Raw genomic sequence first — 57671 nt, 5'->3', positions numbered from 1 at the left:
GGGTCGAGCTGCACGGTCACCTCGACGCCGCCGCGCTCGTCGCGGTGCGCGACGGCGTGGCCCGTCCGTTCTTCGTCGCCGAGCCGGAGCGTCATGGGCGCGCCCTCGCCGAGGAAGTTGCGCCACCATTTCTTGCGGTCGGGCATCCCCACCGCGATCGTGACGGTGTCGCCGCTGCGCCGGTAGGCGACGACCAGGGAGATGGTGCGTCCGGTCTTGCGGCCGACGTAGGTGATCTGCGCGGCGAACCGCCGGGCGTACTCGCCGACCACGGGCGCGTTCATCGCCGCCATGACGACGGTGTTGAAGCCCTTCGCGCTCCGCAGGAACACGTCGTTCAGTGTCATCGGTTTCCTCCCTGTCGCCCGCGCTCTGTCGCCCCCGCCGGCGCGTCCCCGGAGCCGTTGTGGCGCCACGCGCCCCCGTCTATGGTGGAGCAACACGAGAAGGTTGTCCCGCCATCGGAAAAACTGCCGCTCTCGCCCCTCGCGCAACAGGGAGATCCGGGGCAGGTTCGGAGGTAGTCACTGTGTGCACAGCCGCCAACTACACCGCCGGCGACCACTATTTCGGCCGCAATCTCGATCTCGAAATCTCCTACCACGAAACGGTCGTCGTCACGCCGCGGAACTTCCGGTTCGCCTTCCGGCGGGTACCCGAACTCGTCACCCACCACGCCATGATCGGGATTGCGACGGTCTCCGACGGCTACCCCCTCTACTACGACGGCACCAACGACAGGGGCCTGAGCATGGCGGGGCTGAACTTCCCCGAGAACGCCGACTACAAGCCCGAGTCCCCGGACGCGACGAACATTGCGCCGTTCGAGTTCATCCCGTGGGTCCTGGGACAGTTCGAGACCGTGGCGGACGTGCGCGGCGCGTTGGCGGACGTGCGGCTGGTCGACATTCCGTTCAGTGCGCACTTCCCGCTCTCCCCGCTGCACTGGATCATCTCCGACCGGACCGAGTCGATTACCGTGGAGTCCGTCGCGGACGGCCTTCGCGTGTACGACAATCCGGTGCAGGTTCTCACCAACAACCCCACCTACGACATGCAGGTGTTCAATCTGAACAACTACATGAGCCTGTCGGTGGATCCGCCGGAGAACCATTTCTCCGAGCAGTTGAAGCTCGATACCTACAGCCGGGGGCTGGGTGCGTTCGGTCTGCCGGGCGACCTGTCGTCGGCGTCGCGGTTCGTGAAAGCGACTTTCACGCGCGTGCATTCGGTGTCGGGCAGCTCGGAATCCGAGGCGATCAGCCAGTTCTTCCACATTCTGGGTTCGGTGGAACAGCAGCGCGGTCTGGTGCGGCTGGGTGACAAGTACGAGATCACCATCTATTCGTCGTGCTGCAACACCGACAAGGGCATCTACTACTACCGGACCTACGAGAACAGCCAGATCACCGGCGTGGACATGCATCGGGAAGATCTGGACGGCAAAGAGCTGGCGGTGTATCCGCTGGTGACCGGCCAGCAGGTGTTGATGCAGAACTGACACGGTCACCGCTGCCTGCTCGGGACTGTCCGAGTGTGGTTGCGGTGCTGCAGTTCTGGGTTTCGTCTCGTCGGCGGTCCGGATTTCGTGCGGCGGTGTCGGCTTCGGCGCTGCGCGACTACGTTCCGATCACCGGCGGCGCCGCCAGCGGCAACCTGCCGACCAGCTCGCTGCCGTTGTCGACGTTCACCAGGTAGCCGGGCGTCTTGTGCTCGTTGTCGCCGTCTCCGCGCCCGCGGGCACCGGCGCCCGGCATCATGCCGGCGGCGCCGGGGGTGCTGCGGCCGGTGGTCGCCGCCGTCGCGGATCCCGCGGGGGCCCCGGCCGCGGTCGTCGCCGAGGTTCCGCTCGACGCACCACCGCCCGGGGTGCTGCCGTTGGCGCCCAGGCCGCCGCCGACGAAACCGCCGGGCGCGGAGCCGCCTGCGCCGGCAGCGCTTCCCGCGCCGCCCAGGCCCGCGCCACCGCCGACTCCGGCACCGCCCAGGTTGCCCGGGTTGCCCGGCGTGGCTCCGGCGGTGGCGCCGCTCCCGAGGCCGGACTGGCCGAGACGCGTGCCGTCCTCGGGGTTCACCGCAGCGGGTGCCGTCCACGCGTCGGCCGGTCCGGCTTGCGCGGCGGCGGTGTCGGGGGTGGTCGCGTACGGGTCGGTGCCGGCCGGGTCGGGGCCGGCGGGGTTGGGGCCGGCGTAGGCGCCGTCGTCGGCGAATGTCCCGGGACCCGGTGCGCCGCCGGTGGGGACGGGTGCGCCGGTGGTGCCTGTTCCCGGGGTGGTGAAGGGCGTGTACGACGTGGGCGATCCCGAGGACGGGGCGCCGAAGCCCTGGGGCGCGGACGGGCCCGGGCCGCCGGCGACCTGCGGCGGCGCGGGGAGTCTCGGCACCATGGTGTCGGCCTGCTGCATCACCGGGGTGTACACGGTCCGCATGATCTGAATGGCTTCCTGGTGGGCTTCATCCTGCTGGTGGAGGATGCTCTTCAGGACTCCCGCGGTGGGTGCGACGGCATCGAAGGCGCGTTCGAGGAGGGAGCGCTCGGTGACGGGCGGGACGGTGGCCTTGACCTGGTTGACGCCGGTGGCGGCTTCTTCGATCTTGCTGCCGACGAGTTTGCCGGCGTTCGCGAGTTGGGCGGAGTCGTCGGCGTATTTGGCGGTGGCCTGCTCGGCGCGGTCGGCGGCGACGCCTTCCCAGTTGCCGGCGATGGTGCCGGAGATGAAGTCGCGGAAGTCGTTGAGGGACTGCTCGATCGACTCCCCGATCTTCTTCCAGCCCTCGGCACTGGCGGTGAGGGTTTCGCCGTTCATGGCGTCGACGGCGGCCTTGATCTCCTCGTGGGACATCGCCTCGAACGCTTCGGGTGAGGTGAGGACGGGGTCGTCGAAGCCGGCAGCGGTGCCGTACAGGCCGGCTTGGCGGGCGTAGAGGTCGCTGCGGGCGGCGTTGCCGGCGGCTTGTTCGTCGCGGACGCGGGCCTCTTCGTCCCGGTCGAAGCCGGTGACCAGGTCGACCACCGCGTTCTGTGGATTCTTGGCGAAGTCGACCACTTCCTCGCGGATCCCGTCGACGAACTCTGTCAGGCTCGGCAGCCCCATCTCATCCCCCCTCATCTCGTCGCCCCGGTCGATCCCCCTCGCCGAGGCGATATCCGGGGCCGCGGTATCCCCTCAGTACCGCGACCCCGGAAGTCTCAATTGATCTGCGACTCTACTGCTGTCGCCGCGGTCGCATTGGCTTCTTCCGCTGCGGCGTAGCGGGATTCGATGGCCTCAAAGACGGTGCGCATCTGCTCGACAATTGCGATGTGGTCGGCGAGCGCACGATCGAGCGAGTAGTCGCCGCCAGTGGCTTTGCGCGCGAACTTCGACGCGAGCGCGACACCGGACGAAAGCCTGTCGCCTAAACCCTCGACTACTGCCAATTCCGCCGCTCGGTCCCTCAGTTCGCGGAGTTCGTCTAGGAACTGGTTGCAACCGGCAGCGCATCGCTGCGCGACACCGCGCTCGAGGTATAGCTCGCCCGTGTTTGCAGATGCTGCCAGCGACTCCCAGCCCGTCGACATCATTTCACCTACCCGGGGACGGCGGGGCTGAGGACTGCGGCAGTTTGCATCGCGAGCTCACACGGCTCGGGTCCCTGGTCGGGGTGATAGACGCTCACCCGGACGATGGAGGACGCACTGCCGGTGCTGACCGCCACATTGCATCGCTCCCGTCGGACATCGCTCGTATCCCGGTAGACCAGGGCAGGGCGGCCCTGAATTTGCTGATCTCGCTCTTCGACCGTCTTGTCACTCGTTCGGATGTCATCGAGCGGCAGAGTTGTCGCCAGCACAGAGACAGAGAAATCGCGACCTGGCCATCGGCACCGGTTCCAGCCCGGATAGTCAACGCCCCCGAAGTCCCGGTCGGGAGAATTCGGATCAACCTGCACTTGTCGCAACAAGTCACTCGGTATGTCATCACACGGACTGAAGACGGGCTCCCCGGCTGCCGTCCCTTCGGCATCCGCTTCCCCCGATACCGTTCCTGACCCGCACCCCGCCACCAGTAGGCCAGCAGCAATCAGTCCGATCACAGCACTTCCCCGCATCCGGACCTCCTCCCCTACATTCCAGACCGCTTCACCATAAACAGACGCAGGGCCGACCTCTTTGGTTCCCCTCGACGATCGAGATCGGAGCCTCCGGCGACTCCAGTTCCTTCCAAGTCCTCGTCGCACCGGCCGCAGCCCCGCGCCGGCGACGGCAGATCCGGGGCCGCGCCATCCCCTCAGTACCACGGCCCCGGAAGTCTCAGTTGATTTGCGATCCCGCCGCCGTGACTGCCGTCGTATTGGCCTCTTCTGCTGCGACGTAGCGGGACTCGATGGCTTCGAAAACGCTGCGCATCTGCTCGACAACCGCAATGTGATCGGCGAGCGCACGATCGAGCGAGTAGTCGCCACCGGTCGCTTTACGCTCGAACTTGGCCGCGAGTGCTACTCCAGACGGAAGTAGTCCGCCGAACCCGTCGACCGACTCGAGACTGCGAGCCTTGGACTGCACACCCTTCAGCTGTTCGATGAACGCCGAACACCGCTCGGCACAGTTGCGTGCCACTCCACGTTCCATGACTAGTTCGCCGGCCCCGACCGCGCCGCTCAGCGATTCCCAAACCATTCGGCGGTCCTTTCCACTAAGCAGGGATGTACTCGACAAACTGGCTCGCCGCGCGCTCCGCGATTACACAGGGGTCTTCGATCACACGATCAACTCCGAGATATGCCGCGGACAGCAGAACCGCACCCGTGCCCGACGACACGGCCACTTCGCACGCTCGGCCGTCACCTTCTGAGATTTTTCTGAAGGAGAGGCCGTGCCGTCCCCCAACCTCGATGTCACTGAATTCGGTGTAATTGTCGTTCGCGCGCACGTCGTCGAGGCTGTAGGTCGTCGAGAGCACCGACAAATACGGACCGGCACCATGCCACTCGCAGATCTTCCAGCCCGGTTGTTGCACCCCGTAAATGTCCCGTGACTCCGTAGCTGGATCCATCCCTAGAGTGCGCACGGCCTCGTCCGGTATGTCATCACACGGACTGAACACCGGCTCCCCTGCCGCAGTTCCCTCGGCGTCGGCGTTCCCCGACACGCTTGCCGATCCGCACCCCGCCAGCAGCAGACCGGCACCGATCAGTCCGACCACGACTTTGCCCCGCATCCGGACCTCCTCCCCTCGTTCCAGACCGCTTCACCATAAACAGACGCGAGTCCGGTCTGTTCGGTTCCCTTCGAGCGCGAGAATCGCGAACGGATCAAAGCGCCCGATCACACCAGTGCCGGCAACGGCCCCGCCGGCAGGTGGATCCACCCCTCGCGACCTGCGACATCCGCGTCGGCGGCATCCGGCAACCGCGTCTGCCCGACGGCCGCCGCCCGCGCGATCACCGCTGCCACCACCGCATCGAACGCGTCATCCGAGGACTCACACGCTTCGCGAAACCCGCCGAAATCCAGATACGGCGCCGCTTCCGCGAACTTCACGACCAACTGCGCGAGCTTCTCCCGATTGGTCGTCCCCTTGTAGCCACGGAAGGGCAGACCCCACTGCTGCAGTGCGGCCGCCGGATACGCCTCGACCACGGTCCCGTCGATGCGATCGGCGTCGATGCCCTCGACCGCGAGCCGCGCCAGCAGGCCCGCGCACCGCAGCGCCACGTGCGCGATCAGATCGGCCGACACGCTCAGCGGCACGATCCCGGTGGCCTCGTGCACCACCCGGTCCGTCCGCCGTCGCACCAACGGCAGCCGTCCGGCCCGGTTGCTCAGGGCGAGCTCCCGGCTCGGGCGCCGCTGGTGATGCGCCAGCACGAAGTCCACGAACGCGTCCGGCCACCCGAACGGGGCGTCGATGCCACAGCGATCGGCTCCGATGACGGCCCCGACCAGATCGGTGTCGGCCGCACCGAGCTGCAGCCCGACGACGCGGGCCGAGCGTTCACCCCAATCGACGGTAGCGACAGCTGTTTTCGCGGGTTCAGCAGCCAGGTCGATGCCGACGGTTCGCATGAGGCGGCGCTATCGAGCCCTCAGCGCATCACCGGCAGGACCGGTGCGGTCGTCCGGCCCGACGCCGCCTCGACGAACGCGCGCGGATCGGGCACCGCCGCGAGGACGTCCCGCGCCCGCTCGAGTGCCATCGTCTCCGGCTCGGGTCCCCCGACCGCGTCCACCACGTCCAGCCAGTGGATCGTCGCCTCCAGGATCGCCATGTCGAGGAAGGCACCGAGCGCGACCGACCCGAGAATCGGGTGCGGGATCGCGGTGGCGCGGGTGAGTCCGCTGAGCCGCTCGAACGCGTCGGGCAGTTCCGAGTCGAAGCGCTCCACGATGTCGTCGCGGCCGACGTCGGCAGCGGCCTGGCGGACCATTTCCGCGAGCTGCGCGTGCATCGGCTCCGTCGTGGCCGGGTCGGCGGCGTTGAAGACCCGGAGCATCTCGGCGGCGCTGGTGACCTCGGCGTCGCCGTCGGCGGCGGGCGCGGCGAGCATCGCGATCAGGACGTCCGGGGTCACGTGCACGTAGACGTCGCGCACGGTCCAGCCCGGCAGCCGCGTTTCGGTCGTCCACTGCGCGTCGGACAGCTCCGCCGCCCGCTTGGCCCACATTCGCCACAGTCGGATCAGCAGATCCCGGTCCTGCTCGAACTCCGCCACCACAACCCCCTCGTCGCCGTCCGGCCCTGCCGACGGTAGTGCCCGGTCGGTCCGTTCAGCCGCATTTCGGGCGCACGGGGGCATGATGGACGCATGACGACGGTGGACCCGGCGGTTCTCGATCAGCTCATCGGCGCGCTGCCCGACGGCGCGGTGCTCACCGACCCGGACTTGATCGTCGGTTACCGCCAGGACTGGGCCGCCGACCCGAACGCCGGCACACCGATCGCGGTGGTCCGCGCGACGTGCACCGAGGACGTGCAGGCAGCCTTGCGATGGGCGGCCGAGCATCGGATCGCGGTGGTGCCGCGCGGCGCCGGCTCCGGGCTGTCGGGCGGATCGAGTGCGGTGGACGGCGGCATCGTGCTGACCACCGAACGGATGCGGGAGATCACCGTCGACCCCGTCGCCCGCGTCGCCGTCACCCAGCCCGGACTGCTCAACGCCGAGGTGAAGAGGGCCGCCGCCGAGCACGGACTCTGGTATCCGCCGGATCCGTCGTCGTACGAGATCTGCTCGATCGGCGGTAACGCCGCCACCAACGCGGGCGGGCTGTGCTGCGTGAAGTACGGCGTGACCACCGACTACGTGCTCGGCATGCAGGTAGTCCTGGCCGATGGCACCGCCGTCCGACTCGGCGGTCCGCTACTCAAGGACGTCGCCGGCCTGTCGTTGACCAAACTGTTCGTCGGCAGCGAGGGCACCCTCGGCATCATCACCGAGCTGACCCTGCGGCTCATTCCGGCGCAGCCGCCGGCGTCCACGGTGGTCGCCTCGTTCCCGTCCGTCGAGTCGGCGGCCGACGCCGTCCTGGCGATCACCCGGGACATGCGCCCGGCCATGCTCGAGTTCATGGACCACGCGAGCATCAACGCGGTCGAGGATGCCGTCCGCATGGGCCTCGATCGCAACGCCCGCGCGTTGCTACTCGCCCAGTCCGACGCGCCCGGCGCCGCCGGGGCGCACGAGATCGAAACCATCGTCGCGGCATGCGAGAAGCACGGAGCGACGGAGGTGTTCGCCACCGATGACCCCGCCGAGGGCGACGCGTTCACCGCCGCCCGACGCTCCGTCTTCCCGGCGGTGCAGGCGATGGGCAGCCTGCTGCTCGAGGACGTCGGTGTGCCGATGCAGCAGCTACCCGCGCTCATCACCGGCGTCGAGGCCATCGCAGAGGACTGCGACGTCCTGATCTGCACGGTCGCCCACGCCGGCGACGGCAACACCCATCCCCTGATCGTCTTCGACCCCACCGACCCGGACATGACCGAACGCGCCCGCGTCGCGTTCAGCCGCGTCATGGATCTCGCAGTTGCCTTGGGCGGCACCATTTCCGGGGAACACGGCGTGGGGCGGCTCAAGCGGGACTGGCTGCCGGGTCAACTCGGCGAGGACGTCATGGAGCTGAACCGACGGGTCAAGAACGCGCTCGATCCGCTCGGGATCCTCAACCCCGGTGCCGTGCTGTCCTGATCGGACATCACCCGAAGTCGCGGGCCGCGAATCGCGCTCTTGCCGCATCGGTTCCGAGCTCGCGACGCAGCGTGGGATCGTCCGCGTAGAAGCTCACGAACTGCAGCAGGAGCAGGTCGTCCATCGCGAACCTGCGGCAGTCCAGCTCGATCATCGGCACCGGGGGCCGTTTGTCGATCCGCCAGATCGGGGTGGTGTAGCGGCGGGTCCAGTGCGCGTTCGCGAAGCCGATCAGCAGGATCATTCGGTGGTCGCTGTACGCGGCTTTCACCCCGGCCACCGATTCCCACGGCAGATAGGAGTGGAAGCTCCAGCCGCGATGATGGCCGTCGGGGGTCAGCATCACCGCGCCGGGTCGCACAAGCCGCGCCACCACCACGATGAGGAACGACCCGAACAGGATCCCGGAGACACCGAAGATCACCGTTGCGCCGGGAATCCCGGGCGTGGCTGCGTTGAGGTAGATCTCGAGGGCTGGGCCGACGGTGAGAAGCGCGCAACACACCGTCATCGCGACGAGCACTCCCCACAGGAGGCGGGACTGCCGGATCGCCGAGGCCGTCCCCGATTCGACATCCACGGTGCGCACCGAGCCACCGGCGCCCGTCCGCCTCGACAGCACCCCGAAAGCCGCGACGAGCACGACGAGGCACCCGTACGCCGAGCCGTACCGAAGCACCATCGGCCGCCCGTCGAGTCCGCCGACGACACCGATCGCCATTGCGGCGCAGCCGATTGCGGCCAGCAGCGTCAGCGCGGCCGTCTCCCGGATCGAGAACGACGCGCTGCGCCACTCCACGGGATGCTGCACTCGATCGAAAGACCCCATTGCATCCCCCTTCACCGACGACGAACGCCGTAAGGCTCGGGCCACTGTACGGCCGCCGCCGCACTCGCCGGGCGCCACCGGCCAGGGCGTCGCACGTCGTTCGGTACATTGACGACCGAGCCGGTGCGATCAGGGGAGGTCGCCGGGGTCGAGGGGGAATTGCATGAAGGTGGACTCTGCGCAGCTGCGCGCGTTCGCGTCGACCATGGACGGCGCGGGCGAGGCGGTCGACGCGCTCGACGTGATCGGTCCGGGCGTCCGGCTTCCGGGTTCCGCGGCAGCCGCGGCGTGTGATCAGGCCGCCGAGTTCGTCGAAGGCGCCTATCTACGAGTCGCGGACCGGCTGCGGCAGTTGGCAGAGATCGCGCGCGGGAACGCGGACGAGTACGACGTCACCGAATCCGACTTCACCGCCCAGCTGGGTGCGCTGGGCGGAGACGACTGATGCCGAGCCTGCCCGAGGTCCGATCCTGGAACACCGCTCTGCTGTCCGACGCCGCCGCCCGCACTGCCGCCGCCGACTCCCGCTTCCTCGACGAACTGGCTTCCACATCGCGGGGCATCGACGACCTTGGACACGACTGGTCCGGCATCGCCTACGACGCCGCCCGCGACCGCGTCGACGCCGAGCGCGCGGCAGGCCAGAGTCTCTCCAACGAGGTGCGCGACCTCGCCAAGATCCTCGACGACGGCGCGCAGCGGTTGTACTGGGCACGGGATGCGGCACTGTCGCGGGTTGAAGCTGCTCTCGCCGACGGGTGCACCGTGCTCGACGACTGGACCGTGGTCGGCGGCGCGGGCGCCTCCGCGGAACTGCTGGTCGCCCACCGCGACGCGGTCGTGGAGGCCGCCGCGGCGCTCGCACGGGAGGACACCGAGGTGGCGCGTCTAATCGAGGATGCGGCGCAACGCATCCGCGCGCGCGGTGACCGAATCGGATCCGGCGGTGACCCGTCCGACTCGATCGAGGACGGGGCCGGGCGGCTCGGGCGCGAGGACGGTGACGTGCTCGCGAGCGCCGCCGCCGCCGGCGACACCGCTGCCCTGGACCGCATCGCCGGCCAGCTGCCGGCGCAGGGGCTTACGGCCGCCGAACTCGACACGCTCGCTGCCGGTGGACAGGTCGGCACACTGCCGCAGTCGGTGCGCGACTACTACGCCGAGTTGTACCGCACGGCCGGCAAGGACGGGATCCTGGCGCTCGGCGATCATCTGCGGGCGCAGGAAGGCGGTGGTGATCCGAACGCCGGGCGTGCCCTCAACTCGTTGGCCAACGGGCTGATGGTGGTCTCGAACGAGAACATCGGCAGCGGCTACAACCCGGACGGGTCGCTGCGCTCCCCCGGTTCCTATGACCAGTTGCCGTCCGATCTTCGCGAGGTGATCTCCACCCGCACCCACGGCGCCGACGCCAACGCGATCCGCTTTCCCGGCGAGTCTGGGGCACTCGCCGACCAGTACCGCTTCCACGAGGACACCCGGCGTCTCGGGGAACTGTTGACGGAATCCGAGCCGGGCTACGCTCCGGGCACCGAGTTCGCGCGTGAACTGACCCGTCAGGCCGCGAATCTTGCTGAGGGAACGGCACTCTCCGGCGCCGACCCGCAGCTGGTGGAGCAGCCGATGCGGGACTATCTCGAGGTCTCCGGCCGCAACCACGAGGCGATCACCCAGCTGCTCACCGGCGAGGGCTCCGATCGCGTGCCTCTCGACAGCGGTTACCGTCCCGCGAACACCATGACGCCTCTCCTGCAGTTCGACTGGTCCGACGATCGCGGCGCGCCGAACCTGTTCGGCTGGATCGGCGAGAACGCGATCCCGGGGCCGGAGGTCAGTGTCGACCAGTCCACACAGGCGGGGAGAGCGGCGACCGGCCTGATCTCCCTGATCACCGACAGCTCATCCGGTCGATTCGAATCGATGATGAACCTGCCTGGCCATGACGGGCGCTCGCTCGGCGAGGTCAACCCGGCTCTGACGCAACAAATCGCGCAGGCCGTCACCCCCTACCTCGGGGACATCGCGGTCGCTCCCGAACTGCAGACCCACGGATTCGACCGCGAAGCCGCCCTCGGCGAGGTCGGGGATGTCCGGTCGATTCGGTTGGCGACGCTGATGAACACCGACCCGACGGCGTCCGCGCTCTTCAACGGCGCCATCATCGAACGCACCAACGACTATGCCGGGCGGTTCGGCGAGTTGCACGGCGAGTCCACCGTCATCCGGTACCAGCTCGGGGAGGCAAGTGGACGGCTCCTCGGCTACATGGATCAGGGTCTGCGCGCCGAAGCGTACGACCGTGGGCTGGACGACGCCGCCGCGGCGGAACAGACCGCCGGCAGAACAAGACTCGCGATCGACGTCGCCACCAAGACCGTGGTGGGCCTCGGCGGGCCGGCCGCCATCCCGCTCGACATTGCGTCGTCGGTTGTGCAGGCGGGGATCACACCGGAGAAGTCGGGTCTGCCCGCGGAATCGTTCGACGTAAGCGACAACCTACTTGCAGGTCAGCGGGCGTACCACGTCCTCGAGGCTGTCGCGGCGAAGGAGCCGAGCGTTCTCGACGAACTCCTGAGCGACGGGGATCCATTGATTCCGAGCGGCTGGGTAGACGATGGCAGGCTCCGCAGCTACAGCGAAATCGTGGCGACCGATGGTCGACTCACCACGGCCGTCGAACTGCGCACAATCGCGGAAGAAGCGCTGGATCGCGGTGGCCTGAGGCTGGAGCGGTTCAACGGGCCACTCGACGAGTGGCGGGGCAATCTGCAGGAGTACACATCCGATGCAGCCCACTACGAAAACAGGATCCTGGCTGACCCTCAGGTGCACCGATGAGAACCCCGCACAACCCCGCTGCAGCAATCGCACTCGCTCTCACACTGATGTGTGTCGGCTGTAGCTCGACAGCCGAAACACCTTCCGCCCCACCCAGATCGTGGTCGGTCGCGTTCCAGTGGAGCAACACAGAGAACCTCGATCTGGACTCGCCGCCGATCTCCGCCATCCGGGCGGCAGCAGAGAACAATCTGATCGCACTTGGCATCGGACGCCGCTACACGTACCCCGGATACCTCGAAGCCGCAGGCCCCAACGCGACTGCCATAGCGGTCAATGCACTCGACAACACGGTCGGGCCGATCGGAACTATGCGCCTGAATTTGCTGCTGGAGCAGGCCACCGAGCAAAGAGTCGACGCCATCGTGTGCACCGACGACACCGACGTCTCCCAACCCACCGACGGCCGCTTTCCCTTCGCGCGCAACTACGCCTCAGGCGCACTATGGGCCACCCGAGTCACCGTCGAGAAGCCCGATACACCCGCTCCTGGTTGGACCGACCGCATCGACGATGTCGACCTCGAAACCCCGTTGCTGCCCCCGATGACCGGACCCGAAGGTCGCGCACCCCGCCCCGCAGACAACGTCTTCGGCGACTGGCGCATCACCCACTACGAACTCGAGTACGCTCGCCCCAGCTATGACGCCTGCCTGCCCTGGGCCAAGCAACGCTGGGGTGGGCCGAACCCGCCGGCACCGAACCGCACCGAAGCTGACCCGCCTGTGATCGAGCCCTTCTACCCGGGTTGGTGAGCGTTCCTGATCCAGGACCCACCGCGGTGCGTGATCACACACGTATTACCGTGTGCCCGTGGCTTTGACAGACATCACACGCGCTTCGGTGCTGACGGCGATCGACGAGTACGACACACTCGGCCAGGAGTCGTTCCTGGAGAAATACGGCTTCAGTGTCGCTCGCATCTATCGCCTGTCACACGACGGCCGGTGGTACGACTCGAAAGCGATCGTCGGCGTGGCGCACGGCTTTGCGACGGGAACGTTCTGGACCGGACGCGACTTCAGCGGTGGTGTGCGCACCGTGGTTCGAACTCTGAGCAATCTCGGGTTCGTCGTCGACTCCGCGCAGGCCCGCGCGCGGTGACCGGTGAGGAGCTACTGGCATCTCTGCACCAGATAAAGGTTCAGATCTACAAGGGCCAGCCGGCGCCGTATCAGTACGTGGTCCTGTTGTGGGCGATCGACCGGGCGCACATCGGCAGGCCCCGGATGCCCAGGTTCGGAGAGGTGCAGGACGAACTGAGGCGAGCGCTCGCCCCGTTCACACTCGCCAAAACTCCACCGAATCCGGCCAATCCATGGGTGGCGCTCGGGCAGTCACCATGGTGGGAGCTCGAAGCCACGATCCCGTACAAGCTCGTCGCGAAGCACGATCTGGCCGCGGGTCTGAGCGTCGCCGCCTATGACCGCGTTCGCGACGACGCAGGGTTCGCCGGGCAGGCCGTCGAGAGCATCTCCCGGGTCATCGGCAATCATTCTGCGTATCCGGCTCTGTGGAAGTCGCTGTCGGTGTCAGACCTCGCGCCTTCCCCTTCGGTGGCGTCGCCGGACTGGCATTGACGAAGCTGTGCGTCGGCAGCAAAGTAGCACCCTCGGCATCATCACCGAACTGAGACTGCGCTCGATCCCTTTACGATACTGGGCTGATTATGCGTCCGCGGACGACATACCGAGACCGTCTGGACGTCTAGGAACGTGAGTACTACCGAGACCCGGGCCAGAATCAATCGAAACCGGTTTCAGCAGTAACCATTTGACGTCGATCACGCACCCTCCAACCGCCGTTGCTCCGCACGGACGAACTCCGCCTCGGTCGGTGCAGTCCCGCCGTCCCAACCGGACGCGACCGCCGCGGCGTCGGACTCCTTCACATGACTGCGTCGCGCGTACTCATCGAACAGATCCGATTTCCTTGCCAACACAGCACGCATCAACTCGTCGACGCTGTCCTTGGCGAGGAGTCGGTGCACCTGCACCGTGCGCACCTGTCCCATCCGGTGTGCCCGCGCAACGGCCTGCGCCTCGGTGCTCGGTTTCCATTGCGGCTCGGCGAGAATCACTACCGATGCGGCCTGAATGTTCAGGCCCACACCACCTGCCTCGATCTGCGCGAGCAATACAGCACTTCCCGAATGGTCGCTGAACTGGTCCACCATACGTTGCCGTTCGGTGGTGGCGGTGGCACCGGTGATCGGTCCGAACACAGTACCCGGCACGGCATCCCGGATGGAGTCGAGGACGCCCCGGAAGAACGAGAACACCAGCACCTTCGCATCGTTCTGCTCCGCTTCCTCCACGATCTCGACGAGTCGGTCCAGCTTCGCAGATCCAGATCGGGCACCGGGCGCGTACGCAGCCTGCCGCATCGCCATGAAGTTGCCGTCACGCACGGCGTCGCGGTACGCGGCACCGTCTTGACGTCCGAGCAGCACCCAGTCCTCTACCTCGATCAGGCCGGGTAGCTCGGTGAGCACATCGGCCTGGTTGCGGCGCAGGTATGCCGGAGCGACGGCCTTTCGGAAGCCGGTTGCGCCGGCCAACCCGTCGCGCACGTGAATACGGTGTGCCAGCGTGGGTTGAACGTAGCTCACCAAGTGCTTGAACTCCTCGACCCGGTTCTCCATCGGGGTGCCGCTGAGGAGCACCACGTACTCGGAGGTGTCCAGCACCGCACGCACAACCCGTGCCCGCTGGGTGCTCGGGTTCTTGATGTAGTGCGCCTCGTCGACCACCAGCAGGTCCGGGTGCACGGGTATCTGTAGTGCCTTGAGTGTGTCGAAGGTGGTGACGGCGACTCCGCCGGAGCTGGCCCACTCCCCCAGCAGCGTGTCACGGTCTGGACCGTGTACCTGCCACGGCCGCAGGTCGGTGTGCTTTCCGGTCTCGATAATCCAATTGCTCACTACACTCGCGGGGCACACCACCAGCGCGTGTCTCTTGCCCTGCGCTGCGAGGTGCGCGGCCACTGCCAACGATTGCACAGTTTTACCGAGACCCATTTCGTCACCGAGGATGGCCTTGCGGCGGGTCAGCAGATACTGCGCCCCGAACGCCTGGTAGCCGCGCAGGAACGACCGCAGGTGAGTTCGGTCGAGCACCACGCGGTCGGCTGCGTCGACGAGGTCTCGGGCGATGAACCCGTGCGCCGACTTTGTCTCCTGCTCGGTGCCAGCCGAGACGAACTGGGAGAGTAGTGCGTTGACCGTCGCCGCGTCCCGCTGGTACTCGGCCCACGGGTCATCGACGCGGGGTGGGGTCTGCACGACGGCGAGCAGCTGGGTGTGCAGGTCAGTTAGCCGAGGGTCCGCGACGATGGCTTGGATCTGTGTAACCGCAGCCTGAGCCTCGGCGCGCTTCTTCCTGCCGGAGAAGAACCTCGCAAGTCTGCTTCCGGCGCGCTTCGCAGCGGGCCGTAGTGGGTCGACTCGAGCGTGGAGCGCCGCCAAAGGTTCACGTACTCGCTCGACGGCCGGTTCGATGTCACGCAAGGCCAGGAGTGAACGCAGGATGTCGGCGTCCGCCGCACTCCGCGTGTCCGGGTCGAGCCGGAACCGGACCTCACCACGCACCCGCTGCTGCTGGGCGAGCGCCTCCGTATGAATGGCGGCCGCGGACTGCGGACCGATACCGGGGACGGTTGCCAGTAGAGCCGGCGATGACCCCACCACATCCGCAATCGTCCGGAACCGGGAGGCCGCCAGCCCGCCTGTGCGGGTGCCCTTCGGCAGCACGTCCTTGATCGACTCGACGGGGATCTCGCGCAGTGCTGTGTCCACCCGGGACGCGATCGCCGCGGAGACTGCGGCGGTGATCGCGGTGCGCAGCGCAGGCGGGGCGTCGAGTGCCTGCTGCCCCAGCACGAACAGTGCGTCCAGTGATCTAACCGTCTCATCCACGCCAGACATCGTCCCCCACCACGCTCGAAGAATGTGATTAGGGCTGAGACTGTCGGCGCAAGGCACTGGGGCCGTTCACCACAGGGCACTCCCGCGCTTGCCCCCGCCCCGTTGCCCGGTACACCACGCAACCCGGATCCAGGCGCATTTGGAACAATCATCCAAACGGCACAACCGGTATGAAATGCTCCGACCCGCCGGACCGATGAAGTGGGGACAGGTCCGTCAAACAGGGGAACCGAGTTCACCGGGAAGGCGGGAACAACTTTGAGGAGGTTGGGTGGCCACTGACAACGACGTCGTCGACACCATCAAGCTCAAGCCAGCGGCCGGGCTTGTCGACAGTCTCGGCGCTCAGCACACCCTCGTGACGGCTATTGCCGATCTAGTCGACAACTCTCTCGATGCCTCGGCTGATCGCATCTCGATTCGTCTACTCACCGCCGATGACGCCCTGGTCCAGGTAGAGGTGGTCGACAACGGGAAAGGAATGGACGAGAGCATCATCGACAAGGCGATGACGCTCGGCCACCGACGCGAGTACGGCGCCAACGACCTCGGTCACTTCGGGGTCGGAATGAAGGCTGCATCGTTCAGCCACAGCGACGTTCTGACGGTCTGGTCGTCGATGGCCGGCGAGACACCCGTGGGTCGCCGCATTCGGCGAGCCGATTTCTCGAAGGACTTCTCGTGCGAGCGCCTGTCGGTGAGAGCTGCGACGTCGGCGCGGCAACGACGCAAGAAGGTGGTGGGTTCGACATTTGGCACCACAATCGTATGGACGTCCATACGCGCCACGTATCGTGGGGCGAACACCGACGAGGCGCGCACGTGGATGGCGAATGCCGAGCGCGAGCTGCGCTCCCATCTGGGTGTGACCTTCCACCGCTTGATCGAGAAGAACGCCCTGACTATCGACATCCTCGTCGATGAAGCGAAGTACGCCGACGAGGGCATCAGTACGCCGGTGAAGTCGATCGACCCCTTCGGGTATGCGCAGACTGGGCGTCCGGGCTATCCCAAGAAGATCGTGGCCAAGTCCAGCGCCAAGTCCGGCGCCCCGTCGTTCGAGCTCACCTGCCATATCTGGCCGCCTAAAACGGACATCCCAGGCTTCCGGATCTTCGGCACGTCAGGGGAAGCGTTCCAAGGCTTCTACGTTTACCGTGCCGATCGGCTGCTGCAGGTGGGTGGTTGGTCCGACGTCGCGAACCGTTCCACCAAGCGCCAGCTCGCGCGCGTCGTTCTCGATGACGCGGACGCCATCGGCCCGTTCCTGACGATGAACCCGGAGAAGTCCGGTCTGCGCTTCGAACCTGCGTTCAAGGATGCCCTTGCCAGTGCCGTAGCAGCTGATGGTACGACCTTCGACGCTTTCCTTGCCGACGCCGAATCCACGTATGTCGAAGGCAATCGACGGAAGAGCAGACGACAGCCGGTCATCACCCCGGATCGCGGATTCGCTCCCGGGATTCGCAGTGTCGTCAAGAGCGAGCTTCCCCTGAAGCGGGGCGAGACTCTCAAAATCCAGTGGAAGCGTTTGCCGAAGGGCGAGTTCATCGACGTCGACTTCGGCGGCAAGGTGCTGTGGCTCAACCAACGCTACCGGCAACTCTTCGCGCCGAGTGGCGGCAGCCTTAACGACGCACCGCTGGTCAAGTCTCTGCTGTTCCTACTCACTCACCATGTCTTCGAAGGCGCACATCTCGGTCCCAAGGACAAGGACAACATCGCACTCTGGCGCGCGGTTCTCGGCGCCGCGGTCGAGTTGGAGGAAGCGATGCGCGGAAACAGCGAATAGATCCCTCGTGGTGCGCTGCTGGAAATCGTCATAGGACGCCGGCGGCGTCCGAACCCGTCCCATCTTCACGCCGGCCCCAGGAGAACGAATGACAACAACGCTTCCCACCGACCAGGATCTCGCCAACGCGCTTCGCAACCTTCTTCAAGGGTTCGCCAATCAGAAGCCCCGGCCGCTTTTGCCTGCACTGCAAGCCTTCTCGGGTGTGGACGCTACGGAGGCCGACCTCGTCCGTTTCCTCGAGCAAGCCCCGACCGACAGCAATTCACTGATCGCTCTGCGGCTGGCGTTCGCGAAATGGGATGCCAGCTCCGAATTCACGTTGGCGGGACCTGACGGGACGGAGACTGGAAGGGGAACGATTGCCCGCCGGAAGGCCGTCGTTTCCGCTCTCGGGTTGTCGACAGCATTCGAGGAGTTCCTACGTACAGTCGTCCCGGTCCATCGGGACGGCACTATCGTTATTTCACGAGAGTTCGAACCGTGGTACGAGGAGGCTCGCCCGCGACGAAGCAACCTCTATTGGACTAACTACGAAAACTACCTCGCCGAGGTGAAGGGGTGGGAATCCCAGTCCATCACGGATCTGGACCGGAGCACGAACTCGATCATTGAGCGTCTCACCGACCCGACGCGCACCGAGATCAAGCAGACGAAGGGTCTCGTGGTCGGCTACGTCCAGAGCGGCAAGACCGCCAACTTCACCGGCGTCATCGCTAAGGCAATCGACGCGGGGTACCGGCTCGTCGTCGTTATGACGGGCACCATCGAAATCCTTCGCGCCCAAACCCAGCGGCGGATCGACATGGAGCTCATGGGTGTCGAGAATGTACTCGCTGGACAGAATCCGAACGACCCCGAGGTCGCGAAGGGGCTCGACTACCAGCAGGACGAGGATTGGCTTGCGAACCGGTTCGTGCGGCACACCGATACCGCGCTCGACCAGCCCGGTGTCGCCCGCATCCGGCGGGTCACCACCCACCGCTCCGACTACAAAAGCCTGCCCCAGGGGATGTCGCAGCTGCGCTACGAACGGCACAACAAGACAAAACCGCTCAATGCCCCGGAGAATCTCTTCCACACCGACGCCTACGTCGTTGTGGTGAAGAAGAATTCGGCACCCCTAAAGAAGCTCATCAAGGACCTCAAGCCGCTCCAGTCGATGCTGAGCGAACTGCCGGCGCTGATCATCGACGACGAGTCCGATCTGGCCTCGGTCAACACCAAGGACCCGAAGAAGTCCAAGGCACGCACAACGATCAACAAGCTCATCACCGAGATGATCAGCATCGTCCCCCGCGCGCAGTACGTAGGGTACACAGCAACGCCCTTCGCGAACGTCTTCATCGACCCCGATGACGAGAGCGACCTCTTCCCCTCGGACTTCGTGCTCTCGCTCGATCCACCCAGCGACTACATGGGAGTTCAGAAGTTCCACGACGTCGATGCTGACTGGGAGAACGTCGAGAAGTCCGTCGCTACGTCGAACGAACTGGCCCACGTGCGCCGCCTCGAAGGCGATCCCGACTCCGACCAGGACCGACGCAAGGCTGAGCTGCGTGAGGCACTCGACGCCTGGGTCCTCAGTGGAGCGATCAAGAAGTACCGCGAGGCCAAGCACGCGACCACTGGAGCGAAGGCCGGCAAGAAGGTCTACCGTCACCACACGATGCTCGTCCACGAGGAGACCGGTAACGTCGCCCACTACGAAGCTGCCGTACTCGTCCGGTCGCTGTGGAACACCGGCAAGTTCACATCGGGCGAGGGACTCACCCGGCTGCGCGGACTGTTCGACAAGGATTTCCTCCCCGTGATGCGGGGTCGCGCCGACGGCGCCGTCCCTGCAAGCTTCGACGAGGTCAAGCCTTTCGTCGCGACGGCGTACGCGGAGATGACGAGCGGAGGCAACGACCCGGTTCTCATCGTCAACTCGGACAAGAATGTTCAGGACCAGCAGCAAGCCCTCGACTTCGACGCCGGCAAAGTGTGGCGCATCCTGGTCGGCGGCACCAAGCTGAGCCGCGGATTCACCGTCGAGGGGCTCACCGTCTCCTACTTCCGCCGCAAGGCCGGTCAGGCCGACACCCTGATGCAGGCGGGCCGGTGGTTCGGCTTCCGCGAGGGCTACCGCGACCTCGTGCGTCTCTACATCCGGCGTGACGACCGAGCGGATCTGTACGAGGCGTTCGAGGCGCTACTGCTGGACGAAGAGGCCTTCCGCGAGGAACTCGGGAAGTACGCGGGGCTCGACGAAGATGGCAAGCCCATCGTCGAGCCGCGGCAGATCCCGCCGCTCGTCAGCCAGCACCTGCCGTGGTTGAAGCCCACCGCGCGCAACAAGATGTTCAATGCCGTGGTTACCTCGCGCGCTTCGGTTGGAACCTTCCACCAGCTGTCGTCCATTCCTGCGCGGGCAGAAAAGGCCGCGAATCAGGCGAACCTGAACAAGGTGATCATCCCGCTGCTGGCACGAGCAACGCAGGAGACCGTGCTTCCGTACACCGACAACGGAACAAGCCGGACGCAGCCGGCCCGAGTCGGCAGCATCTCGGCATCCGAATTCCTAACATATTTCGACCAGTTGACCTGGCACGACGACTACCAGAGCGTTATCAAACCTCTCCGAGCCTTCATCGCCACGGCAACGGAGAAATCGCGGATCGAGGATTGGGCGATCGTATGGCCGCAGCGCCATACTCCCGGCCGCATGCTCCACATCCAGGAGCTCGGAGTCGATGCCCCGATCTTCAAGCGCGCACGCCGCGCCGCGCCCCGTATCGACTTCACCGGCGAGAGCAAGAGGAACATTCTCGCGGCGGAGGCGATCCCGGAGGGGAAGGATGTGGCGCCGCTCGGCAAGAGCGACAAGCGCGGCGTCGTCGTCATCTCGCTCGTGGCCGATGTGGCCGACGACGACGAGAAGATGCAGGTGGCTCGTGAGGACATCGTCGGAATGCTCTCGCTGCGTGTCCCCGACCGGTCCGTGCGCAGTAAGCGCGACCTCATCCAGTACACGGTCATCGCTCCCGACCGCGCAGACCAGGTTGCGGTCGACGCGTAGGGGCCCTGGCCTGTGGGCTACCGAGCCGCCCGGGTGGGTGGCACCACCCGGGCGACTCGCGTGCCCGGACCTTTGCGGCTGACCGAATTGATAGAGTCTGGCGACGTGAACGCGACCGCCGTCGGCCGCGGGGGATCCAGATCGACAACGGGGCGGTGACGTGGCACAACGCGGTGAGATGGCCGGGCGCAGTGACCGGTGGATCGAGGTGTCGAAGTCGGCGTTCGCCCACGAGACCGAGGGCCTGAGCTTCCTCCGCGACGTCGTGCCGGACGCCTCCCCGTACCGGGCGTGGACGAACTTCGAGTTCATGGACAACCACGGCCTGTGGCACGAGGTCGATGCGCTGGTCCTGGGCCGGCGCCGCCTGCACCTGATCGAACTCAAACACTTCCAGGGCCGGCTCGGCGGCACCGAGACCAACTGGGTCCGGCAGCTGCCGAGTGGGAAGGTCCGTACCCAGCGGTCCCCGCTGCTGCTCACCCGCCGCAAGGCGCAGCGGCTGGCGACCCGGATCGAGGAGGAGGCCCGCAAGGTCGCGATCGAGCACGGGCTCAACCCGGAGAAGGTGCGCCGGGCGCTGCCGTTCGTGCAGGAATCGGTGTTCCTCCACGCCGAGGGGTTCACCGTCGACATGCCGGAGTTGGCCAAGTCCGGTCTGTTCGGACTCGACGGCGACGAGGCCCGCTCAAACCTGCCCGGCATCTCCACCCGGATCCTCGAGCCCCCGACGGAGGGCCGCCGGGTCGACGAGGATCTCAGTGTCATCGTCGCGCTGGCACTGAAGAATCTCGGCGTCGCGCGCCGTACCGAACGAGTGGCCGGTTCGTGGACGATCTCCGGCGCGCCGATCGCGTCGGGCGACGACTGGCAGGAGTGGCCGGCCAAGCACAAGGGCACCGACGAGCAGGCCCGGGCCCGCATCGTCTCCTGTCGGCCGGGTACCCCGACGCACGCGCGTGCGGCCGCGCACCGGAAGATGCAGCGCGAGTACACGCTGTTGTCGTCCCTGCGGCACGAGTCGATCGTCGCGCCCCGGGATCTGGTGCAGGACGACGACGGTAACACCGTCCTCGTCTATCCGGAGACCCCCGGCTACGAGCCGCTCGATCTGGCGTTGGCGACGCGCACCCTCACCGCCGAGCAGCAGCTGACGGTGCTGACGCGGGTCGCGGACGCACTCGCGTATGCGCACCGCAATCACGTCGCGCATCGTGGTCTCGGCCCGTCGACGGTGCTGATCCACACCGAACGCCTCGACGCGGGCCGGGTCGAGGTGCGGCTGGTGGACTGGTCGTGGGCGGGACGCATCCACGACGGCGGTACCCGGTCGGCGACGATGCTCGGCACGGCGGTAACCGCGACCGGCGGGGCCGCCGCGGACGAGGTGTACCAGGCGCCGGAGGACCGGTGGGCACCGGATTCCGACCGCATCGCCCTGGACGTGTTCTCGTTGGGCGCGCTCGCGTACTTCCTGCTCTCGGGCGGGCAGAACCCGGCCCGCGACCGGGCCGCACTGCTCGAGCGGCTGCGGCTCGAGCAGGGCCTGGATCTGGCGGCGGCGACGGGCCGCTTCGTCGATGAGCAGCTGCGCGAGTTGGTGCTGCGGGCCACGAACCCGTCGGTATCCAAGCGCGTCGGCACCGACACGAAGACGGGCCGGCCGACGTTCGGTGCGCAGCAGTTCGCGGCCGCCCTGGACGACTACCGCCGCGCGCAGGCCCCCGCGTCGGCGAGCCCCGAGGTTGACCCGCTGAACCCGCCGACGGGTGCGTTGCTGGGCGATCGGTTCGAGGTGCTGCAGGTCCTCGGTTCGGGGTCGACGGCCCGTGGCATCCTGGTCGCCGATCACGAGCACGACGAGCGGACGCGGGTGCTCAAGGTCGGCCTCGACGACACCGCGACGCCCCGGCTCCAGGAGGAAGCCGAGGTGCTGACGGCGCTGGCGCAGCAGCAGCCGCCGGTGCCCGGGGTAGTGGAGCTGATCGAGGGTCCGCTGCACCTCGGGCACCGCACGGCGCTGCTGTTGACCAACTGCGGGGAGCAGACCCTCGCCGACGTGGTCCGCTACACCCCGCTCGGGGAGGCACAGCTCAAGACGTGGGGCCTGGGCCTGCTGGACGCGGTGGTGGCGCTGGACGCGGCCGGCATCACGCACCGCGACATCAAGCCGTCGAACCTCGGCTTGTCCCGGCCGGACGGCAAGCGCTCGGCGAAAGCGCGACTCGCGCTGTTCGACTTCTCCCTCTCCCGCGCCCCGGTGGACCAGCTCGATGCCGGCACTCCCCCGTACCGGGATCCGTTCCTGGGTACCGGGATCCGCAGCGCCTACGATTCGGCGGCCGAACGCTATTCGGCGGCGGTGGTGCTGTACGAGATGGCGACCGCGAGCACCCCGGTGTACGGCGACGGAGTGAGCGACCCGCGGGTGCTGTCGGACGATGTCGCGGTGTCGGCGGAGGATTTCGGTGGCTTCTCGCGTAGCCGCGCGGAAGCGCTCGCCAGCTTCTTCCTCACTGCCTTGGCCCGCAACGTGCGGGACCGGTTCGACACGGCGGCCGCGATGCGCGCCGCGTGGGCGGCGGTGTTCGCGGCGAAGACAGTGGCTGCCGGCCCGGTGATCGAGGTCGACGCGACGACGACCGTGCAGTCGACTTCCACGGTGGACGTGGAGGTGGCAACGCCGGCCGCACCCACCTACCGCTCGCTGCAGGTGCTGGCGACGGAGTTCGCGCGGGCGGCGGCGACGAAGCCGTCGGCGATCCGCCGACAGGTGGTGGAGCTGCTGCTGGGCACCCACGAGGCCGCACCGGACGACCCGTTCGTGACGTATCAGGTGTTGGCGCCGCTGGCCGGAGTGACGCCGGGCCGCATCGCGCAGATCTTCGGCGAGCTGCGGGACCTGTGGGCGAAGAACCCCCAGCTGGCGGCGACGGTGGACCTGCTGCACCAGCAGGGGCTGACGCTGCTCGAATCGCTCGGTGGCGCAAGCACTCCCGAGCTACTGGCCCGCGAACTGGCGGGCGCACTGGACACCGACGGACTGGCGGGCACCCAGCGGACCGCGCTGGGTGTGCTGCGGCTGGTGCTCGCATCCGCCCCGCCGGTCCCCGAACCGGAGCCCGGCACGGACGCCTCGGATGAGCAGGACACGAGTCTGCAGCTGGTGCGACGCCAGTCGACGGGCACCGTGGCGATGATCGCCACCAGCCCGCGGTTCCGCCCCCTGCCCGCCGCGTTGGCGCGTGCCGCAGAAGACCTGGTCGCGGACGCGCAAGCGCAGGGCACGGCTCTGGCTGTTCCGGCAGAGACGGATCGTCCGCTGCGGGCGGCCGCCGCGGCAGCGCTCGATGTCGCTCCGGACCAGGTGGAGATCCCCGGGTACGTGCTGCTGCGGATCGCCGCGGCGTCGTCCGGATCGGTGACGTTGTCGGCGCGCGACGAGTTGCACGCCCGCGCGCTGCCGATCCGGGACGCCCTCGCCCTGCTGCTGCAGGGGCTGTCGACGTCGGACTCGTTCGGCCGAGCGGAGCTGGAATCGCGTGTCGCGGCCCGGTTCCCGACGCTGGCGAAGAAGCTCCCCCGCCGCCCCGAGCTCGATGCGCTCGTCGCCGCCGTAGTACCGGGGATGGTGTGGAGTGACGAGCGGGGACGCTACGAGTTCCGGGATGCGCCGCAACAGCTTTCGCATATCCCCACCCGACACACGCTCGCCGGTTCGCCGGCCGTCGCTACCGGCGCGGGCACCGACATCGAGCTGCTGCTGCACGCGAGCATTGGAGAGCGCACGTTCCGGGCGCTCGGGGTGCCGTTGGGCGCCTCGGATCAGGTGGCGGACGCGTTGGTGGAGCGGTTCGGCGCGACCCGGGTGGATGTGACGGACGTGCTGCTGGGCGAGATGCGTTCGCAGGCCACTATGAACGGGATTTCGTGGGACGCGATCCTCGCAGCAGACTCCGGTGCTGCCACGGACCGTGAGCACCTGAAGAGCTTTATTGAGCGGTCAATCCCGGTTGTCGTAGATGCGGTCAATTCGGCAACGGGTCCGGTAGTTCTGACCGATCTTTCGACCCTCGCCGCGTACGGACTGCTCAACACCTTCGTCGTCCGGTGGGCGGACGTAACGAACCCTCCGCTCCACGCGGTATGGGCGCTAATCCCGCAGCCCGATGAATCGGGGGGCCGGCCGGGCGCACGTGTGGACGGCACCGCGCTGACACGCACTAGCCCGGAACAGTTCGTGCAGGTGGACCGGTTCGGTCTGCAGGCGCTGCTGACCAGTCGGAACACAGAGCAGAAGACCACGATGAAGGAGCATGTCTGATGGCGTTGGCCACGATCTCGGGAGCCGCGCTCAAGGATGCACTGAAGCCGCAGTTGACGCTGCTGGTGGACGACATGCGCGCCAAGCTGACCGCCGACCCCGCCGAGTTGGAGCGCTGGCGCGCGACGCACCGTAATGCTGTCGCCGAGCAGCGGACCGCGGTGTCGTGGACCGACTGGTCCGAGGATCAGCTCACCCAGGCCGCCGTCGGCTGGCTGCTCACCTCGGTGTTCGTGCGCTTCTGTGAGGACAATCTACTGCTCGGCGACACCGCCGTGTGGATCACCCACCCCGATCCGATGCTCCGGCAGCGCGCCATCGATGCCGAGCAGGCGTTCTACCGCAGCGACACCAACCACTCCTATCGCGAATGGCTTGAGGAGTCCTTCGACGCGCTGCAGAAGTTCCCCGCAACGCAGTCGCTGGTGGACGAGCATGCGGCGCTGAACATCATCGCGCCGAGCTCCGACGCGGTGCATCAGGTGCTGTCGTTCTGGCGGCAGGTCGACGACACCGGGGAGCTGGTGTGGACGTTCCGCGATCCCGAGCTGTCCACCCGGTTCCTGGGTGACCTGTACCAGGATCTGTCCGACTTCGCGAAGAAGAAGTACGCACTGCTGCAGACGCCGGAGTTCGTCGAGGAGTTCATCCTCGACCAAACGCTCGAACCTGCGCTCAAGGATCGGCCGCTGGAGGGGTTCAAGGTCATCGACCCGACGTGCGGGTCCGGGCACTTCCTGCTCGGCGCCTTCGCGCGGCTGGTGGATCGGTGGCATCGGGAAGCGCCGGGGCTGGACCTACGGACGCGGGTCGACAACGCACTGTCTTCGGTCTATGGCGTGGACCTGAATCCGTTCGCGGTGGCGATCGCGAAGTTCCGGTTGATCGTCGCAGCGTTGAAGGCGTCCGGGGAAACGACTTTGGTGAACGCGCCGAAGTTCACTTTGAATCTCGCCAATGGGGACTCGCTGCTCCACGGAGCGGAGCAGGGTGGGGCGACAGCCCTCGACTTTGGTGACCTGTCCTTCGACAAGGACGCCGTAGTGTCGGGGTTCGCTTACTCGACCGAAGACGTAGCGCTGCTGCGCAAGATTCTCGCGCCGGGCCAGTACGACGTGGTAGTCGGGAATCCGCCATACATTGTCGTCGGCGACAAGGCACTCAACGCGCGATACCGCGAGATCTACCGCTACTGCAAGGGAACTTATGCCCTGACTGTTCCTTTCATGGAAAAGTTCTTTTATCTCGCCAGTAAGGGAGATAGGGCTGGTTGGGTTGGTCAGATCACGTCGAACTCTTTCATGAAGCGAGGGTTCGGCGCTCCCTTGATCGAAGAGTTTTTGTCGCGGATGGATCTACGTCTCGTTGCCGATACATCAGGTGCTTACATCCCAGGGCACGGCACACCCACAGTAATTATTGCCGGCCGAAACCACCGTGCGGTTCATACGACAGTCCGTGCGATTCTCGGCATCCAAGGTGAACCAGGTGCACCTGATGATCCCTCAAAGGGCAAAGTGTGGCGCTCGATCGTGGACCACGTAGATGAACCAGGCTTCGAAGATCCTTGGATCTCAGTCGAAGACTTGAATCGTGATTTGCTCGGAAAACACCCGTGGAGCCTCAGCGGGGGCGGGGCGGTTGAGACTCAGCGCGCAATTCAGGACGCGACGACATCTGTCCTGAATGACCATATCGAAGGCCCGATCGGTCGTGCAATCCGAGCTGGATCAGACGACGCATTTATTCGCCCCCGCCTTGGCATCCGGATCACACCGAGCGACCCCTTCAGGGAGCTCATCCTGGGCGAAGAAGTACGAGATTGGGGCGCGCGACCGGCGAATCTGATTTTCTACCCATACCGTTATGGTACTTCCGAGATTGACGTCCAGGCACCCCCCAAATCTCTGTGGCCATACCGGCGCACGCTGGAAGAGCGGCGCACTTTTCAGGGGAACATGGCCGACGCCGGTCTCAAATGGTGGGCTTACATGCAGCATACTTCTTCAGGTTATCGAACCCCGCTGTCTATCTGCTTTGCAAACATCGGCACACACAACCATTTCGAACTTGAAAGAGGGGGGCGAATCTTCAGCTCCCACGCGCCGGTGATCAAGTTGCGGGAGGGCACCTCCGAGGACGATCACCTGCGACTCCTGGGCACCCTCAACAGTTCGACCGCTTGCTTCTGGCTCAAGCAGAACAGCCAAAGCAAGGGCAACGCGACTGCTGCAAGCGGCATGCCCGACCAGCCGTGGTCGTGGAACTGGGAGTTCACCGGGACGACCCTGCAAGACTTCCCTCTGCCCCCCCGCGATGTCCTGGAGCGCGCACGCAGACTCGACCAACTCGCCCAGCAACTTTCCGCAGTCGAGCCCGCAAATGCCCTTACAGGTGACGGCTCTATCCACAGCTCCATCAATGAGTCACGGCGCCAAAGCGCCTCCGTGCGTGGGTCGATGGTTACAGAGCAGGAGGAGCTCGATTGGGAGGTCTACTACAACTACAACCTTATCGATGAACGACTCTTTCTCGACGTAGGGCTCTCACCCGAAATCCACCCAGGCGAGCGTGCTTTCGAGATCGGATTGGCTCGCCAGCTCAACCTCGGCGAATCCAACACCAAGTGGTTCAGCCACCGCAATCACGGGCACGTACAGACCCTGGAAATTCCCACACACTGGCCAGCCGAATACCGGGAACTCGTCCAGAAGCGACTGGACACCATCGAGTCGAATCCCTTCATCCGCCTGCTGGAGCGCCCCGAGTACAAGCGCCGCTGGGCCGGCGACTCGTGGGATGTGAAACTGCAGAGGGCACTCAAGGATTGGCTGCTCGATCGACTCGAGGATCGGTCGCTGTGGTTCACCCCGCAGAGCACTCCACAGATGCTGTCGGTCGCCGAACTCGCCGGACGTATGGAGAAGGACCCCGAGTTCATCACCGCACTCGACCTGTGGGCCGGCAAGAAGGATGCGCCCGTCACCGAGACCCTCGTCAAACTCCTCGCCGACGAGGCAGTGCCGTACCTGGCGGCTATGCGCTACAAGGAAGCCGGTTTGCGGAAACGCGCGGAGTGGGAACGCGTGTGGGACCTGCAGCGCGACGAGGACGCCGGTCTGATCAAGGCCACCGACATCCCCGTGCCTCCGAAGTACACCAGCGCCGATTTCCTCAAGTCCTCGTACTGGTCCCATCGCGGCAAGCTGGATGTCCCGAAGGAACGGTTCATCTCCTATCCCGGCGCCGGCCGCGCCACCGACCCCACCCCACTGCTGGGGTGGGCCGGCTGGAACCACGCCCAGCAGTGCCTCGCGCTCGCGACGATCTACGCTCTTCGTGAGCAGGAGGGAACGGCCCTGTCGGAGTTGGTACCGGTCGTCGCCGGTATAGCGGAGGTGCTGCCGTGGGTCAAGCAATGGCATTCCGGCGTCGACCCGACCTTCGGGATAGACCTCGCCGACTACCTCGCCGGCCAGCTCAACGAGAAGGCGGCGGCCGTCGGCGTCGCCGTGCCCGATCTCGGCAACTGGCGTCCACCCAAGGCAACTCGCGGACGCAAAGCCAAGTCGCAGTGAGTGCATCCAGCTTCAGGCCAGCCGAGTCGGCGTCTGTATAGGCAATTACATGCAATTTCGGCAGACATTTACCGATTCCGTCCTCGCATACAGTTAAGCCAGAGGTGAGTCCATTGGGTTCAGCAGGTGCAGTAACTGCACGAGAAGCAGAGTTGGTCGACCGATTGGTATCGGCCGGTATCGAGAGTACGCAAGCACTAGTTACAATTATGATGTACACGCGAGGGCATGCGCGGCCGGAAATCGAAACGATTGACATAGTGCGACAGTATTCCGGACTATCCGCCCCAGGAATCGCAGAATCTGCACTTGCGAACGCTCGACGTCAAAACTGGCTGGAGGAAGTCTCTACAGGCTCAGTAGTGCTCCTCAGCTCGCCGCAAGACCTGCCTGCAATGCTGGCGTCATTCCTAGCCGACCCCGGATTTGAGCATGCACTGAAGGCGCAACGGGAACAGAATCAACCAACTGTAACAGTCCTCGGAGGAATGCACTCACCTGAAGTATATGAGTCATTCGGCCCGATCATTCAGAGCGCATCGGATGAAATCCTGCTTCCAATGATCAATACGACACCCAGGCTCGCGCAGGTGAAGGACCTTCAGGCAGCCGCGAGATCGGGCGTCGAGATTCGCGTCCTGCTTGCCACGCCACGCCTCGCCGCAAAAATTCGAGGCAATGCAATTAAGGCCGAGTCGGCAGATCGAATTCGAGCTTGGCAACAGAATGCAAAAGGCATCGACACATTTCGCATCAGAGTAACCAATCGCGAATCTGATCTGCGATTCGCCAGCAGCGCATGCGTCGACGGCCGAACGGTCCGAATTGATATTTTTAACCCATCCTCTCAGCGTAGCACGCAAGGCGTTATGGTCGAGGCGCGATCGGACACAAATTCAAATCTAGCGCTGGTATTCCAGCAGATTTTCAATGACGCTTGGCGCCGAGCTCACGCCGCAGGCCCGCTCGGGTATCCGATGAGCCTCCTTAAAAAATCATGGCTTCCATTGCTCACCATACTAGCTTTTGCCGCCGCGCTAGTATTTTCCGATCGGTCGTCAGTCATCGTCGCCTTCACTGGTGGCGTTGTCGCGGGGTTAGTCTCCAACTACCTTCCAAGAGTTCCAAATATCGTTTCGGAAATGTTGGATCGGCTAAGGCGATGACCGCAACCTGCGCCGCCTGCGATGACAGCCCGGCCAAATCAAGTCTTGACGAATGTCGAGGCGCATTCAGTCGGATAGGACTTTCCAAAATTCACTGGGAATGCTGGTCAGAATGCAATCTACACTGTAAATTCTGCTACCGCAGTGTCGATACTCCACTTACGTTCGACAATGCACTCCAGCTAATTGAAATTTCCAGGTACGCAGGTATCGATCGTTTTGTCTTCGCAGGAGGAGACCCTAGTCTTCGATCCGACCTTCCTGCGCTGATCGATTTCGCTACATCCATCGGCCTATCTGTTGAATTGCAATCAAACTTCCAGAAATTCAGCAAAGACTTGCAAGAACGCATCCTCGACGGGAAAGTGGCCCTAACCGGAATCTCGCTCGATGGCGGCACCGCCAACAAGCACGACAACTTCCGATCAACCCGAGGAAACTTCAAAGCGGTTATCAATGCATTGGATTTTCACGAACAAGCAGGCAGGCCGGCAATAGTCAGAACAATCGTAAGTCGCCAGAACTCAAATTGCATATCCGATATTGGGAAGCTACTGACGCCCTACAGGTGCATCACAAGGTGGTCTTTACTCGAATTTACTCCGATTGGCGATGGATTTACCAATCGGAATATCTACTCGATTTCCGCGACTGAATATGAGGAAATCGTCGCGTCCGCAATCGAATCGTACGAGGGCCTGGCCGAGGTCGACGTATTCCGTGCATCGGCGAAGCTCGGTACCTACGGCATGGTTACTCCCGCAGGGCTTTTGTACGGCGTAATATCACCGCCCAGCGATGGAAAATACCCTATTGTCGGATCGATGTTGGAGAGGCATCTCAACGACTTGGCCTCATCGCTGCCGTTCGATAGGCAGCAGCATCTCAGTCGCTACAGCACTCAGCTATTAGGAGGCGGAGTCTGATCGCCCGCCCGGAAAAATTCCCAACCGGTGATGTCGCCAAATGGGATCGGAACTAAGGCCGGAACGGTTCACACTAGGGTTCCCGCGACCAACTCCGCATAGATCGTGATCTGGATCGAACACACCTGCCAGCGCCGGCGCCGTCAAGGCTGCCTCGGCAAGCTCTTCACCGCATGGAGCGTGAGACCCTCAATCAGGCCGCACTCGCCGCCTGAACCCCTACACCCCGCGAGTCAACTGAACTCGGAGCAGTCCCCGGTGTGCGCAATCCGCCCCTCAGGACCCGGTTCGAGTTCAGTCCGACCGAGAACCGAACGCGATCGTGCGAGGTCCAGCTCTCGCATCAACAGGTCGACACGCCAGTTCTATTCAATCTTCTCCGGCACCACTATAGGCTACTAACGTCCGCGCTTCGTTCGCCGAAGTTCGGATTCGAATTGCAGATAATCGGCACCATCAAGCTGTCGCTTGAATACATCAATTTCGCCCTCTATTTCGTTGAAATCCCGGCCGAAAGTGGGCTCTGAAATGACGAGTATGTGCACCAATCGCCCGATGGCGAGGATCAACCTCTTTGAGGCATTGATCTGCACGTAGTTCGGCGCCGCGGGCGGCCGATCCGCAGTGAATTCGTTCTCCTTGCGGCTTTTTAAGTGCCAAACCCACTGCCCGTGTGCGTTCTTGTTTCGTGCCGTAATAATATTTTTCAACTCATGGTTGAGAAGACCCTGGACTGTTGCACGACGGCGCTGCACGGCGGGAGTCAGACTAATCGATAGTTCTTGATGAAATTGAATTCCGTAGTGCCGATAGAACGCAAGATCGACAGCATGAAGCCAGCGGCCCTCTTGAGAATTTTGGTTCCAGATCGATTGCCGCTCACGCTCGTTGAACCCTAAAGGGTCCGAAACTATCTGACGGAGAAGCGCCTCCGCCATTATTCCAACTGAGACATGATGCCATATTCTCAGGGCTAGCGTTGCAGGATCGTCAGCTTCGCGGATGGCCCGTTTATGCAAGCGCTCAATTTGCAGGAACGACTTCTTGATTGCTCTCAGATTTTCTGAATGCTTTTCGAACTCAGGCGTCGTTGGGTATGACAAAGTAATCCTCTCCTGAACACCAGGCTACGCATCCGGTAGTACGTATCCTGGTGCCCAGGAGTCGAACCTGGTCTTGTAACGCAACATGTTGCGCCCCGCTACCGAGCTAGTACTACACCCGGCGACAAAGTACCCAATGACACGGCATCTGCGCAACTTCATCGGTCACGTCCCCCGATCATCAGCAGCTGCACGGCGCAGGCCTCAAGGAATCCAGTATCGACCCCCGCCTCCATTTCCTCGACTGGTCAACCAGAGTCGCATCGCGGTTCACCCCACCGCACATGGCACGATGGACCCACTAGAAGCCGACCATTTCGACACGCACCATCCCGCCAGACCCCTGCCCGAACGGAGTGCAGCACCCGATGTTTCCCGGCGCCACGTCCAGCAACGCACGCACGCTGCGGCAGACCTTCGACATCCCGGTCTCCCACGGCACCAACGACTACGTGCTGCGCCTCTCGGACTCGGTCGCCGCGGACCAGCTGGCCGCCACCGTCGATTCCTACGTCGTGACCCCCGCCATCGCGGAGGCGTTCGACCAGGCGCTGTCGGTGGTCGAGGAATCGCTGCGGACCGGCGAGAACAAGGCCGCCTACCTCAACGGCTCGTTCGGCTCCGGTAAGTCGCACTTCATGGCGGTGCTGCACGGCATCCTCGGGCACTCACCCACGGCCCTCTCCGTTCCGGAGCTGCAGCCGATCGTCGCAAAGCACCCCGCGATCAGCGGCGCGAACCTGCTGCGGCTGACGTTCCACTTCCTCGACTCGGCCTCGATCGAGTCCGCACTGTTCGAGCAGTACCTGCGCCAGATCAGCAGGTTGCATCTGGACACACTGCCCCCGGTGTTGCACTCCGCCGGCGGACTGTTCACCGATGCCGACAACCGGCGCGCCGAGGTCGGTGACGAAAAGTTCTTCGCCGCACTCAACGCCTCCGTGGGTGCGGCCGCCCCGTCCTCGGGCACCGTGAACTGGGCAGCCCTCGGCGCAACGGCCGGCACCTGGACCGCCGACACGTACGCCGCCGCGACCGCCCCCAACGCGGACGCCGCCGAACGTGCCCGGTTGCAGCAGGCACTGATCGCGTCCTACTTCACCAGCTACTCCCGCAACACCGACTGGCTGCCTCTCGAGGACGGCCTGGCGGTGATCGCCGATCACGCCAAGTCACTCGGCTACGACGGCGTCGTGCTGATGCTCGACGAGCTGGTGCTGTGGCTCACCTTCCTCATCACCGAACGCGAGAGGTTCAACGCCGAGGTCCAGAAGATCACCAAGCTCGTCGAGACCAGCCGCGGGCGTCTCGCCGTCCCGATCACCTCGTTCATCGCCCGCCAGCACGACCTGTCCCGGTGGGTCGCCACCGGCTCGGACTCCGGCGCCACCCAGCAGGCCGTCGAACAGGCCTTCGCCCACCAGGCCGGCCGATTCGGCAACGTCACACTCGGTGACGAGAACCTGCCGTTCATCGCCAAGAAGCGCCTCCTCCAGCCGATTGACGGCGAGGCGCAGGCCGCCCTGGACGCCGCGTTCGCCCGCCTCGACCGCAACCCCGGCGTGTGGGACGTCCTCCTCGACGGCGTCAACACCGACGACCAGCATCGCGGCTCCGATGCCGACGACTTCAAGCTCACCTACCCGTTCTCGCCCGCCCTCATCGCGACCCTGCGCGCCCTGTCCGGACAGATGCAGCGGGAGCGGACCGCGCTCAAGGTGATGCAGCAGATGCTGCAGGACTGCGCCGACCGGCTCACCGTCGACCACGTGATCCCGGTCGGCGAAGCCTTCGACTACATCATCGACAGCGCCAACTCCACCCCCATCAACGACGCCGCCGCGCAGACGTTCAAGACCGCGCGCACTCTGTGGACCGAGAAGCTGCGTCCGCTGCTCTTCCGCACCGCCGGAGTGGACGAGTCGACCTCCGACGCCGACGTGCCGCCGGGTCTGCGGGCCGACATCCGCATCGCCAAGACCCTGCTGATGTCCGCGGTGGCCCCGAACGTGCCCGCGCTCAAGCAGATCGACGCCAGCCGGCTCGCCTCCCTCAACCACGGCAGTGTCGTCTCCCTGATCCCCGGCGACCAGGTGGGCCAGATCACCAACAAGGTCAAGCAGTGGGCGGCCGAGATCCCGGAACTGTCGGTGACCTCGGACGCAAACCCGATCATCTCGGTCACACTCGAATCCGTCGACTACGAGCGGATCATCACCCGGGCGCAGGGCGAGGACACCGACGGCCGCCGCCGCGAGCTGATGCGCTCGCTGCTCAGCGAGCACTTCGGTGTCCTCGGCGCCGAACGCACCCTCGACGACGCGCTGCTGCGCACCGTGATCTGGCGCGGCACCGAACGCCCGATCGAGGTGGTGTTCGGCAACGTCCGCGACCGCGGTTACCTCTCCGACGACCGGTTCCGCCCGGCCACGCCGGGCGCGCTGCGGCTCATCGTCGACCTGCCGTTCGACGAGCCCGGCCACACCATCACCGAGGACCACGACCGCATCGACGAGCTGCTGCGCACCGGCCAGGACCGGTTCACCGTGGCGTGGCTGCCGAACTTCTTCCCGGACAAGGTGGTCCGCCAGCTGGGCCGTCTCGTCGTCCTCAACTACGTGCTCACCGGCGACCGGTGGGCCACCTACGCCAACGAACTTCCCGAGGGTGACAAGATCGCCGCCCGCACCATCCTCGAACAGCAGCAGTCGCAGGTGCGGGGACAGCTCGGCAACGCCATCCAGGTCGCCTACGGCACCGCGAGCGGCGCCAAGTTCCCCGAGGGGCAGCCACCGCTGCGGTCCCTGCACGCCGGCTTCGTCGCCCAGCCGCCGATCGGGAACACGCTCGGTGAGGCCGTCGACCGACTGATCGGGGACGCGTTCGACGCCCTCTACCCCGACCACCCCGACTTCACACCGGCCGACAAGTTGATCACACGGCGCGACCTCAACACCGTGCTCGCGCGCCTGCGGGAGGCGCAGTCCCAGTCCGACGGCCGCATCGCCCTCGAGGCCGGCGCCCGCGGCGACCGCGACCTCGCCCGCCGCGTCGTCGAACCGCTCGGTCTGGCGAAGGTCAACGAAACGCACCTGATCTTCGGTCCCGAACAGTTCACCGCCTGGCAGACCCGGATCACCCAGGAACTCGCACGCCTGTCGATCGACGAGCAGGGCGACGTCGACATCGACGAGCTGCGCACCGCGATCATCGCCAGCGGCCCCAAGCGCGGCCTCACTGCCGACATGGTGGACCTGATCGCCGCCGCGTGGGCATCCCAGACCAAGCGATCCTGGTTCCTGCACTCGTCACCGACCGCCGAGGCGCTGATCGGCGACTTCCGCCGCGGCACCGCGCTGCGCCTCGAGCCGCTGCCCGAGCGTCAGGTGTGGTCCGACGCCGTCCGCCGCTGGACCGCGTGGACGGGGCAGAACGTCAACGACTACCTCACCGCGACCAACCTCGCCGCCTTCGCCGAGCAGGTCCGCGAGTACGCGCGCTCCACCTTCACCGGACGCGGCCAGTTCGTGAACGCGATCGGGCAGGCGTACCAGTACTTCGCGCTCGACCCCGAGCACGGCCGCTACGCGCTCGCCCAGGATCTGCAGCAGCTGTTCGAGACCCGGTTCGCTCACGTCACCAACCTCGACCTCGTGGCCGCGATCGCGGACGTCGAGTTGCGTGGCAACGACATCGAGGCCGGCAAGTCCCTCGCCTCCGCGGCCGCGGTGGAGCAGGCGCTGCTTCGCTACCCACTGACCCGATGGGACGTGCTGCGCAGCGCCGCGACCGGCACCGACGAGCGGGCCGTCCAGGCCAAAGCCATCCTCGCCGAGCTCGCGAAGGCCGTGCAGGCGCAGGAGTTTGCCCAGTCACTGCCAGCCGCGCTCACGAACGCCGACCGCGCCCGCGACGCCTGGCTCGAGGCCGGCGTGAGTCGGCAGCCGGCCCCGGTTCCCGTGCAGCCCGTCGTCATGCCGCCGGCCAACCCGAACATCGTCGAACTCGACCCGCCGGCGCCCGTCGTCGACGACGTGGCCACCCAGTCGTTCACGGTCCGCGGCCGGGGCGCCACCTCCGCCGTCGAGGAGCGGCTGCGCACCCTGCTGGCGCAGTACCCGGACGACGAATTCACCGTCACCATCACCCGGGTGCAGCGGTGACCGCCACGACGAGTCTGCCCGAGGCCGATCTGCCCGGCATCCGCACGCTGATCGGTCAACTCCGTGCCAAGGGCCATCGGCGGGGGACGCTCGCCGTCGCCGCGGCCCCGACGTGGTCCGGCCCCGACACGGTCGAACTCGACGGCGCCCGCGTCCGTATCCGCACGGCACCGAGCGTGCTCGCGATCCGGGACGCGCTCACCGAGCGGTCCCGCTGCGACTGGGTCGTCGTGCTCACCGATCGGGAGGCCGCCGAGCTCCCTGTGGGAGTCCTCGACCATCTCACCGCCGGGCGCCTGTCCAACCTCGACCCCTGGCCCGCCCTGCGGGACCTGTTCAAGGCGAGTAAGCAGGAATTCAACCTGCTGTCGCTCGACAACGAGGCCGCCCGCTCCGCACTGCGCGAGCTCGACGAGACCGTGCCGCCGGCACCGGGCGGTGTGCTCACCGGCGACCATCTGTTCGGTGCTCTCGCCGACCGCAACTTCGGGTTGACGTCCGCGGACTTCACGCCCCATCGTGTCGCGCTCTGGTCGACCGACACCGCCCGCACCGCCCGGTTCACGGCCTGGCAGTCCCGCACCGCCCCCTCGCTGCTCGACCAGTTCTACGCCTGGCTCGAGCGCAAGCTCGGGCCGCTCGGGCGGGCCATCACCCTGGTGTGGCGAGCGTGCGGACCCGAGCAGCTGGTGCCACTGGGCCTCGTCGCCGCCCTCGTCGACGATTCCGCCGCCGCGGCCGCGGTCTTCCCGGCGCACGCCGACGTCACCGTCCGGGTCCGCACCCTCCTCGAGGTCGAGCTCGGGCACCGGAGCCTCACCGAAACCCAGCTCGCGGCCTGGGGCAACACCGCCACCCTCGCCATCGCGAGCAGCGACGGCCCCGACGCCGCCCTCCGCCGCGCCGAGGATCTCGTCACCCGCCTGCAGGCCACCGCACTCGTGGGACGCTCCGACGTGTTGCCGTCCGCGCTGGCGCCGCGGATCGCGCGGTTCGCCGCGGCCCTCGACTCCGCCGAGCAGAAGTCCGACACAGCCGAGCTGGCCGCGGTCGAGAACGCATGGGCCGACGTCACCGCGCACCGGTCGGCGCGCGTCGACTCGCCCGATTCGCCCCGCGATGTGCGGGTGGGCGCCGCGGCGCTGCGTCTGCTGCGATGGACGCGCCGCCCGGCCGCGACGCCGACGAATCTCGCCGACTGGCTCCTGCTCTACCGGTCCGATCTGTCGTGGGTGGACGGGGCCGTCGATCAGGCGTTCATCGGCGCCGACGACCCCGTACTGGCATCCGTCGTGTATCGGGTCGTCTCGGCAGTGCGCGGCCGCCGCGCCGAACACGATCGCGCGTTCGCCGGGCTGCTGGCGTCCGCGGGTACCCATCGCACGACCGGACCGGGCGCTCCCACCTATGTCGAGGACCTTCTCGATCGGGTCGTCAAACCGCTGACCGCCCGCCCGCACGGCGCGCTCCGGGACGCGCGTCCCTCCCCCGTGCTGCTCGTCGTCGCCGACGGCATGAGTGCCTCCGCCGCCAACGAGGTCGTCGCAGACGCGTTGCGGCGCAATCGACCTCAATGGCTCGAATACCTTCCGCAGGACCGGGAGCCGGTCACGGTCGCGGTGGCCGCGCTGCCGACCGTCACCGAGTTCTCCCGCTGCTCCCTACTCTCCGGCGTCCTGGCGCGCGGCGGGCAGACCCAGGAGCGGGACGGCTTCTCCGCGTGGCTGGCCGGTCACGGTCTGCGCGGTCAGGGACAGGTGCTCTTCCACAAGGCGGATCTCGAATCCGTGAGCCGCGGTAGCGCGTTGGCAGTCGAGGTGCGGGCCGCCATCGACGACACCGACCGGCGTCCGGTCGTCGCGTGCGTCCTCAACGACATCGACGACGCCCTCGACCGCTCCGATCCGATCGGCACCGTGTGGAGGATCGACCGGTTCAAGCGGCTCGACGCGCTGATGTCCGCCGCCGCGGCCGTCGGTCGCACCGTCGTCCTGGTCTCCGATCACGGGCACGTCGTCGAGCGCCGCGAACGCCCCAGTGTGCAGCGCGGCGAACAGATCTCCGCGCGCTATCGACCGGCGGCCGGTGTCGATCCGTCGACCGTGCCGGCCGACGAAGTGTTGGTCGAGGGTCCTCGCGTGCTCACCGACGACCACCGCGCCGTGCTGGCCGTGGACGAACAGCTGCGATACACCGGGCTCAAGGCCGGCTACCACGGCGGCGCCACCCTCGCGGAGGTCGCGATCCCGGTGGCGGTCCTCGTGAACGGTGCCGCGCCGTCGCACCTGGGTCTCGTCGAAGCACCGGCGCCGCAGCCGGTGTGGTGGGAGCCGGCCCGCGTCGCCGCAGCGCCCCCGGCTTCCGCTCCGGCGACGCCGACGAAGCAGGTCCGGAAGCCGGCTGGCAAGGCGCCCGCCCAGGAGGAGTCGCTCTTCGACTTCGGTACACCCACCTCCGCCGAACCCACACCGGCAGGCCCGGTGGGGGGACGCGACCGGATCGCCGAATTGCTGGAGACCGACCTGTTCGCCCGCCAGTACAAGACCTACGGCCGCAAGATGAGTCGCGAGACCATCGCCGCGCTGCTGCGCGAGGCCGTCGACAGCGGCGGGGTGCTTCCGCTGTCCCGGGCCGCCCAGATCCTCGGGGTCAAGACGTTCCGCGCCGGACCGGCCCTCCAGGTGCTCGCGCAGGTGCTCAACACCGATGGAGTCGTGGTGCTGACGGTGACCGGTAGCGACGTCGATCTCGAGGCGGCCGCACTTTTCGAGCAGTTCGGGGTGGCGCCGTGAGTTCACTGTCCCCCGTCCGCCGGCGCGAGCTCCTGCAGTCGCTGCGGCAGGGCACCGTCCCCGACGGTAACCTCGACGCCCTCGCCGTCGGCATCGACCGGTTCGCCGCGACCATCGACGCCGACCTCGACGCCGTCGTCGCCGGCGGCTCGCTGTTCAAGGCGGTCCGTGGCGAGTACGGCTCCGGTAAGACGTTCTTCTCCCGCTGGGTGGAGCAACGCGCGATGCGGCGCGGACTCGCCGTCGCCGAGGTGCAGATCAGTGAGCTCGAGACCCCGCTGCACAAACTGGAGACCGTGTACCGCCGGACCATCGAGGAGCTGCGCACCTCGGCGTTCGCGAAGAGCGCGTTCCGGCCGGTGATCGACGCCTGGCTGTACGGCATCGAGGAGGACGCCGCCACCGCGGCCGGCGTCGACGAGGCGTCCGCCGCCCAGGTCGAGGAGCTGCTCGAACAGCGGCTGGCCTCGGTGGCGACCGCCACCCCCGTCTACCCGATGGTGCTGCGCGCCTACCGCGCCGCGCTCGAACGTGAGGAGGCCGCCACCGCCGACGCCCTCATCGCCTGGCTGGGCGGGCAACCGCACGTCGGTGCCGCCGCCAAACGGGTCGCCGGCATCCGACAGGACGTCGATCACTTCCTCGCGATGGGCTTCCTCCAGGGTCTGCTCGCCGTCCTCAAGGGCGCCCGGCATCCCGGCCTCGTCCTCGTCATCGACGAGGTGGAGACGCTGCAGCGGATGCGCAGCGACAGCCGGGCCAAGGCGCTGAACGCGTTGCGGCAGTGGATCGATGAACTCGACTCCGGTCGCTACCCCGGGCTGTATCTCCTCATCACCGGCACCCCGGCGTTCTTCGACGGCCGGCTCGGGATCCAGTCCCTGCCGCCGCTCGCGCAGCGGCTGCACACTGACTTCGGCACCGACGCCCGCTTCGACAACCCCCGGGCACCCCAGATCCGGCTCACCGGGTTCGATCTGGACCGACTGATCGAGGTCGGGGTGCGGGTGCGGGACATCTACGCGGAGGGCTCGGCGGCACCGGAGCGGATCCGGTCGGTGGTCGACGACGCCTACCTGGGCGATCTGGCGGCGGCCGTCGCCGGCGAACTCGGGGGCAAGGTCGGTGTCTCGCCGCGCCTGTTCCTCAAGAAGCTCGTCGCCGACGTGCTCGACCGCGTCGACCAGTTCCCGGACTTCGATCCGCGCCAGCACTATTCGCTGACCATCGCGGAAACGGAGAGGGCGGAGGTGCTGCGCGCCACCACCGCCGACGAGGTGGAGCTGTGACAGCCGGTTTCGACCAGCTCGACCCGATCCTCCAGCACCACATCGTCAACTCGCTCGGCTGGCCGGGTCTGCGTCCGCTGCAGGACGAAGCGGTCGCGACCATCGCCGCCGGGTCGGATGCGATCCTGTTGGCGCCCACGGCCGGCGGCAAGACCGAGGCCGCGATGTTCCCGATCCTCACCCGGATGCAGCAGCAGCGGTGGCGCGGCACCTCGGTGCTGTATCTGTGCCCGCTGAAGGCGCTGCTGAACAATCTGCAGCCGCGCCTCGCCGAGTACACGGCGTGGATGGGCCGCGGCGCCATGACGTGGCACGGCGACGTCGGGCAGTCCGTGCGCGACCGCATCAAGCGGGATCGGCCGGACGTCCTGCTGACGACCCCGGAATCGCTCGAGTCGATGCTGGTGTCGGAGAGTGTGGACGCCGCGGAGGTGCTCGGCGGCCTGCAGTCGGTGGTGGTCGACGAGGTCCACGCCTTCGCCGGCGACGACCGCGGCTGGCACCTGCTGGCCGTGCTCGCCCGACTCGAATCGTTGCTCGGCCGGAAGCTGCAGCGCGTCGGTATGTCCGCCACCGTCGGCAACCCCGACGAACTGCTCGGCTGGCTGCAGGGCGGCCGCACCTCCCCCGGACGCGTCATCGCGCCCGCGGCGCCCGGCGCCGCGGTGGTCCCGGAGATCACCGTCGACTCCGTCGGCAGTGTCGAGAACGCCGCCAAGGTCATCGCCGCGCTGCATGCCGGTGAGAAGCGGCTGGTGTTCGTCGATTCCCGGCGGCTGGCGGAGGAACTCGGCACGATGCTGCGCGGCCGCGGCATCACGACATTCGTCTCCCACTCGTCGTTGTCCGCGGCGGAGCGGCGCGAATCCGAGCAGGCGTTCGCCGAGGCCCGCGACTGCGTCATCGTCGCCACCTCGACGCTCGAGCTCGGCATCGACGTCGGCGACCTCGACCGAGTCATCCAGATCAACGCACCCCGCACGGTGTCGTCGTTCCTGCAGCGTCTCGGCCGCACCGGCCGGCGCCCCGGCACCACGCGCAACTGCCTGTTCCTGGGGGTGACCGACGAGGCCGTGCTCAGCACGCTCGGCATGTTGCAGTGCTGGTCCACCGGCTGGGTGGAGCCCGTCGTTCCGACGCCGGAACCCCGCCACATCGCGGCGCAGCAGATTCTCGCATCGGCGCTGCAGACCCGACGGGTGCCGCTCGACGACTGGCAGGAGATGTGGGGGTCCCTGCCCCTGTTCGACACCGACGGCCAAGAAATCTTCGACCACCTACTCGAAGAAGGCTTCCTCGAACACGATTCCGGCACGGCGTTCATCGGGCCGGAGGCCGAGAAGCACTTCGGTCGCCGGCACTTCATGGAGCTGCTCGCCGTGTTCACCGCCGCACCGGAGTTCACGGTGTTCGCGGGCCGCCAGGAAATCGGGTCGGTGGAGACCAGTGTGCTCACCGACGACGTCGAGGGCCCGCGCGTCCTGCTGCTCGGCGGCCGCTCCTGGAAGGTGACCCACATCGACTGGAAGCGCCGCCAGGTGTTCGTCGAGAACACCGACCTGCAGGGCCGCGCGAAGTGGATGTCGCTGCCCGACGGCGCCTCCTTCGCGATCACCCGCGGGGTGCGCGAGATCCTGCTCGGCGCCCAACCGGCCGGTGTCACCCTCACTCGCCGGGCCGTCGCGACACTCGACGACGTGCGGCTGCAACGCGCCGACCACGTCGTCGACGGCGCCTTCGTCATCGCGCGCGACGGGCGGGACTGGCGCTGGTGGACCTGGGCCGGCGCGAAGGCCAACCGTACCCTCGCCGCCTGGGCGCCGGACCTCGTTCCACCGCGCCAGCGCATCGGCGCCGAGTCGCTTCGCCTGCACAGTGACCTGTCGGTCGAGGACATTCGTCGCGGGCTCGCAGCGCTGCGCGCGCCGGGCAGTGAGCGTCCGCTTCCGCTGGTGGACAAGAACGCGCTCAAGGGACTGAAGTTTTCCGCGGCGCTACCGGAAGAGTTCGCGCGCCGCACGCTGTCGGCGCGGACCGTCGACGAAGCTGCAGCCGAGACCGTCGTGGGCGAGAAGGTTTTAGTCATCAGCCATACGTCCTCGTAGAACTTTAGCCTGGACAGTTGGTATAAAGCACCCACCACTTCATGGGAAAGAGGATTGATGGTCGCGCCAACGCCCACACATCTGAAGCATCCAGCGCTCCTTGCTGATATCGAGCGAGGCCTGATCAAGATCCCTCAGTTCCAACGAGAGTTCGTCTGGTCGCTACAGAGCTCCGCGAAGCTACTCGATAGTGTCATCAAGGGATACCCCGTAGGCACCTTCATCTTCTGGACCACTCGAGAACGACTTCGATCGGTTCGCGAGATTGGCGGGATCACGCTCCCCGACGCGCCCGAGGGTACTGAAGTCGCGTTCGTGTTAGACGGCCAACAGCGTCTCACCAGCTTGTTCGCCGCGATTCGCGGAGAGAAAATAGTTCGACCGTCTGGAAGCATCGACGACTTCTCCCTGATTTTCATTGATCTGAAGGCGACCGAGCACGACTCGATCGTCGTTACCGATGTCTCCGATCTCGAACCTGGTTCGTGGATCACTCTCACAGACCTGTTGACAGGCGGCACTCGGGTCGCGAAGAAGTACGCCGACGAGTTCCTCGACAACATTGATTCATACCGGGAGCGGCTCGCTTCCTACGACTTCCCGATCGTCAAAGTCGCAGATGTCGAGATCGATGTAGCCACCGAGATCTTCACCCGGATCAACGTCGGCGGCAAGTCTCTGACAACCTTCGAGATCATGGCAGCGAAGACTTACGACGAAACCCGCGACTTTGACCTGTCAGCGAAATTCGATGACCTTCTCGGTCGCCTCGAATCCGTTGAGTACGAGACTGTCTCCGATGCAATCCTCCTCCAACTCGTCTCACTCATCCTGGACGGCGAGTGCAACAAGAAGTCGATTCTCCGACTCGACAAGAACGAGTTCATCGATTGCTGGCCCGCAGCGACTGATGCACTGGAGTCAGCCGTCGAGTACTTCCGAGGCACATACAGGATCCCCGCGTCGAAGCTCCTTCCGTTCAACGCCCTACTCGTACCGTTTGCATACTTCTTCTACCACCACAGGGCAAAGCCAAATCCAAACCAGAAGAAGCTTCTGGAAGACTTCTTCTGGCGATGCGCACTGGGCGGGCGCTACTCCGCCTCGACAGAGTCCCGATTGGCGCAGGACAAACACCGAATCGACCGAATCCTCACGAGCGAGTCGCCCGACTACGACTGGGCCGTCGACGTAAATCCCGAGTTCCTTATTCAGAACGGCTGGTTTACGCCGAGCCGAGCCTTCGTCAAAGCCATCCTGTGCCTGTTCGCGTACCACGAGCCAAAATCTTTCGAGGACAACGCGAAGGTCCACATCGGAAACGCCTGGCTGAAGCAGGCAAACAGCAGGAACTACCACCACTTCTTCCCTAGGGCATATCTCAAGAAGAAGGGGCGCACAGAGCGCGAAGCGAACAATGTCCTGAACATCACCATCGTCGATGCGGATCTAAACAAGCGACTGATCAGAGCGGACGCGCCGTCGAAGTACATGAAGCGATTCTCCGAATCGAACCCTGACATCGAGAAGACAATGGCATCGCACCTGATCGGATCGTTCAAGCGGTTCGGGTTCGGCTCTGACGACTACGACGTGTTCCTCCGCAGGCGCGCAGAGCTGGTGAGTGCCGAACTCTCTAAACGCATCATCGACCGCCCTGTCGACCAACGAGGCCAGGTGGCGCGTGACGACGATCTGGATGAGGAGCCGAGCGACAACTGAGCCCGGCCCTCGCAATGGTCGTGATCGACGCTGCCGACAGGCAAGTGCCGTGTCGTCGCTGTCCGATATCCTCTTCTTCGCGGCCCGACGGACTTCCGCTGTGATGCACAGCCACGGATATGCCCCCACCCGCACGACTGGATTCGTGCTGCCCGGGGGACCCCACTGTGACCTTGCTTCGTACGTCGGCGAAACATGTCGCCAGCATCGCTCATCCCGATTCGCTGGTCGAACAGTTGTTGGAGCAGATGCTGTTCACCACCGGACGCCGAGCCAGCGAAGCAGAACAGAAGTCGTGGGGCCGGAGTCTGCCGGTCTTCGCCCGGGATCTCGTAGACGTGGGCCTGGGCGACGTCGAGATGCTCGTCGAGTACCACCTGCCGTTGACGTCGCAGCGCGCCGATGTCGTGCTCGCCGGTGTCCACCCCGACACCGGCGCACCCTCGTACGTGGTCGTCGAGCTCAAGCAATGGTCGTCGGCTTACCGGTTCGAGGACAGCCCCGAGCTCGTCGAGGTCCCCGGTATGCCCGGCGGCCCCAAGCTGCACCCGGTCGCTCAGGTCAAGGGCTACTGCGACTACCTGGCCGACTTCGCCAAGGCGGTCGCCGACCAGCCGGACGCGCTCGCCGGGATGGCGTATCTGCACAACGCGACCGACCCGTCGGCGGTCGCGGAACTCCGCGGCTTCCCGGCCAGCGTCACCGGCCGGCTGTTCACGGCCGCCGATCGGGACGACATGGCCGCGTTCCTGCGCTCGCGCCTCTCCGCATCCGCCGCCGGACATTCCGCAGGCGACACCCTAATGCGGTCGGCGGTGGCGCCGTCGCAGCAGCTCCTCAAAGTCGCCGCGGCCGAGGTTCGCGATCGGCCGCAGTTCCACCTGCTGGGGAACCAGCAGCTGGCGGTCGACCTGGTGCTGCATTCCGTCGAACAGGCCCGCTCCTCGGACAGCAAACGGATTGTCGTGGTCACCGGCGGACCCGGTAGCGGCAAGAGCGTCATTGCGCTGTCCCTCGTCGGTGAACTCGCCCGGCGCGGCCGGACCGTCCTGCACGCCACCGGTTCCCGCTCCTTCACCCAGACCCTTCGCAAGGTCGCCGGCTACCGGGCGCCGCGGGTGCAGAAGATGTTCAAATACTTCAACCAGTTCATGACGGCCGAGCGCAACGGTCTCGACGTCCTGGTGCTCGACGAAGCCCACCGGATCCGGGAGACGTCCGTGGACCGCTACACCCGGGCCGAGCTGCGCACCGACCGCCCCCAGATCGACGAACTGATCGCGGCGGCGCGCGTGCCGGTGTTCCTGCTCGACGAACACCAGATCGTGCGGCCGGGCGAGATGGGGTCGCTCGAACAGATCCAGCGCCACGCCGAATCCCTCGGCCTCGAGGTGCAGCACGTGCAGTTGGACGAGCAGTTCCGCTGCGGTGGCAGCGAAGAGTACGTGCTGTGGGTGAAGCGCCTGCTGGGTCTGGCTGAGGGCGGACCGGTTCCGTGGAAGGGCGATCCGCAATTCTCCGTCCGTGTCGCCGACAGCCCGCAGGAGCTCGAGCACCTGCTCACCCAGCAGATGGGGAACGGGTACGGCGCGCGCATCACCGCCGGCTACTGCTGGCCGTGGAGCGACGCCCGCAAGGACGGGACCCTCGTCCCGGACGTCGTCATCGACGACTGGGCACGCCCGTGGAACAGCAAGAGCGACAGGCGGATCGGCGACGCTCCCCCGTCGGCGTTGTGGGCGACCGAGGACGGCGGATTCGGCCAGGTCGGCTGCGTGTACACCGCGCAGGGGTTCGAGTACGACTGGAACGGCGTCATCCTCGGCCCGGACCTGGTCTGGCGTGACGGACGGTTCACGACCGTGCGCGCGGCGAATCGTGATCCCGATTTCAAGAACTCGAAGAAGGTCAGCGACGCCCGCTTCGACAAGCTGGTCCGCAACGTCTACAAGGTGCTGCTGACCCGCGGCATGGTCGGCACGGTCATCTACTCGACGGACGAACAGACGAGGGATGCGCTGCGCGCGCTGATTGCCGAACCTCGCTGACTGATCCAGCGAGACGAACCGAACACCACTCACGAGCACGGCCCGACAGGCTTCCGCGACAGGACATGCCTCCACCCGGTGCGATCCCGGATAGGCGCATGGGCTTTGACCAGTTGGATTGTCAAGATCGGCAAGGAAACTCCCGAGCATTGGGGGTTCGCGCGGGACGACAGGCTGTGGGATGTCAGGCGCCCCGGCTACTTCACACGCATCGAGCCCGGCGACGACGTCTATTTCTGGCTGTCCGAGACAGGGTTCGTGTCGTGGGTGCGGGCGACAACATCGCTGTATCCCATCGGCCCGGAATCCCGAGGTGCCAGGTGGGTGGACAACGACCTCGGTCAGTACACGCATCGCTTCGAGTTCGAAGTCGTCAGCGAGGACGTCCCTCGTCTGGCATCGTGGAACGAACTCAGGTTGGCCGGCGGCAAGAAGTACGCGGCACAGTCGCCTGCGAACGAAGTCTCTGAGCCGGATGCAGAGACATTCCTACGAGGACAGTTCGATCACCAGGTCGACGTTGCCTTTCCCCATGTAGCGGTCGCATACGTACCCGGCGACGACATGCGCGAGAGAGCGGAGCGGCAGATCACTCTGCGGCGGGGGCAGGCGCGCTTTCGGAACGCACTGATCGTCGCCTACAGCGGCACCTGCGCGGTCACCGGATCCACCGTCACCGCGGTGCTGGAGGCTGCGCACATCGACCGCTACTACGGAGCCCACACGAACCATGTCGCCAACGGGCTTCTGCTGCGCTCCGATATCCACACACTCTTCGACCTGCGCCAGATCACCGTCTCGAGCTCGATGACAGTCCTCCTCGCCCCTTGGCTGCGGGACAGCGAGTACCGAACACTGCACGGAAGGACTCTTCGGCTACCAGTCAACGCCCACGCGCACCCCGACGTCGGTGCACTTACGCGTCACCGCGAAAGCTGTGAGTGGACGTACTAGGTGTCGAAGCTCGACATGCCCTCCCGCTCAGCACACGTCTGTGAGACGACCCTCAAGCATGGAGAAAGAATGAGTCGTAGTTGGAAGCGGTCCTCACGGCTCGCAGCGGCAATGTCATTGCTGGCTCTGATCATCGGATGTACCGCGGAATCGACTGATGACATTCAAACTACGACGCCAACACCGAGCCCATCAACGACGACTACCTCCACTGCCCAAACGCCAACGACGACATCGACGGTCACACCAGCGACCACCACCGAGACTCCGGTTTCGACAACCAAGGTTGTCGATGAGACTGTCGTCACCGAGCCATTCGTAGTCGAGTGCCTGCAGGGTACGCCTGGCCCAGCGAAGTGGAGCGACGGCACGATGCGCTACTCGCAATGGTGCTTCGACACGATGGGCGGCACCCAGTATCTCGAGAGCGAGCGACAGGCAAACGCTTTCACCTGCAACGGAATTGTGTGCCAAAACCCGTATACGGGTGGCACTTACCCCGACCCCAACCGAGTCACGTCACAGCCAGGCACCATCAAGCCAGCTACGCCTGAGGAAGCCGCTCTGAACAAGCAGTTGGCCGAGCAGTCCGGATGCAAGACGTCCGGATGTACACAGACCTACTTCGGGTGCCGCGATGGGAACATAACCGGAGAAGTCTGTCGACACTGGGGATACTGAATCCAGACATTGTTTTCCCTGTAGAACATCAACCATGACCGATCTTCCACCGGAGCTGACGTGGGGCGCGTGGGTTCCGCTGCACGGCATTTCCCGCAATCCCACAATCCCTCGCACGCCGGGGGTGTACCGGGTCCGTCGTACAGGCCGGGTCGATCTCGACTACGTCGGCCAGACCGGCCGCAGTCTCAGAGAACGACTTGGCGCGCTGTCCCGCTGCCACTCAGACACGATGCCCTATCGCGACCCCCACACGGCCGCGCCGGCCTTGTGGGCATTGCGGCACTCGACCGGCTGCGAATTCGAAGCCTCGGCTATGACGACTACCGGGGACCCACTCCTTCGACTGGGACGCGAAGCGCTCGAGATCGGCCTGCATCGCCAGACGCACGGGGCGTCCCCGACCGTGCAATTCGGTCGCGTCCCGGTCGGGTACCGCGCGTCTTCTCCGAACAATGCGCGACTCGTTGCGGCTGGGAATCGGTTTCGTGGCGGGCCCTACAGCGGGCCCACGCTCGCAGAGCACCGTGCCGGGACAAGCCCCGTGGGGCGGTTGACGCCGGATCCTCATGCCCCGTCGTGGTGCGGACATCAATGGAGTCCGTGGCGACCCCTGCACGACGTATCTCGCGACCTCACCACACCGGCGACCGGCTTGTACCGCATTCGTGGCGACGCCGATCGCGCTCTACTCTATGTCGGGCAGGGTGTGCTTCCTGCTCGCCCCCGTGCTCATCTCGCCAAGATCTCCAAAGTCGGACACCGACAGGGTGTGCTATTCGGTAGCCAGCGGAGACTCGAAGTATCGTGGGTCGCCGGGCCGCAGTGGCCATCGAACCATCTGCTGGAATTAGAGAACGATCTGATCGCTGCCCACGTCCTCCACCTCGACTACGCACCGATCGCACAATTTCTAGGCTGACGCGCCCGACGTTCCCCTCCAAGAAAAGGCGGTACGGGACGACCAGTACCAAATGTTCGCCTACAGCCATCTCGTCGCGAACGGCGCACGCTCAGTATCACGTTCCGTGCTCGTCTACCCAGGAGTCGGTGAACCGGCTCGATGGACTCGCGGACGAGAGAGTTCGGTTGCGCTCGATGTGTGCAGCATTCCGTTCCCCGCTCCGGTGGATGTACGCGATCGCCGTACCTGGGATAGATACCTCGATCGGAGCGGTTCGCAACTTGCACGCACCTTCGTCTGCTCGACCGTCAGGCGATGCTGACCTAGTACCGCTTGTCTACGACCTATCGACCGGTCTTTCGGCGAGGACACGACCACGCTTGTCAACCCGACTGCTGCTGAGATTTGCTATCCCCGTGCCCAGTTGGCACCGCCGCGCCGCGACAGCAACTACCGGCCCCTGCAATGGCGCGTCGCTTCGATTGATCGCGGACGCGCACCGCCGGTCCGACGCGGGTGCGCCGGCGCACCATTACAACGCGTTTACCTATGCGTACAGTGACGCGGAATGGTATCGATCGAGCGCGGTCGCTCCACGGGTTCGAGAGTCGACGTCTCAGCTGTCGAAGGGCCGCAACTCGTCCGCTCGTGATGGTTCCCTGAGAAGTTGGAGGGTCTTCGCCTCGATCTGCCGGATCCGCTCCCGGGTCACTTTGTAGACCTTGCCGATCTCCTCGAGTGTGCGCGGAACACCGTCGACGAGTCCGTGCCGCAGCTTCATCACACCGGCCTCGCGTTCGGTCAGCGTTTCCAGAACAATGTCGATGCGTTCTCGGACATCCGCGCGATGGAGCGCCTCGTACGGATCGTGGGCGCAGTCGTCCTCGATGTCGAGTCCAGCACCGTCGTCGCTATCGGTCAGCGCCTCGATGCTCAGAACCGTCCGATCACAATCGTCCAGCTCCCGAACCTTCTCGAGAGTCAGATCGGCACGCTGGGCAACCTCGGCATCGGTCAAGGCCCTGCCGAGCTCGATCTCCCCCTCGACCCGAACCGTCGTCATACGCGACAAGTCCTCGACCACGTGCACGGGCAATCGGATCGTGCGGGACTTGTCCGCGATCCCCCGAGTGATTGCCTGCCGGATCCACCACGTGGCATACGTGGAGAACTTGTTGCCCAGCCGGTAGTCGAACTTCTCGACGGCTCGGATGAGTCCGGTATTGCCCTCCTGGACGAGGTCGAGCATGTCGAGCCCTCTGCCCTCGTAGTTCTGGGCAGTCGATACGACCAGGCGCAGATTCGCCTCGATCATTCGGGTCCGTGCAGAACGTCCGTCCTGCACGATCTGCCTCAAGTCGCGACGTTCCGCAGGCGCCGGTCTCGTAGTTCGCGACGGATAGGCCTCGAGGAGGTGACTGGCGTACAGCCCGGCCTCGATGCTTCTGCTGAGTTCGACCTCCTCGTCCGCGGTGAGGAGGTCGACCCGCCTGATCCTCTTCAAATACCACTGCAGACCATCCGCTGCCGCGCTCTCATTACCCGATGTCCGTGCAGGGGAGGACCTCTCACGCAGCATCACCGCCGGTCGCGGCGGTCGAGTGGGCATTACCTCGTGCCGCGCCTCCCTCACCTCGATACCGAGGTCGGTGAACGATGCCACCAGTGCATCCAGAATGGGTGCACTGGTACCTCCGCCGAAGCGAACGCCGCCCGGACCGTTACAGGCCGCGTGGGTGCACCCCAGCCGTGCGTTGTCGCCACGTGCCATCACGTGCACGCAGGCCGGCCGCGATCGCGAGCCGCGGAACACCGTGAGCAGCTCGATCGCATGCAGCGGTGCACGTCGAGGCTCCGTCGGATGGCTGAACCCCGAGCTCGGTGACAAGTTTTCGCGGGTCACCCAGATGTACCCGTCGTGCAGGATCAGTTGCCCGTCGTCGCCGACGAAGCGCTTGAACACAGCCCTTCCCCCTATCTGAGCACGTCGCCCTTCACCGATCGTGCCCGTACGCGTTCGACGATCCGGTCGGTCAACCGTGGCGCAGACTTCCAGCGCATCGCAGCGCCGTCGTGGTTCATCCCGTGCTCGGCGACGATGTCCTTGAGCTGATCGACAGTGAGTGTTCCCAGCCGCGCCCTCAGACCCGCCTCCCCCGACACCGCGAACACCGCGAACGGGTCCAGCAGCCCCTTCGACCGTCGTGACTTCGTCGTCTTGACGGCAGTCCGTGCCGGCGCCGGCGAACTCGCCGGACCAGATCCCAGCGCCTCGGCAAGCGCCTTCGCGAACCTCGGGGTCCGCGCCGCTTCCGCCGCCACGACCTGCACGAGACGCGACAGCGCCTCCCCCGCAGAGGGGTTCGCGTCGACCAAGGCGATCAGGGAGGTCTCCGCTTCGGTCACCGCGCGGCGCCGACGCAGCGTCTCCGCGTCCAACCCGTCGCCTCGTCCGTTCACGCCCATGTCAACCGCACCTTCGTCGTCGCGATGAAATCCTGCGCCAGATCCCGCAGCGCGGTGAACTGCCCATCGTTGCCGTACTTTCTCCGCAACGTGCCGAAGTCCACGAACTCGGCCGCCGCGGCGATCTGATTCGCCTCCGGGATCAGCGACGGGAACACCATCGAGACCTGCTTGTTCCGGTTCAGATCGTCGACCGTGTTGCGGTGCACCGCGGACGCCTTGCGGTACTTGGTCACCACCACCCCGAGATCGACGATGTCGGTCCCCCACTCGTCGGCAAACCGGCGGATCCGCTCCTGCACCGGTCCGATCCCGTACGTGGACATCACATCCGGGATGGTCGGCACGATGTAGGCATCGGCCAGGCGCAGTCCATTGAGCGTCATCGCACCAAGGTTGGGCGGGCAGTCGATCAGTACGTAGTCGTATTCGTCCAGGACCGGTCGCAGTGCGCGCGCCATCACTTCCGTGTGCCCGGCGCCGATGTCGGTGACCCGGTCCTGTAACCCGATCAGACGAAGCGACGACGGAATCAGGTCAACCGAGGCGACCGACGTCAACGGCGACACCTGGCGCTGGATCAGACCGTCCACGTCCACCGGTCCGACGCGGTCGCCCAGCGCCACCTCGAACAGCGTCGCCAGAGTTCTTCCCGCCGAGTCCAGTTCCCCCCACCGCGCCTCGCCGATCATCATGATCGTCAGGTTCGTCTGTGGGTCCAGATCGATGAGCAACACACGCTGTCCGAACTCGCCGGACAGCATCTCTGCCAGCGCAGCGGTCGTCGTCGTCTTCCCCACCCCGCCCTTGAGGTTGATGGTCGCCACCACATGAGTCATTCGTTCGGCCCTCCCCTGGTCGCCGGCTCGTGCGCCAACATCGCCGTCAGCTCGTTCAGCGTCGACGCGACGTCTTCTGCGGCGAGACGCGCGATCGCGGACGACTCGTACTCGTGGACTGCGCACTCGCTGATCCCCAGCATCTCCGCTATCCGCCGCGGCGCCTCCGGCTGCAATCCACCAATGCCGAAGCGGTGCAGCACTACCCCGATCTGTTCGGGATCGAGAACAGCCAGGCAGGAAAGGAGGAGGTCACCGATCCCGACATCGGCACTGGCGGCCGCAGCCCGCAGCAACGCATGCAACTCGCTTTCCGCGGGATCAGCATCGTCGGCCGTCGACCCGGTGCTCTCGGTCGTGCGCGGATCCGTCGGACTCATTCCTCCGGGAGCGCTGTCTATGCGAGGTGTCGGCGCCAGCCAGTCGGCGAGCAGTGCGGGAGCCGCGTCCGCGTCAACAGTGACGAGGTCCGTCGCGATCTCGGTGAGCTGTTCGAGGAAGGTGCCGTGCGCGCCACGGGCAGGGTCCTCGCTGCTGTCCCCGATGTAGAGCACCAGGAACGAGGCATGCCGACCGTCCGACTTCGGTCGGATGATCCTGCCCATCCGCTGAATCATCTGTCGTCGGGTCCGGCTGCTGGCAAGGATGATGCCCACATCGGCCTCGGGGACGTCGACACCCTCGTCGAGCACCCGAGGCGCCGCCAGTGTCGTCATGATGCCGTCCTTGAACAGCCCGAGAAGCTCTGCCCGTTCGTCCGCGGACAGGTCGCTCGTGTAGGGCGCAGCGAGCACCCCCTGCCCGAGGAGCGCCTCGGCTGCCGCCTTCGCCGATTCCTTCGTCTCCGAGAAGACGATGCTGCGTCCGCCGGTGGCCAGCACGGCGCCGATCTCCCGGAGTGTTTCGATCTTGCCGCAGCTCTCGGCGAGAACCGCACGTCGCCGCGAGAATGCCTTCAGGTAGCGGCGAGCCGACCACGTGGCCCGATCACCTCCGCCCTCGCTGAGCAACATCACGTCACGCATGAACTCGCCGAACGGTTCCTGCCGACACCCGTGGGTACGAGTCAGTGCAAGCCGCTCCTTCTGGACCGTCTCGTCCAGCTCGGCGTACTCGGCCTGCTCTTCCGGCGTGAACGGCACCGACACAAGCATGACCCGGACCGGCGCCAGGATGCCGTCCCGATGCCCACGCCGGTAGTCGCAGCCTGGAACGAGGGTCTCGAAGTACGGCAGGAGATGCTCCTGCACGCCGTTGTCGGTGCGCTCGAATGTCGCTGTCAGGCCCAGCCGTTCGTCGAAGTCCTCGGTCAGCAACCGAGAGAACGTCGAGGCGCCGTAGCGATGCACCTCGTCGGCGACCAGCAAGGCCGGACGCCGGGGCATGGGTGCACCCGGGTTGATGGCCGACTGGACGGTACTGATCAGGATGTCGACGTTCGCGAACGTGTCGGTTGCACCCGCCCCGCGGCGGCCGACCCGCGCGTGTGGCACCGCACGACGAATCGCCTGGTACCACTGCTCGAGCAGGGCCACCCCGGGCACTACGACCAGAACGGCCTTGCCGCGGTCGACCGCGTCGGCCGCGGCGGTGATCCCCACCGCGGTCTTCCCTGTTCCGGTGACGGCTTCCACGACACCACGCCGCCCGGCGGAGACCCACCCCTCGATGGCTTCCCGCTGCCAGGCGCGCAGCTCGAAGCCGGCAGACAACGTCACCGGCGCGCCCACGTCGCTCCGCCGAGGCCGAGCTCCCTACGCAACACCTGCTCTTGCTCGAGCTCGTCCAGGATCGACAGCAACTCCATTTCGGGCAGGCGCGTGATCTGCGCGGCCCGCGCGAGGGTGACCGGGGCGCCCCATGCGGCGGCGAACAGCAGCTTCTTCGCGGTCGCTCGCGCTGCTGCGGGAAGATCCGGGTCACCCTGGGGCTTGTTTTTCAAACCGGCGGCATTGGCCGGCGGCCTGTCTCCGACACTCTCTCCTCGGGGGAGCGAGTAGACACCATCCACGCGAATGATCAACCCGTCATCGACCAGTTTGTCCAGCCGGGGTCCGAGTTCGAAGGTGTCGTCACCGAGGGTGCGCACCAACACGGCGAACGTCGCAGGTCCCCGCTGCAGCAGGCCCAGCACCTTCTGCTCGACCGTGCTTCGATCATCTCCCGGCCGACGCGCCGGCGAGGCGGCCGCCACGTCCGGCCCGGTTTCGGTAACCGTCTCGCCCGATACGTCCTCCCGCAGGTGGAGGTGATCAGCGATCCGGACCAGGCAACCCGTCTCGACGAGGATTTCCACGGTCTCACGGACATAATCGGTCTCGACAGGCAGTCGACGTTCGAGCTCCGCAACCGTCAGCGGCCCCCGCTTGATCGCCGCCATGACCATCGGCTGCAGCAATCGCGGTGCGATGACTGGACGGGGATCGGGGGCGGGTTCCGGGGCTGGTTCCGGTCCGGTCGCCGGCGAATCGCCGACGCCACCTCCTGCCAGTGCCGGGTCGGTCGCCGTGCGACTGACGCTCAGCGCAGGCTGTCGGCTCGCCAGTTCGTACCTGGTGCCTCGCCGACTACCGACCTGCACCATGGAACCGGCCTCGAGCAACTCCTTGATCGCGGTCCGGACCATGCGGCGATCGAGACCCCACGCCGCCGCCAACCCGGACGTCGTCACGGCACCCTCGGAGGCAGCGTTCAGTACGCGCGCCGTCAGTGGATCCTCTTCGCGGGGGATTGCACTGCGAGGCATGACTTCCCATGCGGATCCCAGACCAGTCTGACCTGGCGCCAGCTCAGACACAGCTCCAGGCTCCAGACCCGAGGCAATCTCGAGCGCCGCGTCAGGATCAGTACTGGCTTCATGTCGGTTCGCTCGGACCTCCGGCTCAGGCTCGAGTTCGGGGAGAGTCGGCGATTCACCTGGAACGACTGCGGTGCGCTCGGGAATCGTCGAGACCCCCTGTCGCAGCGGCATCGGCGAAGTCTCGACATCCAGAACTGGCTCTGGCAGCGGAATCCGCTCGGGCTCAACCACTTCCCAAGCAGACACGGAAAGCGTGGCGGCGGGGGCGGTCGACTCCTGCCGGGAAACGCTCACATCGCGAGCCGCCTCCGACTCCTCATCCACCCGCTCGTTGATAGCCGATCGCATATCGTCCGCAACCGTTTCGGCTCCCTCCGGGATGGACCACTCCCCGCCGATGCCCGCGGCTTCGTCGGTCACCGACTCATCGTCGAGGAGCTCTACCGGCGTCCACGCCTCTCCGGAACCAGCCTTGCCCTCCTCGAGGACGAATGGCGTGATGCCCCGGCGGTCAAGCTCGCGCCAGAGTCCGTTCATCGCACCGACAGGGTCCAGGTAGTACGCGGATTCGCGAATCCTCCAGAACTCCCACCCGCACCGTTTGAGCTCGCGTTCCCGTTCGAGGTCCCGAGCCCGCTGCTCGGGGGTGGTGTGGAAGGCGTCGCCGTCGCACTCGACCGCGAGGCGGCCAGCCGCACCGGTCACGACGAGGTCGATCCGCCGACTGTTCACCTCGACCTGAGAATTGACGTGGTAGCCGCGGGCGGTGATGTCGAGGAACACCCGCTGCTCGAAGAGGCTGTCGAAATCGGCATGCCGGTCGTCGCGGGTGACTCCGGCTGGCATCGGATCCGCCGGCGCCGGCGACGTGGACTGCATGTACGTCAACAGCGAGTGTCGAAGGTCGGTACTGCGCAAAGCATCCGACGTAACGGAATGGAAGAGCCACAGCTGGTCCTGTGCTCGCGAGGCTGCGACGTTGAAAGCGCGCTGCGCCTTGTTGTCGGTGCGGGCCATCACCCGCTGCCCGGGCGCGATCACCATCGACAGGAACACCACATGTCGCTCGTCACCCTGGAAGTCCGGCGGCGTGCCGACCCGCAACTGCCGCTCATCCCACTGCCGGCCGTCGATCCGCTCGAGCAATTCGTTGCGGATCAGGTCGACCTGTGCCTGGCCCTGTAGCACGACCACACCGAACGTCTTGCCATCGTAGGCGGGATCGTCGAGGCACGCCGCGATCGCGTCGGCGATCGCGACCGCCTCGGGCCGGTTGCTCAGCTTCGCGTCGCGCCCCGTGACGACGCCGCCCTCCACGTACGACGTGCGCAGCGGCTCGAGTCGGTCGGACCCGAACTGCCGCAACGGAACCAGGGGCGCGTCCCGGTAGAACTGGTTGCTCGACCAGTTGATGATCTCGGGCATGCAGCGGAAGTGCTCCCGTAGTCGCACCACCTGACCGAACCGGGTCCGCAGCATCGAGAACAGGCTGTCTCTCGGCGTGAGACTCGCCCGCAGGTAGTCCGGCATGTCCGGCAGGTAGTTATCGAGGCGCTGGAACACCGCATCCAAGGCTCCGGACGCGACCTCGCTCGGCGCACACTGCTTGTCGTCGCCGACCACGATCACGCGCGGCGCCAGCCACAGCAGGAACAGGCTCGCGATGTCGGCCTGGCTGGCCTCGTCGACGATCACCACGTCGAAGGCGCCCGGCTCCGCGGGGATGGACGCGAGCACCTGCTGCAACGGCATCACCCATGCCGGGACTGCACCCTGCGCCACCTGCATCGCCGACCGTGCCGCGGCCCGGTACTGCTCGGCGTACTTTCCGGTGCCTTTGCCGATGTTCGCGACCTGACCCCGATACGCCTGCAGCGCCTGTACCTGCTCGGCCGTCATTCGTTCGAGGCAGCCACGCCACGCTCGTTCGGCCGCGAGCTGTGCGGTCAGCCGAGCGATGTCCGCCTCGACGGCGTCGAGCTCGGATTCGAGCCGGCTGTCGAGCCCCTCCTCGGTCTGCGCAAGCACCCACTGCTGCGCACGCCGCCACGCCCAGGCGTCATCGAGTTCGGCGACCCGGGTCGCCCACTGCGAATCCGTGGAGGTCTCGGCCACGAGGGCCGCGAGCGCGGGAGCCCCGTCTTGGAGGTACCGGCGCAACGACGCGAGCAGTTCCTCGTCCTCCCGCTCGCCCCGCGCCGCGTCCAGATCCGACAGCGCGGCGACGATCGCGTCGTAGTCACCGACTCCGATCGCCTCGACCACTGCCGTGGACTCCGGGGACGGCGCCGTCGCGAAGCACTCCGCTACAGAGTTGGCCAACTGCCACAACGAGTCGCGGGCGGCCGCCGTGTCTGCGGTCGCGGCGATTGCCACTGCCGCATCCGCGACTGCGGCCGCCTCGGTCACACTCCGAATCGACGACACCGACGGATGCACCGAGCGGAGTGACTCGGTGATCGAGTTCGCGTGCTCGACCAGCGAATTCACGATCCGAATCGAGTACTCCACGACGGACAGTGCATTGACGCACGCGCTGCGAGATCCGTTCAGCTCCAACGGGACACCGAGATCGGCGAGGATCGCGGCCGCGCGCTGCACACAGTCGAGAGCGCGCAGGTGCTCGGCGACGACCTGGAACGCGTCCGCTGTCGCCGCCGGCCTGCCGTCGACGGTCGCGACCGGCCCGAGCGCCTCGACAGCCTTCTGCTGGTCACTCTTGCGGAATCGGCCACGCCATTCGGCCCCACCACGCATCGCCGTCGCCATCGCCGAATACGCCTCGAGCGCGTGACGACCGACCACCGTCGTCTCGACGGCCCGCTGTCCGACGAACGTGTCTGCCTGAGCTGCAACCTGCAGAAGGCTCGGGATCTCCGCGGTCTTCGCCCACAGATGGCCTGCCGTCCCGGACAGCACCGAATCCGCGGCGGCCTCGATCGCTTGCCCCTGACGGCGCACGTCGTGGACTACCGCCTGCAAGCGCTCACACCGCATCCGGATGTCCGCCAGCACGTGCGGTGGCGCGTCGGAGAGCAACGCCATCAACCAGGATGCTTCCGGCCGAACCTCTCGCGGCGCCGCGCCGGCGCGAACGCACAACTGCTGCAGCTCGGCGGGATCAGGCAGCACGCCGTCGATCCGTGGCAGAGCCTGCTGCAGGCGCTGCACCCGTTCCGGCGTCGACCGCGAGGTCA

36 protein-coding genes (2 of these 36 running past the window's edge) are annotated in these 57671 nt (G+C 66.1%); 20 read left to right on the top strand and 16 right to left on the bottom strand.

Annotated features, from left to right (window positions below; translation table 11 throughout):
- A protein-coding gene (locus E7742_RS04225) for a hypothetical protein (RefSeq protein WP_137797800.1) crosses the window boundary here: on the bottom strand, positions 1-347 show its 5' portion. Its footprint begins 7 nt before the window's first position; 347 of the gene's 354 nt are visible here — the first part of the coding sequence; the start codon lies at positions 345-347; its stop codon lies beyond the left edge, outside the window.
- A 182-nt stretch (positions 348-529) separates the two neighbouring features.
- On the opposite strand from E7742_RS04225, the gene bsh reads away from it, so the two are divergent.
- Entirely contained in the window at positions 530-1501 is a 972-nt protein-coding gene (bsh, locus tag E7742_RS04220) for a choloylglycine hydrolase (protein ID WP_137797799.1), read from the top strand.
- A gap of 118 nt (positions 1502-1619) precedes the next feature.
- On the opposite strand, the gene E7742_RS04215 is transcribed toward bsh, so the two are convergent.
- The 7 genes from E7742_RS04215 to E7742_RS04185 all read right to left on the bottom strand — a co-directional run bounded on the left by E7742_RS04215 (position 1620) and on the right by E7742_RS04185 (position 6696).
- The gene (locus tag E7742_RS04215) at positions 1620-3110 is read right to left on the bottom strand and encodes a PPE domain-containing protein (protein ID WP_137797798.1); all 1491 of its coding nucleotides are present in this window, start codon (positions 3108-3110) and stop codon (positions 1620-1622) included.
- 80 nt (positions 3111-3190) lie between these two features.
- On the bottom strand, positions 3191-3562 hold the full coding sequence (locus E7742_RS04210; protein ID WP_254699158.1) for a hypothetical protein: 372 nt from the start codon (positions 3560-3562) through the stop codon (positions 3191-3193).
- Between the two features lie 8 nt (positions 3563-3570).
- Complete coding sequence (locus tag E7742_RS23705; protein WP_137797796.1) at positions 3571-4092, bottom strand: DUF3558 domain-containing protein; 522 nt, start codon at positions 4090-4092, stop codon at positions 3571-3573.
- 202 nt (positions 4093-4294) lie between these two features.
- Positions 4295-4660 carry a hypothetical protein gene (locus tag E7742_RS04200; protein WP_137797795.1) on the bottom strand — a complete coding sequence of 122 codons (366 nt, stop codon included), beginning with the start codon at positions 4658-4660 and terminating at the stop codon, positions 4295-4297.
- 16 nt (positions 4661-4676) lie between these two features.
- The gene (locus tag E7742_RS04195; protein ID WP_137797794.1) at positions 4677-5201 is read right to left on the bottom strand and encodes a DUF3558 domain-containing protein; all 525 of its coding nucleotides are present in this window, start codon (positions 5199-5201) and stop codon (positions 4677-4679) included.
- A 107-nt stretch (positions 5202-5308) separates the two neighbouring features.
- Positions 5309-6049 (bottom strand): DUF429 domain-containing protein, encoded by a 741-nt coding sequence (locus E7742_RS04190; RefSeq protein ID WP_137797793.1) that lies wholly within the window; start codon positions 6047-6049, stop codon positions 5309-5311.
- Positions 6050-6069: 20 nt separating this feature from the next.
- A complete protein-coding gene (locus E7742_RS04185) occupies positions 6070-6696 on the bottom strand; it encodes a maleylpyruvate isomerase family mycothiol-dependent enzyme (protein ID WP_254699157.1) in 627 nt (208 codons plus the stop codon).
- Between the two features lie 93 nt (positions 6697-6789).
- Here E7742_RS04185 and E7742_RS04180 point away from each other — a divergent pair, with 93 nt between their 5' ends.
- On the top strand, positions 6790-8169 hold the full coding sequence (locus E7742_RS04180) for an FAD-binding oxidoreductase (RefSeq protein ID WP_137797791.1): 1380 nt from the start codon (positions 6790-6792) through the stop codon (positions 8167-8169).
- Positions 8170-8176: 7 nt separating this feature from the next.
- Here the strand turns inward: E7742_RS04180 and E7742_RS04175 are convergent, their stop codons facing one another.
- On the bottom strand, positions 8177-8998 hold the full coding sequence (locus E7742_RS04175) for a hypothetical protein (protein WP_137797790.1): 822 nt from the start codon (positions 8996-8998) through the stop codon (positions 8177-8179).
- 163 nt (positions 8999-9161) lie between these two features.
- On the opposite strand from E7742_RS04175, the gene E7742_RS04170 reads away from it, so the two are divergent.
- The 5 genes from E7742_RS04170 to E7742_RS04150 are packed head-to-tail and all read left to right on the top strand — an operon-like array spanning position 9162 to position 13416.
- Positions 9162-9443 carry a hypothetical protein gene (locus E7742_RS04170; RefSeq protein ID WP_137797789.1) on the top strand — a complete coding sequence of 94 codons (282 nt, stop codon included), beginning with the start codon at positions 9162-9164 and terminating at the stop codon, positions 9441-9443.
- A complete protein-coding gene (locus E7742_RS04165; RefSeq protein ID WP_137797788.1) occupies positions 9443-11836 on the top strand; it encodes a TPR repeat region-containing protein in 2394 nt (797 codons plus the stop codon). Before E7742_RS04170 ends, E7742_RS04165 begins: the two co-directional genes overlap by 1 nt.
- Positions 11833-12591 (top strand): hypothetical protein, encoded by a 759-nt coding sequence (locus E7742_RS04160; protein WP_137797787.1) that lies wholly within the window; start codon positions 11833-11835, stop codon positions 12589-12591. The genes E7742_RS04165 and E7742_RS04160 overlap by 4 nt, the downstream gene beginning before the upstream one ends.
- Positions 12592-12649: 58 nt before the next feature.
- Positions 12650-12940 carry a hypothetical protein gene (locus E7742_RS04155; protein ID WP_137797786.1) on the top strand — a complete coding sequence of 97 codons (291 nt, stop codon included), beginning with the start codon at positions 12650-12652 and terminating at the stop codon, positions 12938-12940.
- Positions 12937-13416, top strand: coding sequence for a hypothetical protein (locus E7742_RS04150; protein WP_137797785.1), 480 nt, complete (start codon positions 12937-12939; stop codon positions 13414-13416). Before E7742_RS04155 ends, E7742_RS04150 begins: the two co-directional genes overlap by 4 nt.
- Before the next feature lie 203 nt (positions 13417-13619).
- Here E7742_RS04150 and E7742_RS04145 read toward each other — a convergent pair whose 3' ends face one another.
- On the bottom strand, positions 13620-15752 hold the full coding sequence (locus tag E7742_RS04145) for a DEAD/DEAH box helicase (RefSeq protein ID WP_175420401.1): 2133 nt from the start codon (positions 15750-15752) through the stop codon (positions 13620-13622).
- A gap of 280 nt (positions 15753-16032) precedes the next feature.
- On the opposite strand from E7742_RS04145, the gene E7742_RS04140 reads away from it, so the two are divergent.
- The 6 genes from E7742_RS04140 (at position 16033) to E7742_RS04120 (ending at position 30608) form a co-directional block, all read left to right on the top strand.
- Entirely contained in the window at positions 16033-17553 is a 1521-nt protein-coding gene (locus E7742_RS04140) for an ATP-binding protein (protein WP_137797783.1), read from the top strand.
- Between the two features lie 88 nt (positions 17554-17641).
- Complete coding sequence (locus tag E7742_RS04135) at positions 17642-20614, top strand: Z1 domain-containing protein (protein ID WP_137797782.1); 2973 nt, start codon at positions 17642-17644, stop codon at positions 20612-20614.
- Between the two features lie 160 nt (positions 20615-20774).
- Positions 20775-24938: a protein kinase domain-containing protein gene (locus E7742_RS04130; RefSeq protein ID WP_254699156.1), complete on the top strand. Its 4164-nt coding sequence runs from the start codon at positions 20775-20777 to the stop codon at positions 24936-24938.
- On the top strand, positions 24938-28516 hold the full coding sequence (gene pglX, locus E7742_RS04125; protein WP_137797781.1) for a BREX-2 system adenine-specific DNA-methyltransferase PglX: 3579 nt from the start codon (positions 24938-24940) through the stop codon (positions 28514-28516). Before E7742_RS04130 ends, pglX begins: the two co-directional genes overlap by 1 nt.
- A 104-nt stretch (positions 28517-28620) precedes the next feature.
- The gene (locus tag E7742_RS23130) at positions 28621-29682 is read left to right on the top strand and encodes a hypothetical protein (protein WP_175420400.1); all 1062 of its coding nucleotides are present in this window, start codon (positions 28621-28623) and stop codon (positions 29680-29682) included.
- A complete protein-coding gene (locus tag E7742_RS04120; RefSeq protein WP_175420399.1) occupies positions 29679-30608 on the top strand; it encodes a radical SAM protein in 930 nt (309 codons plus the stop codon). The genes E7742_RS23130 and E7742_RS04120 overlap by 4 nt, the downstream gene beginning before the upstream one ends.
- 398 nt (positions 30609-31006) lie before the next feature.
- On the opposite strand, the gene E7742_RS04115 is transcribed toward E7742_RS04120, so the two are convergent.
- Positions 31007-31711, bottom strand: a complete 705-nt coding sequence (locus E7742_RS04115) for a hypothetical protein (protein WP_137797779.1) — start codon at positions 31709-31711, stop codon at positions 31007-31009.
- A gap of 368 nt (positions 31712-32079) precedes the next feature.
- Between E7742_RS04115 and E7742_RS04110 the strand changes: the two genes are divergently transcribed.
- From E7742_RS04110 to E7742_RS04080, 7 genes are all read left to right on the top strand, one after another.
- Positions 32080-35874, top strand: a complete 3795-nt coding sequence (locus E7742_RS04110; RefSeq protein WP_137797778.1) for a DUF6079 family protein — start codon at positions 32080-32082, stop codon at positions 35872-35874.
- Positions 35871-38666 carry a BREX-2 system phosphatase PglZ gene (pglZ, locus tag E7742_RS04105; protein ID WP_137797777.1) on the top strand — a complete coding sequence of 932 codons (2796 nt, stop codon included), beginning with the start codon at positions 35871-35873 and terminating at the stop codon, positions 38664-38666. The genes E7742_RS04110 and pglZ overlap by 4 nt, the downstream gene beginning before the upstream one ends.
- On the top strand, positions 38663-39955 hold the full coding sequence (gene brxD, locus E7742_RS04100) for a BREX system ATP-binding protein BrxD (RefSeq protein ID WP_137797776.1): 1293 nt from the start codon (positions 38663-38665) through the stop codon (positions 39953-39955). The genes pglZ and brxD overlap by 4 nt, the downstream gene beginning before the upstream one ends.
- Positions 39952-42060: a DEAD/DEAH box helicase gene (locus E7742_RS04095; RefSeq protein WP_137797775.1), complete on the top strand. Its 2109-nt coding sequence runs from the start codon at positions 39952-39954 to the stop codon at positions 42058-42060. Before brxD ends, E7742_RS04095 begins: the two co-directional genes overlap by 4 nt.
- 57 nt (positions 42061-42117) lie before the next feature.
- Entirely contained in the window at positions 42118-43782 is a 1665-nt protein-coding gene (locus E7742_RS04090) for a DUF262 domain-containing protein (protein WP_137797774.1), read from the top strand.
- Positions 43783-43949: 167 nt separating this feature from the next.
- On the top strand, positions 43950-45830 hold the full coding sequence (locus tag E7742_RS04085) for a DUF2075 domain-containing protein (protein ID WP_137797773.1): 1881 nt from the start codon (positions 43950-43952) through the stop codon (positions 45828-45830).
- A gap of 105 nt (positions 45831-45935) precedes the next feature.
- Complete coding sequence (locus E7742_RS04080; protein ID WP_137797772.1) at positions 45936-46784, top strand: HNH endonuclease; 849 nt, start codon at positions 45936-45938, stop codon at positions 46782-46784.
- A 2201-nt stretch (positions 46785-48985) separates the two neighbouring features.
- Here E7742_RS04080 and E7742_RS04070 read toward each other — a convergent pair.
- The 5 genes in view from E7742_RS04070 to E7742_RS04050 are tightly spaced (at most 11 nt apart) and all read right to left on the bottom strand, a layout consistent with a single transcriptional unit that may run on beyond the window.
- The gene (locus tag E7742_RS04070) at positions 48986-50332 is read right to left on the bottom strand and encodes a sigma-70 family RNA polymerase sigma factor (RefSeq protein ID WP_005514158.1); all 1347 of its coding nucleotides are present in this window, start codon (positions 50330-50332) and stop codon (positions 48986-48988) included.
- 11 nt (positions 50333-50343) lie between these two features.
- Positions 50344-50835, bottom strand: coding sequence for a hypothetical protein (locus tag E7742_RS04065; RefSeq protein WP_005514159.1), 492 nt, complete (start codon positions 50833-50835; stop codon positions 50344-50346).
- Positions 50826-51674, bottom strand: a complete 849-nt coding sequence (locus tag E7742_RS04060) for a ParA family protein (protein WP_137797770.1) — start codon at positions 51672-51674, stop codon at positions 50826-50828. Before E7742_RS04060 ends, E7742_RS04065 begins: the two co-directional genes overlap by 10 nt.
- On the bottom strand, positions 51671-53392 hold the full coding sequence (locus tag E7742_RS04055) for a DEAD/DEAH box helicase family protein (RefSeq protein WP_232286148.1): 1722 nt from the start codon (positions 53390-53392) through the stop codon (positions 51671-51673). Before E7742_RS04055 ends, E7742_RS04060 begins: the two co-directional genes overlap by 4 nt.
- On the bottom strand, positions 53389-57671 hold the 3' portion of the coding sequence (locus E7742_RS04050) for an AAA domain-containing protein (RefSeq protein WP_441346908.1). The gene runs 1540 nt beyond the window's last position; 4283 of the gene's 5823 nt are visible here — the last part of the coding sequence; the start codon falls outside the window, past its right edge — the gene reads right to left on this strand; the stop codon is at positions 53389-53391. The genes E7742_RS04055 and E7742_RS04050 overlap by 4 nt, the downstream gene beginning before the upstream one ends.

The sequence above is a fragment of the Rhodococcus sp. SGAir0479 genome (genome assembly GCF_005484805.1).
Lineage (GTDB): Bacteria > Actinomycetota > Actinomycetes > Mycobacteriales > Mycobacteriaceae > Prescottella.
The sequence above is the reverse complement of the archived record's forward strand: the minus strand, read 5'-3'. Positions and strand labels throughout refer to the sequence as shown.

Coding starts and splice junctions, on each gene's coding strand:
- E7742_RS04215 (WP_137797798.1), bottom strand. CDS start 3,110: ATGAGGGGGGATGAGATGGGGCTGCCGAGCCTGACAGAGTTCGTCGAC.
- E7742_RS04210 (WP_254699158.1), bottom strand. CDS start 3,562: ATGTCGACGGGCTGGGAGTCGCTGGCAGCATCTGCAAACACGGGCGAG.
- E7742_RS23705 (WP_137797796.1), bottom strand. CDS start 4,092: ATGCGGGGAAGTGCTGTGATCGGACTGATTGCTGCTGGCCTACTGGTG.
- E7742_RS04200 (WP_137797795.1), bottom strand. CDS start 4,660: ATGGTTTGGGAATCGCTGAGCGGCGCGGTCGGGGCCGGCGAACTAGTC.
- E7742_RS04195 (WP_137797794.1), bottom strand. CDS start 5,201: ATGCGGGGCAAAGTCGTGGTCGGACTGATCGGTGCCGGTCTGCTGCTG.
- E7742_RS04190 (WP_137797793.1), bottom strand. CDS start 6,049: ATGCGAACCGTCGGCATCGACCTGGCTGCTGAACCCGCGAAAACAGCT.
- E7742_RS04180 (WP_137797791.1), top strand. CDS start 6,790: ATGACGACGGTGGACCCGGCGGTTCTCGATCAGCTCATCGGCGCGCTG.
- E7742_RS04175 (WP_137797790.1), bottom strand. CDS start 8,998: ATGGGGTCTTTCGATCGAGTGCAGCATCCCGTGGAGTGGCGCAGCGCG.
- E7742_RS04170 (WP_137797789.1), top strand. CDS start 9,162: ATGAAGGTGGACTCTGCGCAGCTGCGCGCGTTCGCGTCGACCATGGAC.
- E7742_RS04165 (WP_137797788.1), top strand. CDS start 9,443: ATGCCGAGCCTGCCCGAGGTCCGATCCTGGAACACCGCTCTGCTGTCC.
- E7742_RS04160 (WP_137797787.1), top strand. CDS start 11,833: ATGAGAACCCCGCACAACCCCGCTGCAGCAATCGCACTCGCTCTCACA.
- E7742_RS04135 (WP_137797782.1), top strand. CDS start 17,642: ATGACAACAACGCTTCCCACCGACCAGGATCTCGCCAACGCGCTTCGC.
- pglX (WP_137797781.1), top strand. CDS start 24,938: ATGGCGTTGGCCACGATCTCGGGAGCCGCGCTCAAGGATGCACTGAAG.
- E7742_RS04120 (WP_175420399.1), top strand. CDS start 29,679: ATGACCGCAACCTGCGCCGCCTGCGATGACAGCCCGGCCAAATCAAGT.
- E7742_RS04110 (WP_137797778.1), top strand. CDS start 32,080: ATGTTTCCCGGCGCCACGTCCAGCAACGCACGCACGCTGCGGCAGACC.
- E7742_RS04090 (WP_137797774.1), top strand. CDS start 42,118: ATGGTCGCGCCAACGCCCACACATCTGAAGCATCCAGCGCTCCTTGCT.
- E7742_RS04065 (WP_005514159.1), bottom strand. CDS start 50,835: ATGGGCGTGAACGGACGAGGCGACGGGTTGGACGCGGAGACGCTGCGT.
- E7742_RS04060 (WP_137797770.1), bottom strand. CDS start 51,674: ATGACTCATGTGGTGGCGACCATCAACCTCAAGGGCGGGGTGGGGAAG.